We start from the raw sequence: 56,089 nt of genomic DNA, 5'->3' as shown, positions 1-56,089 counted from the left end.
ATCTGCTTGCTCAAGAATGGAACGAATGAGGCGTGTCTGCGTTATCGGGACGTGAACCCATTGCCGGTCCGGCGCGCAGTCTGGAAAAACCCAACGCCGGACCGGCTTGTACATCCAATGGATAGACAAGGAGAACATACCATGATCCGCAAGCTCTTGACCACAACAGCGCTTCTGGCCGTGATGCAGGGCGGGGCGTATGCAGGCGAAAACACCAAGTCGGCTCCGGTATTTTCGAACGATACCCAGTATGAGCGCCGCGTCACCGATCAGGGCTATTATGAAAGCGGTGAAGGCCAGATTCTTGCCAACACGCTGATCGGCAAGACCGTCTATAACCATACCGGTGAGGATGCCGAAGCCATTGGCGATGTGAACGATATCGTTATTTCCTCAAATGGCGAAGCCGAGGCATTGATCATCGGCGTGGGCGGTTTCCTTGGTCTTGGCGAGAAGGATGTTGCCGTTGAGTTCGACAAGGTGCACTGGACCGAACAGGATGGCGACCGCTGGATTATCGTTGAAGCGACCAGGGAAGAACTTGACGCCGCTCCGGAATATGACCGTTCAGCCCTGATGCAAACGGCTGCAAGAGATAGCTCCACCCTGCAAGCCGATGAAGAGCAGCAGGCAACCCTGGAGAGCGAGCAGGAAACTGCCCGGGACGGAACGGACATGACCGTCACCAGTTCCACCGAAGTGCCGGTTGAAGGTGAAGCTGACAACACAGCAAAATCGCCGGCACAGGCCATGCAGGATGTGCTGCACGACCGCGAAAACTTCGAGGCTGTTGAAATCTCCGAAGTAAGCGCGGAGGAACTGATCGGTGCGCCTGTATACGGTGAGGGCGATGCCCATGTGGGCGAAATTGCCGATGTCATCTTGACCGATGATGCCAAGGTCAAGGAAGTCGTGGCCGATGTGGGCGGTTTCCTTGGTCTGGGTGAGAAGCGCGTTGCCATCGATCCGCAGAATGTCGATTTCATGAAGCATTCCGATGGTGACCTGGCCGTGTTCACCACCTTCACCAAGGCTGAGCTCGAAGCTGAGGAGGAATATTCCAAAGCTGCCAATGAGATGAACGAGGAGAGTGGCGAGGTGGAAACGCCGAAAGGCTAACCGCGCACTTTTCGCGTGAAGGCCGGTCCCGGCACCGGGGCCGGTCTTGCCATTTAATTTTTCAGTTTTTCCGGAACCGGCGCGCTTCTGGCGCGTTCATCAAACAACCCATACAAAGGAGGCTATTTATGTCCAAGACAGCTACTGCCACAACGAAAAACGGTTCTTCAACCGCGAAAGGAAGCCCCAAGGCGACGGGCGATCTCGGTGGAGATATCGACAAGCAGATTAACCGGATCAGAAGTGAAATCCGCTCTCTGGCCGACACGGTATCGGAAGCCGGTCTGGTAGTGGCGGACGATGTCAAGACACAGGCATCCGCCAAGGCCGGTGAAATGCGCACCGCATCGCGGGAAATTCTGGACGATCTGAACAAGCAGCTTTCCACGCTTGAACAGCAGCTTGCAGGTCATGTTCGCCGCAAGCCGGTTTCCTCTCTGGCGATTGCTGCCGGGATCGGCTTTCTGTTCGCGTTTCTCAGCCGCCGGTGAGGGTTGAAAGGATGCGTTCAGGCATGCCCATAACCATGCTGTCCGGCCTCATGTCGGGTGAATTGTCCACCTGGATGACGCGTACAAAACGCAAGGTTGTTTTGTACGCGATCCTGGCGCTTCTTGCGCTTACCATTTGGGCGCTCGCCATGGTCGGGGCAATTGCATATCTGGCGCCGCTGTTTGGCCTGCTGCAGGCAAGCCTCATTCTTGCCGCCGCCCTTTTGGCCATTGCGCTTTCAATCTATGCAATTGTGGCCTTCCAGGAGCGGCGCCGGCGCAAGCTGGCCGAACAGGCTCAGACCCGCAACGCGCTTTACGCTTCCGCTGCGGCGCTTGCGCTGCCTGCGGTAGTGCGCTCGCGGCCGTTGATGCTGCTTGCACTCGCAGCGGGCGGGTTGGCGCTGGTCAACCATTCGCTCAAGGGCGAGGCGGCTTCGCACGAGGATTATGCGGACGCTGCCTGACCCGACAGCCTTCAATCAAGCGCACCGCATGGCTGGGAAAATCCCTTGCGGCAAATTTCTCATCAATCAAACAGCAACGAGGAAAGGAAATGGCAAATCAGTCAAACATTCTTCAGGTACGTGCCCAGACGGAAGAGATGAGCATCGGGCTCGACAAGTCCTATCTTGGAGAGATGTCGGAGACACTGACCGACATTCTGTCCGACACCTACAAGCTGATCATCAAGAACCATGTCTATCACTGGAATGTAAGCGGGCCGCTTTTCAAGCCGCTGCACGAACTTACAGAGGCGCATTATGAGGCGCTGTTTGCCGCTGCCGATGTGATCGCTGAGCGCATCAGGGCCCTGGGCCATATCGCACCGGCCCATCTGACGGATGCAACGAATTTTGCACCTTCTGCCAAGTCGGTGAACCATCTGACCGCTGAGGCAATGATCTCCGATCTCATCAAGGATCACGAATCTGCAGTACGCAAGATGCGTGATGCAGCGCGCAGCGCCGGTGATGCAGGCGATGTGGTGACCGAGGATTTGCTGACCCAGCGCCTGACCTTCCATGAAAAAGCGCTGTGGATGCTCAGGGCTCATCTGGCCTGATGCATGGTTCAGGGGCCTGCCCAGGACGAGCAGCAATAAACAACCGGCCGGAGTTTTTTCCGGCCGGTTTTTGTTTTTCTAGATATCGCCTGGAAGGATAACCGGCAGTTTTTTCGGATGGATGCAAAACTCGACGGCTTCGTCGAGTTCGATGAGCTCGCCGTCCATGGCAGCTTTTGTCCGCCGGTGGGCGGAGGGAATGCGAAGTACAACACTGGTTGCCAGGATTTCTCGAATATCCGGATTGCCTCTCCAGGTTCCCAGCGTCAGATCAGCGAGCATTTTTGCATTTGTGGCTGCATCCGCGGGACGGGCGAGATAAACCGCCAGCTTGCCGGCGGTATGGCCCTCGGCATAGGGCAAATGCCCCTCGCCATAGGGATTGCACGAGACGGCGAGGGAGGACAGTTTCATCGTGGAGCTTTTTCCGTCCAGGGACAGTTCGGCTGAAAAGGAGGGGGGCCGCCTGATCATGTCAAGCGCAGCAACGATCGTTGCGCGGATTTTCCCAAAGCGCGAAGCGTATTTTTCGCGGTTGCGCCGCTGCACCATCTTGGGGTGAAAACCCACCGTGTACTGCAGCAGAAACGGGGTGCCGTTCGCCGTTGCGATATCGACCATTGAAGGTTGACCGGCCACCAGGCCGCGGGCAGCGTCCTCGATCTCGAGGGGGATTTTCAATGAGCGGGCAAACAGGTTCATGGTCCCGGCGGGAATGACGCCCAGCGGCTTGCCGGATTTCCATGCCAGTGCGGCGGCGGTCGATATGGTGCCGTCTCCGCCAGCGGCAAACACCGTGTCGTTTGTCTTGGCAGAGAAGGCTTTTTTCAGTTCGCCGGAGATCTGCTTTCCACCTGCCGTGACGATCTCTGCATCATGATCATGCGCTTGGCACAGATCTTCAAGAAACCGGCAATATTCGCCGATTGGCGTGTCGCGAAGGGTGCCGCTTTCCTGGTTCAACACGATGGCAATCTTCATCGCGTCCCTCAATCAAATGAAGGGGCGGTTTTCGCGGCCCAGCCCTTCCCAGTCGGCAATCTTCATCAACCCCTTGTGGTCCAGCACCTCGCAGGACCGTTCACGCCAGCGGATCAGTTTTCTGTCTGCCAGTTTGCGCAGGGTCTTGTTGGTATGCACGGTGGAAAGGCCGAGCGTGTCGGCGACATGCTGCTGGTTTACAGGCAGATACCGTTTTGCCGGTTCGCCCGATGCGCTTGCCCGGTTCTGCAGAAATGCCAGAAGATAGGCAGCACGCTCCAGCGCGGAACGTCGCCCGATACTTAAAAGATGTTCGTCCAGAATGCGCTCTTCCCGCGCGGCGATCCAGGTAACGTCGTAGGCGAGCTCCGGGTGATTGGTGAAAATCTCGCGCAAGCGCTGTTTTTCAAAAACGCAGAGTCTTAAAGAAGTAAGCGCCTCGACGGAATGCTGCATTTCTCCTTCAAGCGATCCCTGAAGCCCCACCAGATCGCCCGGCAGGGCGAAGTTGAGAATTTGCCGGCGGCCGTCTTCCAGCATCTTGTAGCGAAATGCCCAGCCGCTCAAAATGGTGAACAGGTGCGCGCTGTGGGCGCCTTCAACCAGAATCGTGGCTCCGGCGTCGGCGCTGAGCTCACCAGTCTTGAAATCCGAAATAAAATTCAGTTCGGCCTTTTCGAAGTTGCGGAATGTCTGCAGCTTGTGGATGGGACAGTCGCGACAGTCTACGGTTTTCGGTTTCGTGCTCATTGCGTGCCCTTTGCGCGTTGGCGAGGACTGCCCCGCATTCAATCACGTGAGATGGGCTGCGGCTGCAGACCAGACAGAAAGTCAGTTCTCCGCGGCTTCGCACCAACGGTTGCAGAACCGGCGCTACTTGGCAAAGGCGCGCAGGGTTATGGTCGCGGATTGGGAATCAGGACCGAAATCGCCTTCTCCCTGTATGTCGAGTATTTTCTGCAACTGGGTCCGGGCCCGGCTGACACGGCTTTTGATGGTTCCGACCCTGCAGCCGCAAATCTCGGCAGCCTCCTCATAGGCAAAGCCGGAAGCGCCAACGAGAAGCAGCGCCTCGCGCTGGTCTTCGGGAAGTTCGTTGAGCGCCTTTGAGAAATCCTGCAGGTCGAGTGTGCCGTACTGGCTCGGATGAACCGCCATGTTATCGGTGTAATAGCCTTCCGAATCCTGGATCTCGCGGCCCTTCTTTCGCATCTGGCTGTAGAATTCGTTGCGCAGGATGGTGAACAGCCAAGCCTTCAGATTGGTGCCGGCTTCAAACGATTCATGAGCACCCCAGGCTTTCAGAATGGTATCCTGGACGAGATCGTCGGCGCGGTCGGCATTGCCGCAAAGCGAAATCGCAAAGGCGCGCAAATTCGGCAGCAGCGACAGCAACTCACGCTTGAAATCCGGTGCTATCTCACTCATCGCCCGATTTCCCGGATTTTGCCGAACGCTCTGCTGCGTCCAGTTTTTCAAGCAGGTCCAGAAACCGGTCGGGAATGCCCTCGTCCTGCACGGAGGCGTAATAGGCCTTCAGTTTCTGGCTGATGATGCGGTTGGGATCGTCCGCCCCAGGCCGGCGGAGTGCTCCCTGCTGGGAATTATCGTGTGACATTTTCTTCTTTTCGTTCAAAGGAAACCTCCCTGATAACGCACCAGCAAAAAAAAAGTTCCATGGATGCAACCAAATTCTTCCAGGAACGTTATCATCACGGTTTGTTAACTGCCATCCATGGAGCACATCATGACACTAGCTACCCGAATTGCGCCACATATCCCTTATCTGCGGCGGTTTGCGCGCGCTGTAAGCGGGTCGCAAACCTCGGGCGATGCGTATGTTGCCGCCGTGCTGGAAGCCCTGGTGGCCGACATTTCAGCCTTTCCCGAAGCCACAAACGACCGCATCGGGTTATACAAGATATTTTCGCGCCTGTTTGGTTCCATCACCATCGATGTGGGTGAGCCATCCTCTCCATTTGCCTGGGAACAGCGTGCAGCAACCAATCTGCAGCAGCTGGCACCAACGCAGCGCCAGGCCTTCCTGCTGGTATCGGTTGAGGGATTTGATGCGGCGGAGGTTGGCGAAATCCTCGATCTTCAGCCAAAAGAGGTCGATGCGCTCCTGGATAAGGCTTCGCGGGAGATTTCCGAACAGGTGGCAACCGATATCCTGATCATCGAGGATGAGCCGCTGATTGCAATGGACATCGAGCAGTTGGTGGAATCGCTTGGCCATCGCGTCACCGGCATTGCACGCACCCATGAAGAAGCGGTGAAACTGTTCAATGAGACCAAACCGAAGATGATCCTGGCCGATATCCAGCTTGCCGATGGCAGTTCGGGCATCGACGCGGTCAATGAAATGCTCAAGAGCGGCGAAATTCCGGTGATTTTCATCACCGCATTCCCCGAACGGCTTTTGACCGGCGAGCGGCCGGAGCCAGCCTTTCTGGTGACAAAGCCGTTCAACCCCGACATGGTGAAGGCGCTGATCAGCCAGGCACTGTTTTTCAACCGGGCAAATGCAGAAGCTGCTTGAACCAAAAGGCAATTGCGTGCGGAACAAATCCCAAAGTCTGGCGTTTTATCTCCACCAACCAATGATGGAGATTTGTCATGCTTTACTATGCACTTGTCTTTCTGGTAATCGCGTTGATCGCTGGTGTGCTCGGCTTTGGTGGCATTGCAGGCGCTTCTGCAGGGATTGCGCAGATACTGTTCTTCCTGTTTCTTGCATTTCTGATTATTTCGCTCATCGCCGGAGTTATCAAACGCGCATAGCGAAACAGCGATATTCGACGCAGCCTCAAAAAAAGGCGTCCGATCGCGGGCCGGGCGCCTTTTGTTCTATCGCGCAGTACAGAGTTACATCATTACAGTTGTTGAAGGATGCATAGACGGCTGACAATCGAGACCCGTGATGCTGTAACGCCGCTCCTGCTGATGGCGCTGCAGGGGGCAGATGTAGGCCTTGCGGTCAAGGACAGCGCGGGCAGCTATCTCTATCTTAACGGGCTTCCGGACTATTTTCCCCAACCCGATCCTGCAGAGGCAACGGATGAAGCGTTGTTTGGGGACGACTGGCTGTCCGAGATGACGGCATCCCAGAAAGAAGTGCTGGAAAGTGCGGACGAAAAAACGATCGAACTTTCACGCACGACAAACAACCACTACCAAATTTGCGAATGCACGGTGATGTCCTATCAGATTGCGGGTTTGCCGCCGGCAATCGTGATGACGTTCAAGGACCTTACTGCTGAGCGCAAGCGGGAAGACACGCTGAAAGCGCTGTTGCGCGAACTCAGCCACCGCACCAAAAATCTACTGGCAATCATCCAGAGCGTTGCTTCACAAACGGCGCGGGGCAGCAGTGATCTCGATACATTTCTTCACAAGTTCCGCGGGCGCGTATCGGCCCTTTCCTCCGCACAGGATATCGTGACCGCCTCCAACTGGCGCGGTGCCGAATTCAAGGAGTTGGCTGAACGCCAGTTTGCCAAATATATCGACGATGCAGAAGATTCGCGGATCAGTGTGGCGGGGGATGATGTCGTGTTGTCGCCGAACGGCGCGACGCATATCGGGCTCGCCCTGCATGAGTTGATCACCAATTCCTTCAGTTTCGGCGCCTTGTCCCAGGAAAACGGAAACGTGCTTCTTACCTGTAACCGCGTTGCCAGCGGGGACGGGGAAAAAGTCAGAATCCGGTGGGATGAGGCCATTCCGGGCGGTACCGGTCAAAATGGTGAAGACCAGACACCGAAATTCGGCAGTACGGTGCTTGAGCGGGTCGTTCCCGCGGCCATAGCAGGGAAAGCCGACTACGAGATCAAATCCGAGCGTGTGGTCTACAATCTCGAATTTGCCGCCGGGCTATAAGGGCGGCTGCGAACGGAAGTCAGTCTACCAGGAATGGAGAAACGATAAAGTAACGGCCGGTGCTGGTAATTCCAGCACCGGCCGCTTTCCCGGCCGGGGATAGAGCCGGATTGACCGCTGGGGATGAGGGCAGAGATTTGGCGGTCTTTCCAGGAACGCGCCATCTCAGGATTGGTTCCCCGCGCTCGAAAAAATCAGTGGCGGGAAAGCCAGGCGTCGATTTCGCGCTCGGCCTCTTCCTCGGCCTTGCCGTAGCGCTCCTGGATTTTACCGGTGAGCTGTTTGCGGTTGCCCTGAATGACGTCAAGGTCATCGCCGGTGAGTTCGCCCCACTGTTCCTGTACCTTGCCCTTGAAATTTTCCCAGTTTCCCTCGATTTGATTCCAGTTCATTGCTAGACTCCATTGTTGGTGTTGCACTGATGGTTTTCTGCAATGGTGAAACGTTTCGCGGGGCCGGGAGTTCCGCAAAATTTTTCACCGGGGCGGTCAGGCAGCGCGCAAACCGCCCACCTCATCGCCAGAGAATGCGAGATGTCTTTTTTAATTGCGGGAAACGGGGTGGTTGCTAGGTATCTCCGGCCAATCCAGAGAATCCTATTGCGAAACAAGTTACCCCTCACGGTCTTCCTGGTTGCTGCTGCAATCGGTCTGAGCTTGACGCTGTCTGCCTATTGGGCCGGGCGTCAGGCCAACCATTTGCGTTTTGAGCGCCTTGCCGACGATGCCATCGACCGCATCGAACTCAAGCTGGCGCAGCATGTCTCGCTTTTGATTGCGACGCGCTCGCTGTTCGATGCGCTGGAGGGGGAGGTCTCACACAAGCAGTTCAGGAATTTCATCGGCAATCTCGATATCAGCCAAAACTACGCTGGGGTGCAGGGTATCGGCTATGCCGACATTCTCGATGATGAAGAAGCCGGCAATGTCGGTGCTGTGCTGGAGGAAAATTACGGTGTTGACCGGGATGTTTTTCCTGAAAGCGGGCAGGCCGTGCGTACTGCCATCATCATGCTGGAACCGCCCGATGTGCGTAATCAGCGCGCGCTGGGATATGACATGTTTTCCGAGGAAACGCGGCGTACGGCCATGGTGGCTGCCGCCCAAAGCGGCGAAGCGCATGTTACCGCCAAGGTCGAACTGCTACAGGAATTCGACGACAAGAAGCAGGCCGGATTTCTCATCTATCTTCCCTATTTCGGCCCCGAACTTGTCCGCGAGCCGGCGATAGCTGGTGCCAGGCCGGATTTGCGCGGCTTTGTTTTTGCGCCCTTCCGTGCGAGTGATTTCATCATTGCGGCGCTGGAACACACGCCCGCTGCCCGCCTCAGCCTGTCTGTCTATATCGGGGAACCGGTTGTGGAAAATCAGGTTTTTGCCGGTGGGGCATCATCTGAAGAATTGCGGGGCGAATACATGGTGGAGCGCATGGTGCAAATGGCCGGGCGCGACTGGTTCTTTCGTGTTGTTCCCTCGGAAATTTTCAAGGAAGGGCCGGAGACCGGTGTGGCATTGCTCCTGGGTGCAGTCTCCCTGCTGATGGCGGCCGCCCTGGCGGCGTCCTTGCGGTCGCAAAGCAGGGCAATTGCAGCTTATCGCGAAGTTTCAAGGATCAGCCAGGAAGCAAGCGCGCAGAAGGATTTTCTGCTGCAGGAAATGAAGCACCGCATCAAGAATTCAATCGCCCGGGTGCTGGCGATCGCCCGACAGACGGCGGCGTCTTCCGAAGATCTTGGAGAGTTTACCGATTCATTCACCAAGCGGCTGCAGGCAATGGCCGCCTCACAAGACCTGTTGACCCGCTCGCATGGTGAAACCGCGCAGCTTTCGAGCCTGCTTGAGGGAGAGTTGTTCCAGGTGTTCGGAGAGGAATTCGACGACTATACCTGCGAGGGTCCGGATGTCAGGCTGGGGATCAAGGCCACCCAGGCCCTGGGACTGGTGTTTCACGAACTGGCCACCAATGCGCTCAAATATGCCGGCATGGCGCAGTCAGGAAACAGGCTCGACATTCACTGGCAGATGACGGCCGACGGCATGCTCGAACTGACGTGGCGCGAACAGGCCGAAAATGGTGCAGATGGCAGCGAAGAAGCAGCTTCCACGGGCTTTGGCACGAAACTGATGAAGTCGCTGGTCGAAGGTGAACTTGGCGGAAATCTTGAAAGCCAGTTTGATGGTTCCGGCCTGCTGGCGACCATCAAGATACCGCAAGCTGCCCTCGCGTAGGCAATCGCCCTTCCACAAAAGCCGTTCTTACCGGTTTGTGCCGCCAGCCGGGAACCAACCGGTGGCCATTGCGTTTACAAAAAAAGGTATGCGCAATGCTTCAGCGAAATTTGCCCAAATCTGCCGCGCAGGCCGAACCGCCGGTGACGGTCAAACAACTGCTTGATCCGGCGGCGAAGATCGCAATCATTGCCGTGGCAGGTCTTGCTTTCGTTGCCGCCCTGCATTTCGGGCGAACGCTTCTGCTTCCCGTCAGCATGGCGGTGGTCATTGGCCTAATGTTCGGTCCGTATGCTGACCGCCTCGAAAAGCTGGGAATGCGCCCCGCCGCTTCCGCGGTCATGGTCGTGTTCACCTTTCTTCTCCTGATTGCTGCCGTCGGTGGGGCGTTTGCCGTCCCGCTTTCGGAGTGGTCGCGCAAGCTGCCTGTAATCTGGGAGCGGATTCGCGAGACTGTTGGCGAATGGCAGGGCGTCGTGGAGACAGCCGCTGCCATCGGCGACCAGGTCAGCAATCTGGGGGAGGAGGAAGGCGGCGTTACCGTGAAGGTTGATGAGGGCAATCCGGCAAAACAGATTGCCTTTTTGGCTCCCGAACTGATGGCGCAACTGGTGGTTTTTCTGGCCAGCCTCTATTTCTTCGTGTCCTCCCGGCATGGAATCCGGGTGCTGATCCTTCGCCTTTGCCTGACCCGCCGTCTGCGTTGGCGCATGGCACATGTGTTCAAGGATGTGGAAGGGCTTGTATCCCGTTATCTGGTCTCCATTACCTTGATCAACATGACGCTGGGTGCTGTTGTGGCCAGCGCCATGTATCTTGTGGGAGTGCCTTCCCCGCTGTTGTGGGGCCTGCTCGCCACAGTGCTCAACTACGCCATCTACATCGGTCCGGCCGCGATGGCGCTCATCCTGCTTGGTGTCGGATTTGCCACCTTCACCGAGCCGGGGTGGATTTTGGCTCCGATGGTTGTCTATCTGTGCATCAATCTTACCGAAGCACAATTCGTCACGCCGCATGTGCTTGGCCAGCAACTGACCATGAACCCGTTCCTGGTTTTCCTGGCCGTGCTGTTCTGGCTTTGGGTATGGGGTCCGGCCGGCGGTTTCGTCGCCGTTCCGTTCCTCATTATCATGACCGCCATATTGGGAACTGTTTTCCCTGCTCCCCCGCAACACCAGCGAAAAAATCCGGCATCGGGCTAAACGACACTGCCAACCCACTCGATGAACTTTTCAAGCGCTGGCCGGGCCGGGGGATTTTCAGGCCACACGAGATAGTAATTGCCGGACGCCTTCACCGGTTTCCCGTAGGCGGGAACCAGACGCCCGGCCTCGATTTCGCCCTGGGCAAGATACATGGGCAGGAGCGCGACGCCGAGTTCGTGGGCTGCTGCCTGTGCCATGGTGGAAAACTGATCGAACAGCATGCCGGTGATGTTTTCCGGCTTCACCTTGTGGTGGGCGAACCAGTTTTCCCAGGCCGAGGTGCGGGTTTCCAGATGCAGCAGCGGCAGCTCGAGCAATTGCTCCGCCGATTGCAGGGGTTGCTTGAGGATTTTGGGGGCACAGACCGGCAGTACATATTCCTCGGCAATGTGAAGATATCGCACGCCCTGCCAGTCCCGTGCGCCGTAGTGGACTGCGGCATCAAACTCCTCGCGCCCGAAGTCAAAGGGCCGCAGCCGTGAGGAAAGATTGACCGTAACCTCCGGGCAGGTGGTAGCGAAGTGGCGCAGCCGCGGTGCAAGCCAGTGCATTCCAAATGCAGGCAGGACGGCAAGGTTCAAACTGCCTCCGAGCGGATTTGCCTTCAACTTGATCGAGGCACGCGACAATTCGTGAAGGGTGGCTCTTACCGTTTCGCAGTATTCGCGGGCAGCCGGCGTCAGCTTCAGCCTGACACCATCGCGCAGCACCAGCGGCATGCCGAGCTGGCCTTCCATGACCTTGATCTGGCGGCTGATGGCGCTGTGTGTAAGATTGAGCTCCTCGGCTGCTGCCGATGCGCTGCCAAGGCGGTCAAGCGCTTCAAGGGCAAGCAGGGAACTGAGAGAGGGAAGCAAGCGTCTGGGCGCCAACATGTGAGTTTTTCTCCAAGTATGTGAACGCAATATTGCTAACACAAAGGCATCAGACAAGCTAAAAGCCCGAGAAGAAGACGAAACCGCTTTGCAAGGTGTGATAATCATGAACAACCAGCCTGCCAACTCCGCTGCCGCTGCTTTTGACTGGTCCGATCCCTTTTTGCTTTCCGATCAGCTGGAAGAAGACGAGCGCCTGATTGCAGCGTCGGCGCGGTCGTTTGCGCAGAGCGAACTGGCCCCGCGCATTGATGAAGCCTACATGAACGAGGCAGTGGAGCCCGAACTGTTCCGCGCCATGGGCAAGGCGGGACTGCTGGGGGTAACGGTGCCGGAAGACTATGGCTGTGCGGGGGCGGGTTATGTCTCCTACGGCCTTGTGGCACGGGAGGTGGAGCGGGTGGATTCAGGCTACCGCTCGATGATGAGCGTGCAGTCCTCGCTGGTGATGTATCCGATCCTTGCCTATGGCAGTGAAGCGCAGCGCAAGAAGTATCTGCCGGGACTGGGCTCGGGGGAGTTGATCGGCTGTTTCGGCCTGACGGAAGCCGATGCGGGATCAGATCCCGGCGGCATGAAGACGCGGGCCGAGAAGGTATCGGGCGGCTACCGGCTACACGGGGCGAAGATGTGGATATCCAATGCGCCGATTGCCGATGTGTTCGTGATCTGGGCGAAATCCGAGGCCCATGACGGGGCGATTCGGGGCTTTGTCCTGGAAAAGGGCATGAAGGGGCTCTCTGCGCCGAAGATCGGGGGCAAGCTGTCGCTCAGAGCCTCGGTGACAGGGGAAGTGGTGATGGAGGGCGTCGAAGTGGGGGAAGATGCCCTGCTGCCCGATGTTTCGGGGCTGAAAGGCCCGTTCGGTTGTCTTAACCGGGCGCGCTACGGAATCTCCTGGGGGGTGATGGGGGCAGCGGAAGCCTGCTGGCACCAGGCGCTGGAATACGGACTCGACCGCAAGCAGTTTGGCCGCCCGCTGGCGGCAACACAGCTTTATCAGAAGAAGCTGGCCGACATGCAAACGGAGATCACGCTAGGCCTGCAGGGCTCGCTTCGGGTAGGGCGGCTGATGGATGAGAAAAAAATGGCGCCGGAGATGATCTCGCTGATGAAGCGCAACAATTGCGGCAAGGCGCTCGACATCGCACGCACCGCCCGAGACATGCATGGGGGCAACGGCATTCAGATCGGCTACAAGGTCATGCGCCATGCGGCGAACCTTGAGACCGTCAACACCTATGAAGGCACCCATGACGTGCATGCCCTCATCCTCGGCCGTGCACAGACCGGCATACAGGCGTTTTTCTGAGCCTGATCGGGGGAGGTCATGGACCGCTCGTCAATCGTACATGAGAATTTTCTGCGGCGGGTTCGCGAACAGGACCTGCCCGAAGGAAGTGCGCCCGGCGGACCGCTGGCGCACACCGAAGCGGTTGCCATCTTCCGGTCGGCCTGCCTGAGCAGGGCGCTTGACCGCAAGAGCCGCGCCATGCAGGCAGCCGGGCAGGGGTTTTACACCATCGGCTCTTCCGGCCATGAAGGCATGGCCGCCATTGCTGCCGCGCTGAGGCCGGAAGACATGGCTTTCCTGCACTACCGGGACGCCGCGTTCCAGATCCAGCGGTCCCGGCAGGTTCCAGGTCAGTCGATTGCCTGGGACATGCTGTTGTCCTTTGCCTGTTCGTCGGAGGACCCCATATCGGGAGGGCGCCACAAGGTGCTTGGCTCGAAGGTCCTCAACATTCCGCCGCAGACTTCGACCATTGCCAGCCATCTTCCCAAGGCAGTGGGGGCGGCTTATTCCCTGGGGCTTGCCCGCCGCCATCCGCCGGAGCATCGCTGTTTGCCGGACGATGCCATCATCATGTGCTCCTTCGGCGATGCATCGGCCAATCATTCCACGGCGCAGGGCGCCTTCAACACCGCCCAGTGGACGGCGTTTCAGTCGGTTCCCCTGCCACTGCTGTTTGTTTGCGAGGACAATGGCATCGGCATTTCCGTCAAAACGCCGAAGGGCTGGATCAGAACAGCATTCGAAAACCGGCCGGGGCTTGAGTATTTTTCCTGTGACGGCCTCGACATGTTCGATACGTTCCGGGCCGCCTCACAGGCAGCCAGATTTGTGCGCAAGCGGCGCCGGCCGGCCTTTCTGCATGTGCGCACGGTACGGCTTTACGGCCATGCCGGGGCGGATGTTCCCACCACCTATATGACGCGCCAGGAAGTGGAGGCGGAGGAAGCGAACGATCCGCTGTTGCATGGCGTGCGGCTTTTGTCGGAAGCCGGCGTACTTGAGCCTTCGCAGGCGCTGGCCATTTATGAAGAGACCAATGACCGGGTGGAGCGGATTGCCGAAGAGGCCGTCACCCGGCCACGCCTTAAAACCGCAAGCGAGGTCATGGCGAGCATTGTTCCCCCGCCACGGGTGTGCAAACCGACCAATGGCCCGTCAGCCGAAGCGCGTGCCGAAATATTCGGCAATGAGCTCAAGGCGCAGGAAGAACCGCAGATCATGTCGCGGCTCATCAACTGGGCGCTGGCAGACCTCATGCTGGAGCATGGCGAGATCGTGCTGATGGGAGAGGATATTGGCCGCAAGGGCGGGGTTTATGGTGTGACCCAGAAGCTGGTGTCCCGCTTTGGTCCGGACCGGGTGGTCGACACGCTGCTTGACGAGCAATCCATTCTCGGACTGGGGATCGGGCTTGCCCATAACGGGTTTCTGCCGATCCCCGAAATCCAGTTTCTCGCCTATCTGCACAATGCCGAAGACCAGTTGCGCGGGGAGGCGGCAACCCTGCCGTTCTTTTCCAACGGGCAATATGCCAACCCCATGGTGGTGCGCATTGCCGGTCTTGGGTACCAAAAGGGTTTTGGCGGTCACTTCCACAACGACAATTCGATTGCCGTGCTGCGCGATATTCCTGGCCTCATTCTCGCCTGCCCTTCCAACGGGGCAGATGCGGCCATGATGCTGCGTGAATGCGTGCGCCTGGCGCGCGAAGAACAGCGGCTGGTGGTATTTCTGGAGCCGATCGCACTTTACCCCATGCGCGATCTTGTTCAGTCCGGCGATGGCGGATGGCTGACGCTGTACCCCAAACCCTCCGAACGGATCGGTTTAGGCGAGGTCGGGCAGCATGGAGCCGGCGAGGATGTGGCAATCGTCAGCTTTGCAAACGGGGCCTATCTTTCGCGGCAGGCCCAGCAGCAGCTCGAACAGGAAGGCATTCATACCAGAGTAATCGATCTGCGCTGGCTGTCGCCACTGCCCGAAGAAGCCATTCTCAACGCCGTTGCTGGCTGCCGCAGTGTGCTGATCGTCGACGAAACACGGCGTACCGGCGGATTGGCCGAAGCGCTGATGGCCTTGCTGACCGAACGCAGTGAAGTGCCTCATAAGCGCCTTGTTGCCGAAGACAGCTTCATTGCCACCGGGCCGGCCTATGCTGCCACCATGCCATCTGCAGAGGGAATCGTGTCTGCATGCCGAAAACTGGCGGGGGCGCCATCATGAAGACGGCGGTGGTTATCTGCCCTGGCCGGGGCACCTACAACAAGGCCGAGCTTGGCTATCTGGCACGCCATTTTCCCGACGAGGCGCTGTTGGCACAATTCGACGAACAGCGCCGCAGCGGGGGGCAGGCGCTGCTGGGCGAACTTGATGGGGCAGCGCGCTTTTCCGTGGCAATGCACACCAGGGGCGATAATGCTTCTGCGTTGATCTATGCGGCGACGCTGGGCGATTTTCTTTCCATCGACCGTGAGGCGATCAGGATCGTTGCGGTAACCGGCAATTCCATGGGCTGGTACTCGGCGCTTGCCTGTGGTGGCGCACTTTCTGCTCAAAACGGGTTTTTGGTGGCCAACACCATGGGCACCTTGATGCAGCAATCGCTGATCGGCGGGCAGTTGATCTATCCGTTCATGGGTGAGAACTGGCAGCCGCATCGGGAACGGCGGGCAGATCTTCTGGCGCTGGTGGATGATATCTCGATGCGGCCAGACCATGCGCTTGCCCTTTCGATCGATCTTGGGGGCATGCTGGTGCTTGCCGGCAATGAGGCGGGGCTTTCGGCCTTCGAAAGAGCTGTTGAGCCGGTGCAGGAGCGCTTTCCCATGCGGCTTGGAAACCATGCTGCCTTTCATACCGCGCTTCAGGCACCAGTGGCGGAAAGGGGGAGGGAACAGCTTCCTCCGTCCCTGTTTGCCCAGCCTGATTTGCCGCTGATTGACGGTCGCGGGGCGATTTGGTGGCCGGGCTCAAGCGATCCCGGGGCGTTATGGGACTACACGCTCGGTCATCAGGTGGTGGAAACCTACGATTTTACCCATGCCATGGAGATTGCGGCTCGGGAGTTTGCGCCCGATCTGTTCATCCTCACCGGACCGGGCACGACCCTTGGCGGTGCTGTGGCACAGTCGCTGATCCTGGCCCAGTGGCGCGGAATGGGCGGCAAGGAGGATTTCAAAGCCCGGCAGGAGAAGGCGCCGCTGCTTGTTTCCATGGGGATGGAAGATCAGCGCGGCGCGGTGACACGCAGGGCCTAGAGCGCTCTAGCCTGCCTGCCGTTGGAACCTTGCAGCTTCTTCCAGAACGAGGGTTTCCACGGCGCGCACCACCGGCGAATAGGGACGATTGCGGCAGTTCAGATAAAAAGCCATTGGCTCGAAGCGCTGTTCGGTGCGGATCAATACCAGCCTGCCATTGGCAAGGTGCTGTTCGACCGCCCGGGGAGGAATGGCAGCGATGCCGAGACCATTTTCGGCAAGCCAGATCATCGTAGACATGGAGTTGGTGGTGTTGCGGATGCCCCGGCGCGAATAGAACTCGCCGAGATAACGGCGCAGATGCGCGTCGGGAGGGGTTTTGGCCACATAGCCGATCAGGGGAAACTGGGTGAGTTCCTCCACGGTGTAAACGCGGCCGGGATCGACCAGCCGGGGACTTGCAACCCACTCAACTTCATAGCGTCCGATCACGGTATTGCTGACGTCCGGGTCGTCGCACTCGTTGATGGTGACGGACATGGACAACGAGCCGCTTTTCAGCAGTGCATGCAGCTCCAGCGTTCCCTCATTGGTGATCTCCAGCACCACATTGGGAAACTCCTTGTATGCCCTGTCAAGAACGGTGGGCAACCATGTTCTGGCCACGGTATCAACGACGCCGATGCGGGCAATGCCGCCGAGCTGATCGCGGGTGCCGGAAAACCGCTCGCGCATGCTGTCGACGGCGTTGAGCGCATCCTCGCACATGCGCAGCGCGTCCTTGCCTTCCGGGCTCAGTTCGAATGTGCGCTGGGTGCGGGAGAACAGGCTGATGCCCAATTCGTCCTCAAGGGCTGCAATGCGTGCGGTAACGGCAGGCTGGGTTACGTTCAGGTGGCGGGCAACTGCGTGATAATTGCCAAGACGCGCGAGCCAGAAAAACGTGCGCATGTTCTTGATGGTGAGCCCGCCGGCATCGGTGGAATAGGGCAGGTCAGGTGCCGAAGCGGCAGTCATGGTAATAAATTTCTTTTATCAATTGAGCGGGTTTATTGATTAGACAATTTATCACCCGGATGCAACGTTTTGCCTGTCCGAACGGGACCGCTATCCGTTCAAATTGTAGCCGATAGACCGAGTGGGAAGAATTAATGTCAAATAACCGGCACCTTTATGCCAAATTTGTCGAAAGCGGCGAGCGTGCTGTCATCACGCTGTATCACGATAATGCTCCGAAAACCTGCCAGGCCATCTGGGATGCCCTGAGTGAGCCGGTGCAGATGCCGGCGATCCATGCCATGTTCGCTGGACCTGAAATCATGATGGGGCTTCCGGAAAAGGCGCAAAATTTCAATCCCGAGGCAATTCCCGCCGAAAACCAGACTTGCTATCCCGAAGCAGGCGAGATTCTCTGGTTCTATCAGGGCAAGAACGCCATGAAGGGCCTGCCCGAGGAATTGTGGGAAATCGGCATCTTCTACGGCGCAGGAGCCCGCATTAACGGCCCTCTGGGCTGGACCCCATGTAACATGTTCGGAAAGATCACCGAAGGCCTCGACGTATTTGCCAGCGCCTGCAGCAATACCAGGGTAGAGGGGATCAAGACCGTTGAAATTGGCCGCATGAACCCATAACGAGACTGGCCGCAACCCCAGAAAGGGACGTTAGCATGAAGAAAATAAAGTCCATTGGCAGTGCTGCCATTGTGCTTGCATCGTTTGCTTTTTCCAATGGTGCATTCGCTCAGGAAACACTGGTCATCAATTCTTTCGGCGGGTCCTATGAAGAAACCCATCGCAAGCTGGTCATCACGCCGTTCGAGGAAAAGTACAACGTAAAGGTGGAAGTGGTCACGGCCTATTCTGCCGATGCGCTGGCTCAATTGCGCGCACAGAAGGACAATCCGCAATTTGACGTCGTTCACTTCTCCGGCGGTCTGGAACATGCCGCTGCCGCCGAGGGGCTGCTTGATGCCATCAAGGCGGAGGAGCTCTCCAACTACGGCCAGATGTATGATTTTGCTGTTGCCGGGATCGATAAAGGCATCGGGCCGACCTATTCAACGGCGGTCATCGGTCTGCTCTACAACACTGAAAAAGCCGCCACACCGCCAACTTCCTGGAAAGACCTTTCCAACGAGGCCTATGCCAACCATGTGCTGATCACCGATGCGGCAAGCAATACCTATGGCTTGCTTGGTTTCCTGATGATGAACCAGGTTGCCGGTGGCTCGCTCGACAATATCGAGCCGGGACTTGACTTCGTCAAAGGCCTGCTGCCGACGTCCACCGTTGTTTCCAAATCGCCGGAAATCCAGCAGAATTTTGCCCAGGGCAATGGCTGGATTGCGCCCTATGCACAGGATTATGCTCACACGCTGACCAAGGCCGGCCTGCCGGTGAAATTCGTGCAGCCCGAAGAGGGCGGCGTGCTTGCGCCGATTACCGTCAACCTTGTGGCGGGTTCGAAGAAGCGCGATCTGGCGCTCAAGTTCATCGACTTTTCGATCCGGGCTGAAGCCTCCAAGGGCTGGGCGGAAGCGTTGCGCTATACGCCAACCAACAAGAGCGTTGAACTTGCCGATGACGTTGCCGCCGAGGTGGTCTATGGCGAAGAAGCCGTTGCCAAGCTTGTGACCTTCGACGCCAACAAGATTGCCGCGAACCGAGCTGCCTGGAATGAAGCCTGGGCCCGCGCAATCGCAAAGTGAACAAAATCTGGAAGGGGAGCCGGCCTTGGCTCCCCTGTTCCTTGCTGTAAATGAAGAAACCCGGGTGCCGGCATTGGTGAAAAATGCCTTCAGGCGCCAGCAGCAGTCTCAACAGAAGCGGCCGACCATGACACAATCATTGCGACCCGGCAGCCGCGAACCGGCATTCCTCCTGGCGCCGGGCTTGTTTTTCCTGCTGATCGCCTTCTTCTTTCCGACGTTGCAACTGCTTGCACAGAGCGTCATTGCCGTGGGAAGCGAGGCAGGGCGCCTGACGCTGGAACATTACGCCAAGGCGTTTTCGGATGATTTTTACGCCGGGATCGCCTTCAGAACGTTCAAGCTTTCCATCATCATTACCGCCATCTGCCTGCTGATCGGATTTCCGCTTGCCGTCGCCATGAGCCGCGCCGGCAGGGGCGTGCGCACTTTGCTGATCCTGATTATCGTATTGCCGCTGATGACCTCGGTGGTGATCCGCACGTTCGGCTGGCTGGTCATTCTCGGTCCCGGCGGGGTCTTGAGCTGGACCCTCAATGCCCTTGGCCTAATCGACAACAGCGTTTCGCTGATGCACACCGAGACCGGTATTGTTATCGCCATGGTTCAGGTGCTGCTGCCTTTTCTCGTGCTGACCACGCTGGGCAGCTTGAACCAGATTCCCAAGTCCCTGGAGGAAGCTGCGCGCGTTATGGGGGCAGGATTTTTCCGCGGTATCCGGCATGTTACGCTGCCGATGTCGGTGCCGGGTCTGGCCTCGGGTTCCGTTCTTGTTTTCGCCCTGTCGATCAGTTCCTTCATCACGCCTTCCCTTGTGGGCGGTGTGCGGCTGCCGGTTGTTGCCGGAAGCATCTATCAGCAGATGACCGGTTCCTTTGACTGGGGCTTTGGCGCAGCGCTTTCCGTATTGCTGCTGATCGCAACGCTGGTGCTGATCGTTCCCTATATGGTGCTCACCTCGCGGATGGGAGGGCGTTGATGACGAAAGCCACGCCCAGGGCAGTCGTGTGGGCCGCGATCTTCTTTATTGCAGCCGTGGCGATTTACATGCTCGTGCCGCTGCTTATCGTTGTGGCGAGCTCGTTGTCGACGAGTGAGTTTCTGGTCTTTCCGCCGCCCGGTCTTTCGCTTCGCTGGTATGGTGAAATCCTGAACTCCGATGCCTATCTTTCAGCCGGGTGGACGAGCCTCAAATTGGCGCTGATTACGGTTGTTGTTTCGCTGTCGCTCGGCACCCCGGCGGCGATTGCCCTGTCGCGGTTTCGGTTTCGCGGCCGCTCTGTCATCAGTTCGCTGTTTTTGTCCCCGCTGTTGCTGCCCTCGCTGATCTTCGCCATCGGTCTGTTGATGGTGTTCAGCCGTTACGGCGATGGCCCGTCTTTTGCAGGGCTGGTCATCGGCCATACCGTCATCACGCTGCCTTATGTGATCCGCACGGTTTCGGCCAATCTGGCCGATCTCGATCCACATCTCGATGAGGCGGCCCGCATCATGGGTGCCCGCTGGTGGCAGCGCTATTTCCTCGTCATCCTGCCGCAGTGCAAGACCGGCATGGCGGCCGGGGGGTTTTTCGTTTTCAACATCTCGTTTGACGATGCGGTCGTTGCGCTGTTCATGCGCGCGCCGAACGTGGAAACCCTGCCCATGCGCATCTATTCCACCCTTGAATTCAGTCCGAACCCTTCGGTGGCGGCGGTATCCACGGTGATGATCGCAATGACCATCGTTCTGGTCATGCTGCTTAACCGGATTTTCGGCCTCTCCAAAATTGTGTGAGAACCAAATTGTCAAACGATCAAACAGAACAGCTAGTCGTCAAATCGGTGGTAAAGCGCTTTGGTGAGCACACCGTCCTTGAGGCATTCGATCTTACGGTGGCCAAGGGCGAGTTTGTTGCTTTGCTTGGTCCCAGCGGCTGCGGAAAAAGCACACTGCTGCGGATTGTGGCAGGACTTGAAACGCCAAATGACGGCGATGTTCGCATCGCCGGCCGCAGCGTCACGGAACTGCCGCCGGAAGAGCGCAATCTGGCGCTGATGTTTCAAAGCTACGCCTTGCTGCCGCACATGACGGTGCTGGAGAATGTGCGTTTTCCATTGCGCATGCGCAGCAGTCTGAGCCGGGCCGAACAGGAAAAGCGCTCAATGGAAGCACTCTCGCTCGTCAAGCTGGACCCGTTCAGTTCGCGCTATCCCCGGCAGCTTTCCGGTGGCCAGCAGCAGCGCGTGGCACTGGCGCGCTCCATTGTCGCCAAGCCCGACCTGTTGCTGCTTGACGAACCCCTGTCCAATCTCGATGCCAGATTGCGGGAAGACATGCAGATCGAACTGAAACGGCTGCATGAAGAACTTGGCCTGACGACGATTTTCGTCACCCATGACCAGGACGAGGCGCTGGGCCTTGCCGATACCGTGATCCTCATGAATGGTGGCCGTATCGAGCAGCAGGGCACGCCTGAAGAAATCTACCGCCGGCCGCGTACCGAATTTGCTGCCGGTTTTCTTGGCGGCAGCAATATTCTTGAACTGGAGGTGTTCACCGAGAGGAAAAAGCAGATGGCCCGTCTCCCCGATGGTCAGAGCGTGCCGCTGGCGGCAGGCGAAAAACTGGAGCCGGGGCGCCGGAAGTTCATGCTTCGCAAGGAAGCGATCAGCTTTGATCCGGATGCTTCCATGACGTCGGTTAACGGGGTTGTGGAAACGCTCAACTATCTTGGCAGCCAGACCCGGTCGCTGGTTTCAGCCGGCGGTCTGCGACTGGTGGCGATGACCGACCCGGCTCAAGCCATGCCGAAAAAGGCGAACGTTACCATTGGCTGGAAGCTGGAAGAACTCATCGCGCTGGATGTTGAATAGGTCGCCGGTTTTGCTGCGATGGCCAGGCTTCAACCAGACGAAACCCTGAGGGACGGCGAATTGAGCCGTCAGCTTTTTGGTGCCAGCCATTTGTCAAGAGCCGATCGCTGGCGGGCGGTAAAGCGAATTCCCAGTTTGGTACGGCGGAAAAGGATGTCATCTGCGGTTTGCGCCCATTCGTTTTTGACGAGATAGGCAACTTCCGCTTCGTAGAGGCCGTGTCCGAAGTGCTTGCCGAGACCGGCAATACCGGTTGCCTTTCCAAGAACATTCGGGGTTTTGGTTCCATACAAGCGGCAAAGCCTCCGCAGGATCGTCTCGTCGACAAACGGGTAGTGCTTTTGCTGCCGGGCAAGCAGGGCATCGAAACCGTCTATGGGGAAATCGCCGCCAGGCAGCGGGGCGCCGGCAGTCCACGGCCTGCCGCGTTCGCCCAGGGTTTCCGCGATTTTTTCAAGCATCGCTTCGGCGAGCCGCCGATAGGTTGTGATCTTGCCTCCGAAGACGTTGATCAGCGTACCATCGCCGGCACCGGCTTCGCGCCTTAGCACATATTCCCGCGTGGCAGCCTGGGCGCTTCCCGCGCCATCGTCAAACAGCGGACGAACGCCGGAATAGGTCCACACGATATCATCATCAGTCACCGGCTCGCTGAAATAGGCGCTTGCCATGCTGCAAAGATATTCGCGCTCGTCAGCAGAAATTTGTGGTTTGACCGAAGCATCGGGATGGTCGGCGTCGGTCGTGCCGATCAGCGTATAGTCGCGCTCGAAGGGGATGGCGAAGATGATGCGGCTGTCGGCATTCTGGAAGAAATAGCAGCGGTCGTGGTCGTATTTGCGCTTGATGACGATGTGGCTGCCGCGCACCAGACGGACATTGCTGGCGTTGTTTTGACCGAACACCCCCCGCAGGACTTCATCCACCCAGGGTCCGGTGGCGTTGATGACCATGGAGGCAGTGACGTCACGCTTGCCACCCTTCTGGCCGTTCAACCGGACATGCCACTTTCCGCCGTGATGCTTTGCCTGCTCCACACTGGTGCGCCCATTGATCTGCGCTCCCCTTGCGGCGGCATCGCGCAGGTTGAGAACGACCAGCCTGGCGTCCTCCACCCAGCAATCAGAGTATTCATAGGCCTTGGCGAATTTCGGTTTCAGCGGCTTGCCGGCCGGATCGCTGGCCAGGTCGAGCGTACGGGTGGGGGGAAGGTGTTTGCGCCCGCCAAGGTGATCATACAAGAACAGGCCGAAGCGGATCATCCATGCCGGTCTTCTCCCCTTCAACCAGGGCGCGATGATGCTGAGAAGCTTTGATACCGTGGTTTCTCCTTCAAAGCGCATGTCGTCGTGATAAGGCAGGACGAACCGCATCGGCCAGCTGATATGGGGCATTGCCTGCCACAATATCTCACGCTCGATCAGTGCTTCGCGAACGAGGCGGATTTCGAAATATTCAAGATAGCGAAGGCCGCCGTGAAACAGTTTGGTGGAGGCTGAGGAAGTGCCGCCGCCAAAGTCGCCCTTTTCGCACAGGCAGACGCTGTAGCCGCGCCCGGCAGCATCCCGGGCAATACCGGCTCCGTTCACCCCGCCGCCGATAATCAGAATATCGTAATGAGGCGGGGCAGATTTTGGGTTTGGCGCCATTACAGGTTTTCTCCCAGGGCCGGTGCGGTTTCAGGCGCAGCATTTTCGTCAGTCAATGGTTCTTCGGAGGCAACAATAACTTCAACATCTGCTTCGCGGCACAGATCGCCGATCGCCTCCGGCGGGGGCTGATCGGTGATGAACAAGTCAAGGTCGCGCATGTGGCCGATCTGGACGGGCGCCTTGCGCTCGAACTTGGTTCTGTCGGCGACCAGGATTCGGCAGCGGGCCTGGGAAAGGATCGCCTGGGCAACCCTGACTTCGCGATAGTCGAAGTCCAGCAGCGCACCCTCCTCGTCAATGGCTGAAGTGCCGATGACTGCAAAATCCACTTTGAACTGCCTGATCAGATCGATCGCGGCAGCGCCGACAATGCCGCCGTCGCTCTTGCGCACCATACCGCCGGATACCACCAGTTCCACATGAGGCGCTTCGGAAAGGATGGTGGCCACGTTCAGATTGTTGGTGATCACCATCAGATCGCGATGGCGCGTGAGTGCGCGTGCCACCGCTTCGGTGGTCGTGCCGATGTTGAGAATGAGGGATGCGCCATCGGGAATGATCGAGGCAGCGGCATTGGCAATGTGCTCCTTGCCTTCGGCAGCGATGTTGCGGCGCGACAGATAGGCAAAGTTGGCGGTATTGGAAGGATAGACCGCCCCGCCATGTACGCGGCTCAGTTTCTTCACGTCGCAAAGTTCGTTGAGGTCCTTGCGGATGGTCTGCGGCGTGACATCAAACCGCGCGGCAAGCGAATCGACGTCGACCCGACCCTCCTTGCGGGCGATCTCAAGAATGTCGGCCTGTCTGGGGATGAGCATCACCGCACCTCATGATAGAATTTCGTTATTTTTCGCATTCATTTCGTAAATTGCAATAGTTTTCCTATTGACTTTCGCTTTTTTTCGTATTTGGTTTACTGCAGTTCGATTTTGGGATTTACTGGTCTCGAACTATCAGCTCAAAGAGGAGGATTATCCATGAGACGGTTGCTAATGGCCACGGCTGCGGCTGTGGCGCTTAACATTGCCTATACGCCTGCCTTCGCCGATATGGCGGCAGCGGAAAAATGGATCAATGACGAATTTCAGCCTTCTTCGCTTTCTGTGGACGAGCAGAAGAAGGAAATGGAATGGTTCATCAATGCCGCAAAACCCTTTGCAGGCATGGAGATCAATGTGCTGTCGGAAGGAATTCCGACCCACGACTATGAATCGAAGGTCCTCACCAAGGCATTCGAGGAAATCACCGGCATCAAGGTCAACCACCAGATCCTGGGTGAGGGCGAAGTCGTTCAGGCTGTCCAGACCCAGATGCAGACGGGCCGCAACCTGTATGACGCTTATGTCAATGACTCCGACCTGATCGGTACTCATTCGCGCCTGCAGCTCGCCGTCAACCTGACCGACTGGATGGCAGGCGAAGGCAAGGATGTCACCAATCCGATGCTCGACCTTGAGGATTTCATGGGGACGAGCTTCACCACCGGTCCCGATGGCGACCTTTATCAGCTTCCCGATCAGCAGTTCGCCAACCTTTACTGGTTCCGCAAGGACTGGTTCGACCGCGAGGATCTCAAGGCACAGTTCAAGGAAAAATACGGTTATGAACTTGGCGTTCCGGTAAACTGGTCTGCCTATGAAGACATTGCCGAGTTCTTCTCTGAGGATGTCAAGGAAATCGATGGCGTTACCATCTACGGCCATATGGATTACGGCAAGCGTGCGCCGGATCTCGGCTGGCGCATGACCGATGCCTGGCTTTCCATGGCCGGCACGGGAAGCCCCGGTGAGCCCAATGGTGTTCCAATCGACGAGTGGGGCATCCGCATGGAAGAAGGGTCCTGTAACCCTGCCGGCGCGAGTGTTTCGCGCGGTGGCGCAACCAATGGGCCGGCTGCCGTCTATGCCATCCGCAAATGGGATGAATGGCTGCGCAAATATGCGCCTCCCGGGGCCGCCGATTACGACTTCTACCAGTCGCTGCCGGCGCTGGCCCAGGGTAACGTTGCCCAGCAGATTTTCTGGTACACCGCCTTCACCGCCGACATGGTGAAACCGAAAGCTGATGGCAACAACACGGTGGATGATGCCGGCAAGCCGCTCTGGCGCATGGCACCGTCACCCCATGGCCCATACTGGAAAGAGGGCCAGAAGGTGGGCTATCAGGACGTTGGGTCCTGGACGATTTTGAAATCCACCCCGACGGATCGCGCCAAGGCGGCATGGCTCTATGCCCAGTTCGCGGTTTCCAAAACGGTGGATGTGAAAAAGTCCCATGTTGGTCTGACCTTCATCCGCGACTCCACGGTAAATCACGAGAGCTTCAGCGAACGTGCCGATAATCTCGGTGGTCTGGTGGAGTTTTACCGTTCGCCTGACCGCGTGCGCTGGTCTCCCACCGGCATCAACGTTCCGGACTATCCGAAGCTGGCACAAATCTGGTGGCAGCAGATCGGTGACGTGAATTCCGGGGCATTCACGCCGCAGCAGGCAATGGACCGTCTTGCCGAGGAGATGGACATCACCATGGCCCGCATGCAGCGTGCCGATGAAGCCGGCAATGTGTATGGCGGCTGTGGCCCGAGGCTCAACGAGCCGAAGGACCCGTCAGAATGGCTCGGCAAGCCCGATGGCCCCAAGGCGAAGCTTGAAAACGAGAAGCCTCAGGGTGAAACCGTCAACTATGACGAACTGGTTGCCCGCTGGAACCAGTAATCGGGGGCTCCTCCCGAAACAACGGCCTGGCGCATCAGCGCCGGGCCGGATCATGCGAAGTCAGGGGCTGCTGGTAGCGTAACGTCCTTCGCAGAACCGGCGGATGAAGTGTGACTGCCGTCGTGTACTTCAACGGTGGAAACCATCTACCCAGAGGGTAAACTGTCTGCAACCATCGTGGACACAGGGATTTGCAACGTGCTGGAACTGAAGGAAGTCACCAAAAGGGTCGGCGCTGATATTCATATCCATCCGACCAGCCTTGTCTTCGAACCCGGCTGCTTCAATACATTGCTGGGAACGACTCTGGCAGGCAAAACCACGCTCATGCAGCTTATGGCAGGGCTCGAACGGCCGACATCCGGCAGCGTTCATTTCAACGGCCAGGACGTAACCGGCATGCCGGTTCAAAAGCGCAACGTCTCCATGGTCTATCAGCAGTTCATCAACTACCCCAACATGTCGGTCTTCGACAACATTGCCTCGCCCTTGCGGGTCTCCGGTATTGCAAGGCAGGAGATCGTCCGCAGGGTGGAAGAAATGGCGGAACTGATGAAGATATCCGCCATGCTGGGCCGCAGGCCATCGGAGCTTTCCGGCGGCCAGCAGCAGCGCACGGCCATGGCGCGGGCCCTGGTCAAGGACTCCGATCTGGTGTTGCTCGATGAACCGCTGGCAAATCTCGATTTTAAATTGCGTGAGGAATTGCGCGACGAATTGCCGAAGCTTTTCGCCGAACGCAATTGTGTTGTGGTGTACGCCACCACCGAACCGGTCGAGGCGCTCCTGCTGGGCGGCAAAACCGTTGCGCTCAGCGAGGGGCGTGTTGCCGATTTTGGCGAAACCGCCGCGATATACCGCCGCCCCGGCAACCTCACCAGCGCGAAGGTTTTCTCCGAGCCGCCGATTAATACGGTAAGCGTCAGCAAGAAGAGCGGCAAGGTAGCAATCAACGATGCCATTTCATGGCCCGCGCCCAGGGCGCTTGAAGACGGCGAGTATACGGTTGCGATCCGTGCCCATCACATTCGCCCCGAACGGCTGCAAAAGCGCGCCGTGGAAATTCCCGCAAGCGTCAAGGTGGCGGAGATTTCCGGCTCGGAAACAATGATCCATTTCGATGCGTTCGGCGATGACTGGGTGTCCCTGTCACACGGCGTGCATCCCTTCGATGCCGGCGCACAGGCAAAGCTGTATGCCGATTTCTCCAGGGCCTATTATTTCAGCCGGGACGGCCAGCTTGCATATGGCGGGGAGGCCTGACGATGGCACGCATAACTCTCTCCAACCTTGGTCACAGCTACCACGCCAATCCGGCGGAAGATGATCAGTGGGCCCTGAAGCAACTTGACATCGAATGGAGCGATGGCGGTGCCTATGCATTGCTGGGACCTTCAGGCTGCGGCAAGACTACCCTGCTCAACATCATTTCGGGGCTGCTGGTGCCTTCACAGGGCCGTGTCCTGTTCGGCGATGAGGATGTAACCGAACTGCCGCCAGAAAAGCGCCATATCGCCCAGGTTTTCCAGTTTCCCGTCGTCTACGACACGATGACCGTTTACGACAATCTGGCGTTCCCTTTGCGCAATCGCGGCGTTGACGAAGCGGCCATCCGCGAGCGGGTGACCGAGATTGCCGAGATGAACGATCTGACGGCGATGCTGGACAAACGCGCTTCCGGTCTGACGGCGGACGGAAAGCAGAAAATATCCCTGGGCCGCGGCCTGGTGCGCACGGATGTCAACGCAATCCTGTTCGATGAACCGCTGACGGTCATCGATCCGCATCTTAAGTTTCTTCTGCGTTCCAAGCTGAAGGAACTGCATCAGCGTGTTGCACGCACGATGATCTACGTTACCCATGACCAGACCGAGGCACTGACCTTTGCCGACAAGGTTGTGGTCATGAACGCTGGCGAGGTCGTCCAGATCGGAACGCCCGAGGAACTGTTCGAAAAGCCCCAGCACACCTTTGTCGGCCATTTCATCGGTTCTCCGGGCATGAACGTTCTGCCTTGCGAAATCGAAAACGGCAGCGCCGTTTTTGCGGGCCGCAAGATTAAAACAGCCAACAAGACCCGTGACGGCGCCGGCCGCATGGAAATCGGCGTTCGGCCTGAACATATCGCCATCGCCAGCCAGGGCATCGATGCTGAAATCGTCAAGGTGGGGGACGCCGGCCGTTTCAGGATCGTGGAAGCGGTTGCCGGCGGTCATACGATGAAACTGCTCGCGCCGGAGGGGACCGAAATCCCCGAACGAAAAACAAAACTCAGCTTTGAAGCGGACAGGACGCGCATATACCGCAATGGCTGGCTTGTCGGCGAGGGGGGCAGGCCATGAACAAGACCGTAAACCAGAAAGCCTGGTTCCTTGTCCTGCCGGTTCTCGTTCTGGTGGCCTTCAACGCCATCGTTCCGCTGATGACGGTGGTCAACTATTCGGTTCAGGAGACATTCGGCGACAATGTCTTTTTCTGGTCCGGCATTACCTGGTTTGAAGACATTTTGAAATCGCCGCGCTTTCACGACGCCCTGGGCCGCCAGCTTTTCTTCACCTTCACGATCCTGGCGATCGAGGTGCCGCTCGGCGTTATCATCGCGCTTGCCATGCCGCGAAAGGGGGTATGGGTTTCCGTCTGCCTCGTGCTCATGGCAATGCCGCTGCTTATTCCCTGGAACGTTGTCGGCGCCATGTGGAACATCTTTGCGCTGCCGGAAATCGGCCTGATGGGCAAGGCACTCAATGCCATCGGTTTCGACTACAATTACACCCGGCAGCCGGGCGATGCGTGGTTCACGCTGATCCTCATGGATGTCTGGCACTGGACCTCGCTGGTGGTGCTGCTGGCCTATGCCGGGCTGGTGTCCATCCCCGATGCCTATTATCAGGCGGCCAAGATCGACGGCGCCTCGTCCTGGTCGATCTTCCGCTTCATCCAGCTTCCGAAGATGAAACGGGTGCTGACCATTGCCGTGCTGTTGCGTTTCATGGACTCCTTCAACATCTATACCGAACCCTCGGTGCTGACGGGCGGCGGGCCGGGCAATTCCACGACACTGCTTTCCATCGATCTGGTGAAGATCGCGCTCGGCCAGTTCGATCTGGGTCCGGCGGCGGCCATGTCGCTGATTTACTTCCTGGTCATCCTGCTGATGAGCTGGATATTCTACACGGTCATGACACGCGATGAGGAAAACCAATGAGACGGGTAGCCTGGCTGATTCCGACTGTTTACATCGTGCTGCTGATGCTGCCGATCTATTGGCTCGTTTCCATGTCGTTCAAGACGACCAACGAGATCCTCGGTTCGTTCACACTGTTTCCCCAGAGCTTCACCCTCGACAACTACCGGGTGATCTTCACTGACCCGACCTGGTATATGGGCTATGTCAATTCGCTGATTTACGTCAGCATCAACACGGTGTTATCGGTGGCGGTGGCGCTGCCGGCAGCCTATGCCTTTTCGCGCTACCGGTTCCTTGGCGACAAGCATCTCTTCTTCTGGCTGCTGACCAACCGCATGGCGCCGGCTGCCGTGTTTGCCCTGCCGTTCTTCCAGCTTTATTCGGCGATCGGGATTTTCGATACCCATCTGGCGGTGGCGCTTGCCCACACGCTCTTCAACATTCCGCTGGCAGTGTGGATTTTGGAAGGCTTCATGTCGGGCGTTCCCAAGCAGCTTGACGAAACCGCCTATATTGACGGCTATTCCTTCCCGTCTTTCTTTGTGAAAATCTTCGTTCCCACGATTTCCGCCGGGATCGGCGTTGCCGCCTTCTTCTGCTTCATGTTTTCGTGGGTGGAACTGCTGCTTGCCAAAACCCTGACGGCGGTGGTGGCCAAACCGATTGCTGCAACGATGACGAAGACGGCTTCATCATCCGGGTACGAACTGGGACTGCTGGCGGCGGCGGGAACGCTGACGATCATCCCCGGTGCCATCGTCATCTATTTTGTCCGCAACTACATTGCCAAGGGCTTTGCCCTGGGCCGGGTTTGAGGAAAGGAGTGCTGCAATGGAAAATGCCGTGATGTTTTCCCAAATGTGGTGGACCGAGCCGCTCGGAACCTGGATGGCGTGGACGCGGGCGACGGCGGCGTTTTTCCTGTTCATTGCGGCCTGTATCGCAGCCATGGGCGTTTGGGAATATTATGAGCCTGGCGGCGCGCCGAGACGGGGTGTCTTCGCTATCGATACGACCCGCGGCGACCGGCTGTTCATCTCGCTGCTGGGCAGCGCATTCATCTTCATTGCCTGGCTGTTTTTTGCCGGGCCGCCGCTCTGGTGGCCGCTTGCCATCTGCATTGTGTGGGCGATAGCGGTCTTCCGGCTGGTTTGACCCTATTCCAGTTCGATCCGGAGCCCGTCGCGGCCGAGATGAAATTCCCCGTTCCAGTGCTGCCGCACGGCCCGTTGCCAGTCTTCGTCAGTGAAATCAGGATCATCTGAGGGGATCAGGTGGTGCAGCGCGAGTGCCTTGACACTCGCCTCCTGCGCAATCCCGGCTGCATCTTCAGCCCGGCTGTGGGACTGCATCATGTGGTTCATCAACAGCTCCGGGTCACTGTTGCCAATGCGCTTCAGCAGGGCGCCCAGGGCATCCACCAGCATTGCTTCATGGATCAGCAGGTCGGCGGAAGAGGCAAACTGCGCCAGTTGCGGGAAATGGGTGGTGTCACCTGAAAAGACGACGCTGTGGCGTTTTCCGGTAAAGCGCAGGGCAAAGGTGTCGACAAGTGGCGGGTGGACATTGCGGATGGCGGCAGCTTTGAAGCTGGTCTCTTCGAGCACGGTTCCCTCATCGATCGCCTTGATCTCGACCAGATCGCGCAGATCCGGACGGCCTTCATCTTCCATGCGCAGATCGATGTCCGCCTTCATGGAAGCAAGAAATCCGTCCCAGTAGGTGTCGAGCCCCTTTGGCCCGTAGACGGTAACCGGTGTGTTCAGCCCGGCGGTCCAGGCGGTGTGGATCAGGGGTCCCAGTTCCAGATAATGATCGGAATGAAGATGGGTGATGAAGATCAGAGAAAGATCGCGCAACTGCATTTGCTGGCCGGTAAGGCCGCGGGTAACGCCAAGGCCGCAATCGACAACGATCTTGCGACCGTCGAGGCACAGCAGGCTTGAGGTTGGCATGGTCGAGCCGGGCCGGATGGCAGGCCCTCCCTTGGTGCCCAGGAGGGCAACCCAGGTTTCGTCAGATTGCCTGTGGTCTGTCATGCGCAATGCTCCGGCTTTGTGAGGCTTCAAGCGGTAGCAGGATGAGCAGTTTCGGGCCAGACGTACAAGCAGATGCAGGCAGGTTTTTCAAACGGATGTGTGCCTTGCCGGTAGCTTACACGCGCCGCTTTACGGAAGCTGGCCTGCCTTCAACGGAAAGGGCGGTCTCATCTGCCTGGTGGCGGGCGATCACCTTGCCGCCTGCTACAACGAACAGGCGCGGTGCACGCAGGCGGACGGCTTCAATCGTATTGCCCGCATCAAGTACCACAAGATCGGCCTTGCAGCCCTTTTCAAGGCCGTAGTCTTCAAGACCCATAATGGCAGCGCTTTGGCTGGTCACCATCGCATAGCAGCGCTGCATGTCCGAAGGGCTTGTCATTTGCCCCACATGCAGGCCCATGAAGGCGACATCGAGCATGTCGGCGGTGCCGAGCGAATACCAGGGGTCGAGAACGCAGTCCTGGCCGAAACCGACGCGGATGCCATGGGCGAGCATTTCCGGTACGCGGGTCATGCCCCGGCGCTTTGGATAGGTGTCGTGGCGGCCCTGAAGGGTGATGTTGATGAGCGGGTTGGGTATGGCTGCCACTTGTGCTTCCGCCATCAGCGGCAGCAGTTTGGAAACATAGTAATTGTCCATGGAATGCATGGAGGTCAGGTGCGAGCCGGCGACGCGGCCATGCAGGCCAAGACGCTGGGTTTCATAGGCAAGCTGCTCAATGTGGCGGGACATGGGATCGTCAGTCTCGTCGCAATGCATGTCGACCATCAGCCCGCGTTCTGCCGCGATTTCGCAAAGTTCGCTCACCGAACGCCTGCCGTCTGCCATGGTGCGCTCGAAATGGGGAATGCCGCCCACCACGTCGACGCCCATGTCGAGGGCCTTCAGGGTGCAATCGCGGGCTGCAGGAGAGCGGTAAAAACCGTCCTGGGGAAAGGCCACCAGCTGCAGGGTGATGTAGTCTTTTACCTTGTCACGAACAGATAGCAGGGCGCGCACGCCCTTCAGCCCGTCCTCGTCCGAGGTGTCCACATGGCTGCGAATGGCAAGAAGGCCCATGGCAGCCGCCCAGTCGCAATAGGCAAGGGCCCGCCGTTCGATCTCCTCCTCGCTTTGCAGCGGTTTTAGTTCGCCCCAAAGCGAAATGCCTTCCAGAAGCGTGCCCGAGGCATTGATGCGCGGATTGCCGTAGGAAAGCGTCGCATCCATGTGGAAATGCGGATCGACAAAGGGCGGGGAGACCAGATTGCCGGAGATATCCAGGGTCTCTGCAGCGTCAGAGGCGATCGACTTTCCGGCCGCAGCGATGCGGCCATCCTTGATGGCGATGTCGGCAACGGAACCATCGGGCAGTGTGCCGCCCTTCAGCAGCAGGTCGAAACTCATCGCTCGCCTTTCTGGTAGGGGATCATCAGGGCCTTGGGATAGGTGGCGCGGCGGGCAACGACAATCAGCGCCAGGATCGAGAGCACATAGGGAAGCATGAGGAATACCTGATAGGGCACGATGCCGCCGGTAACCTGCTGGAGGCGGATTTGATAGGCATCGAAAGCGGCAAACAGGATGGCGCCAATCAGTGCCTTGCCCGGCCGCCAGGAGCCGAAGACGACAAGCGCGATGCAGATCCAGCCGCGTCCGTTGATCATCTCGAAGAAAAACGAATTGAAGGCCGACATGGTCAGGAAGGCACCGCCAATTGCCATCAGGGCGGAGCCGGCGGCAACCGCCCCCATGCGGATGGCGGTTACGCTGATGCCCTGAGCTTCTACTGCCGACGGGTTCTCGCCGGCGGCGCGGACGGCCAGCCCGACGGGCGTGCGGTAAAGGATCCAGGCAACCAGCGCCACGGTGATGAAGGCCAGATAGGTCAGGGGTGTCTGGTTGAACAGGGCCGGTCCGATGATGGGGATTTCCGACAGGCCGGGCACGGCAAAGGGTTCGAACGGCTCGATCTTGGGGGGCGAGGTGACTTCGGGCAGCAGCAGTCGATAGGTGAAATAGGTCATGCTGGTCGCCAGCAGGGTGATGCCGATGCCGGTAACATGCTGCGACAGGCCAAGCGGCACGGTCAGAAAGCCGTGCAACAGACCGAACATTGCGCCGGCAAGTGCGGCGGCAGCAACGCCGAACCACAGTCCGCCGCCGGCATAGACGGCAAACCAGCCGGCAAAGGCACCGACCGTCATGATGCCTTCGATGCCCAGGTTCAAAACGCCCGCGCGCTCGCAGATGAGTTCGCCCATGGTGGCAAAGATCAGCGGCGAGGCGATGCGGACGGCAGCGACCCAGAAGGAGGCGGTAAGCAGGATTTCAAAGGCTTCCAAGACTTACCTCCAACGGATGCGATAGCGTGACAGCATGATTGCCGTCACCATGGTGAGCAGGGCGGTCGCCACCATGACCTGGGCGATGTAACTGGGAACGCCGGTGGCGCGGCTCATGGCATCTGCGCCGACGAAAATGCCCGCGATGAAGATTGCAGAGGCAACCACGCCGAGGGGATTGAGCATAGCAAGCATGGCAACGACGATGCCGGTGTAGCCAAAGCCCGGGGAAAGATCGAGGGTGAGATTGCCCTTCAGGCCGGCGACTTCCGAATAACCGGCAAGGGCCGCCAGTCCGCCCGAAAGCAGCGCTGTCTTCATGAGCACCTTGCGAACGGGAATGCCGGCAAATCCGGCGGCCTTCGGATTGTGTCCGACGGCGCGCATTTCATAGCCCAGGATCGACTTTTTCATGATGAACCAGGTTGCGAAGGCAGCAACCAGTGCCAGCACAAAGCCGTAATGCAGGCGTTTTCCGGTAATCAGTCTTGGCAGCTGGGCTTCTGCGACAACCCGTTTCGATTGCGGCCAGCCAAGGCCCATCGGGTCTTTGAGAACGCCTTCAAGCAGCATGGAAACAAACAGCAGGACAATGAAGTTCAACAGCAGCGTTGTGACCACCTCGTCAACGCCGAAGCGGATTTTCAGGAAGGCGGGACCAAGCAAGAGCAGCGCGCCGCCGAGCATGACCGATGCAATGATCACTGGTGCCATGATGACGGCAGGCAGATCAATCGCTCCGGTGCCAAGCACAACGGTAACCACCGCGCCGATATAGAGCTGCGCTTCAGCGCCGATGTTCCACAACTTGGCGCGAAACGCGACGGCAACAGCAAGCCCGGTGAAAATGAGGGGGGTTGCACGGGTCAGGGTTTCGATCAGCGCAAACTGCGATCCGGCCGCTCCCTTGAACACGAGATAGAAGACGTTGAAGGGGGAGGCGCCGGCCAGCATGACCAGAAAAGAGGCAATGACAAGCGTGGCGGCGACGGCGCCTGCCGGGTACAAAATGGCCTGCGCAAGGCCCGGCGCTTTCTTCGCTTCAAGCCGCATTGGCTTCGTCCTCCACATGATCCTGGCGGTCTGCAAAGCCGTGCCCGGCCATCAGTTCTCCCAGTTCGCGAACCGTCAGTTCGCCGCGATTGGTCGGTTCGGACAGGCGGCCCCTGGAGATAACGGCAATTCGGTCGGAAAGCGCCCGGACCTCGTCAAGGTCTTCGGAGATCAACAAGATGGCCGCCCCCCGGTCCCGTGCCTCGATGAGCCGCTTGTGCACATAGGAGACGGCGCCGATATCCAGGCCGCGCGTTGGCTGATTGGCCAGAATGATGCCGGGATCGCCATCCAGTGCGCGGCCCAGGATCAGTTTCTGCATGTTGCCGCCGGAAAGCAGCCGTGCGCGGATATCCGGAGAGGGACATCTGACGTCATAGTCGCGGATGATTTCCTCGGCAAAGGCGCGCCCGGCCTTCATGTCGAGAATGCCGTAACGGGCAAAGCGCTTCGATGCATAGGTTTCGGAAATCACGTTCTCGACGATGTTCATGTCGTCGATCATGCCGATCGCATGGCGGTCTTCGGGAATGCGTCCGATGTTTTGCGCCAGGGCGATGCGCGGCGACCACTTGCGAATGGGTATGCCGTCAATGATGATCTCGCCTTTTTCAGGGATTTCCCTTCCCTCAATGATGGCCGACAGGGTGGCCTGGCCATTGCCGGAAACCCCGGCAAGCCCGGTTATCTCGCCCGCTTTCAGGTCCAGGCTGACGTTCTGCAGGGCCGGGCGGCCAGGTTTGTGAAGGGTGGTTATGCCGGAAAGCCGGAACACTGCCTTGCCGGGTGTGCCGGAAGTAAATTCGGTCTCTTCCACCTCATCGCCAACCATGAGTGCGGCAAGATCAGACCGGTCAGATTCCGCCGTGATAAGCGTGCCGGCGAGTTTTCCGCCGCGCAGCACGAGAATGCGATCGCTGACCGCCAGCACTTCGTGCAGCTTGTGGGAAATGAAAATGATCGAAAGACCATTGTCCACCAGCTTTTTGAGGGTTTTGAACAGTGCATCGGTTTCGCTCGGCGTCAGGACGGCGGTTGGTTCGTCCAGAATGAGAACGCGCACATCGCGGTAGAGTGCCTTCAGAATTTCCACGCGCTGGCGTTCGCCGACCGAAAGGTCACTGACCAGGGCGGCAGTGTCGACTTCCAGGCCGAAATCAGTGGAGAGTTTTTCGATTTTTTCCCGGGCAGCGCGGCGCTGCTGGCCGGGGGCAAACAGGCTTTCGGTGCCAAGAATGATGTTTTCCAGAACGGTGAGCTGGTCGGCCAGGGTGAAATGCTGGTGCACCATGCCGATACCGGCCTGAAGGGCGGCAGCCGGATCTCCCGGTGGCAGCGGATTTCCAAACGCCTCCACCGTCCCACTATCGGCCACGTAGTGCCCGAACAGGATGTTCATCAGCGTTGTCTTGCCGGCTCCGTTCTCGCCGAGCAGGGCGACGATCTCGCCTTTCGACAATTCGAAGGAGATGCCGTCATTTGCGACAAGATCGCCGAATGCGATGGTTATGCCGTCGAGGCGGAGAACGGTCTCCGCCCCGGCGGGGAGCTTGGCGTTGCGGCCCATTAACTGGACTTCGGCTCTTCATCGTTGATTTCGACCACAAAGCTGCCGTCCTTGATGGCTGCTTCGCGCTCTGCAACAAGCTTCATGGCGTCTTCGGGAACCTTGCCTTCAAACGTTCCCAGCGGAGCCAGCGAACAGCCGCCTTCCTTCATGAAGGAATAGACGCCGTAATCATCGGCCTTGAACGAGCCATCGCGAACCTTGCTGATGGCGGTATCAAGTGTCGGTTCGAAATGCCAAATGGCGGAGGCAACCACGGTTTCGGGGTAGTCGGCCTGGGTGTCGATGACATTGCCTACAGACAGGATGCCACGCTCCTTGGCGGCATCTGAAACGCCGAAACGCTCCGCATAAAGAAGGTCGGCGCCGGCATCGATCTGTGCAAACGCGGTTTCCTTGGCTTTGGGCGGGTCAAACCACGAGCCGATAAAGGCCACCTGAAACTTGATGTCCGGCTTCATCTCGCGGGCACCGGCCATGAAGGCATGCATGAGGCGGTTGACTTCGGGGATCGGAAATCCGCCGACCATTCCGATATTGCCGGTCTTTGTCATGGCGCCGGCAATGATGCCGGAAAGATAGGAGGCATCCTGAATGTAGTTGTCGAAAACGGCAAAGTTGGGCGTATCGTCCATCGGCTTGAAGGATGAACCCATCAAAAACGCCTGATCGGGATAATCCCTTGCCACCTGACGGGCGGCCTCTTCCACGGCAAAAACCTCGCCGATGACGAGATCATGGCCGGCTTCCGAATACTCCCGCATCACGCGTTCATAATCGTTGTTGGAGGTGCTTTCGGAAAACACATATTCGATATCGCCGCGCTCGACCGCCACGTTGGCAGCCTTGTGGATACGGCTGACCCATTGCTGCTCGACCGGCACCGTATAAATGGCGGCGACCTTCAAAGCGGCAGCCCTGGCACGGCCGACAATGCCCGGCATGGCCAGCACGGCTGAAGCCGCCGCCGTGGTTTGCAGCAGTGTGCGCCGTGAGACGCCGCCCGGCATTTTGATGGTTGATTTCTTCATTTTCTCTCTCCCTGATTTAGCTTGAACGTTCATGGGTGGTGGTGAAGCGTGCTAAATTTTGACCGGATGGTAAAATATTTTAATGACGGTGGCAATCGCCTAATGCAGCGATACACAGGCTGATGATCACAACCGCAATCGGCAACAAGATTCGCGGCCCTGTCCTGGCGGCAAGCCGTTAGATGCGGGAAAGGAGCACGCCGGCGGCCACCAGAAACACTGCAAGGACACGCTGCCAGTTGATGGAATTGACGCCAAGCCCGAAGGCGCCGGAGGCATCAAGGGCGAGGGCGGCGGTCAACTGGCCTGCAATCAGCGCAGCGACCAGGCTCAATGCGCCGATCTTGTGCACATTGGTGAGTGCTGCCCAGACATAGAAAGCTCCCAGCAGCCCGCCGGTCCACATCCACCAGGGAATGGCGCGCATCGTTCCGGTGCTTGGCAGGCCGTAATTTGAAAAGAGGATCAATGCCAGAGCGATGGTTCCCACCAGAAAAGAAACGGTCGCCGCAAAGATGCCATTGCCTCCCGCCTGGGCAAGAAGCCCGTTGATCGGCGTTTGAACGGCGACGGCCATGCCGGCAAGAAACACGAGAAAAAGGGCGGGCAGGTTTTGAAACATGGTGGTTTTCTCCGGGAATGTTCTGTCGGGACGGGCCGGACCTGGCTCGATGACGCCGGGGGCCTGCCCTAGCATGGTTCGCCGGTGGGGCGCCAATGGGCATAGCGGTCAGCTTTCTGACAATCGAGTCAAGCTTTCTTAACCTCTATAAGCGATGCTCGGCGGTGAATGCGGCAGATTTCTGAGGTATGACGCCGTTCCGCATTCGCGGCCTTGCGCCCGCATGTCTTTCCCAAATTCAAAGCAGACACCCTTTCGCGGCAGATTTCGTGTGCGAGGGGAGTTGTTGCGATTAATTGCCGGACAAGGAAATGGCCAAGAATAATACGCCTGAGAAAGGCGCTCCAAAGTCAAAAGCCAAACTGTTCACCATGGTCTCGCTCGCATTTGTGGCCGGCGCCCATCTGGCTGCGCTGGTTGTGACCATGGCGGCATTCCATCTTTCCCTTTTTGGCATGTATATCAGCCTCTACAGCGGCGGTCTTCTGGCTGCCGGGCTGATGATTGCATTCTCGTTTCTTGCCGTGCTCGGATTTTTGAAAGCTGCTGGCGCGCGCAACGCCGAGCAAACGGCACGTATCGAAACGGTAAAGACCGAAATCGAGGCGATGCTCAAGGAGAACAACACCAAGTTTTCTTCGTCGGTCGGTGAAATCGAAAAGAAGATCGATCAGTTTCTGGGCGAAAACTATGCTCGCCTGGAAAAGGAAAACGAGAAAATGCGCGCCGAACTCGACGATCTGCAGAAAACGGGAATGGAAGACGTCAATTCAGAGAATGCCACCTTGCGGCTTGAAAACAGCAATCTGCAGGAAATGATCACCCAGTGGGCCATCAACTCTGTTGACGGCAAGGTCAAGCAGCCTTCCCTCGAAGTAGCGTGAGCGCTCCAGACAACCCAGGCAGCGGGCCCAGTAGCGGGCGGAGGAACATGTCGACAGTCTCTCAAAATTTGAACTTCTGCGACAGCATCAGCGATCGCAATGCGAGTTCCTTGTTATGCGACTACAAGGAGTATTTCCTGATATCCTCCATCTCGCGGAAGGTTCTGGAAATATCGCACAAGCAGAAGACGCCGCTCATCCCGATCGTCTACGATATCTGGTACAATTACCTTAAAGGTGAAAACCAGGCGCTGGTCAGGCACATCAATCAGTTCATCGAGAGCAAGAAACCGCTCAGCCTGATGGATCTTGATCACATTCATTCGGAGTTTCTCGACACTCCGGATTTGCGCGAAAAACAGATTGCCGATGCAACCTCATCGCTGGGCGGTGAGGTTACCGATGTTCTGACGGTCATCGACAGCCATCTGTCGAAATGCGGCGATTATTCTGAATCCCTGCGTGAGACGACCGATACGCTGCACAAGGCGGACGGCCTGGACGATATCAAGAAGGCGGTGGATTGCCTGGTCTCGCACAGCGAGTCGATCCAGTCCGATACCGAGCAATTGCGCTCGGCGCTGAACCGTTCGCGCGAAGAGATCGAAAGCCTGCAGGAAGCGCTTGACGAGGCACGCCGAAACGAACTGATTGATCCGCTGACCAACATCGCCAACCGCCGTGCACTGGAGCGCAGGCTGGAGGAGATGACAGGAAGCCAGCGCTCTGCAGATCGCGATTTCTGCGTCATCATTGCCGACATTGACCACTTCAAGAGCATCAATGACGGCCACGGCCATCTGATCGGTGACGAGGTGTTGCGCTATTTCGCAGGTCTCATCCACAAGAATGTGCGCAAGGAGGATCTGGCTGCCCGGTATGGCGGCGAGGAGTTCGCGATCATTCTTGTCGGCTGCAGCGTAGAGGAGGCCCACAAGCGTGCCGAAATCATGCGCTCGGAGCTTGAGAAGGTGAAGCTGGTGATCAAGGATACCAAGCAGGAGGTGGGAAAGATCACCGCCTCCTTCGGCATCGCCCGCTACCGCGAGGGAGATGATCATCTAAGTGTTCTTGGACGGGCTGATGAAAACCTCTACAAGGCCAAACAGTCCGGCAGAAACCGGGTCGCTGCCTGACGCTCACCAGATCGGCAAACCTGGATCAACCGAGTTTGATGGCTACGTTCTTGGTCTGCACGTAGTTCCACAGTGCCTCGCGGCCCTTTTCCCTTCCATATCCCGACTTGCCATAGCCGCCGAACGGGGTTTCAACCCCGCCTGCGAACCATTCGTTGACGAAGACCTGGCCCGCGCGCAGTTTGGCAGCTGCCCGGGTGGCGCGGTCAAGATCACGGGTGAATACCCCGCCAACCAGGCCGTAAGGGGTGCCGTTGGCAATGTTGATTGCCTCGTTTTCATCGGAAAACTTCAACACGCTCAGCACCGGGCCGAAGACTTCCTCATTGGCGATGGTCATATCCGGTGCAACGCCCGTCATCACGGTCGGCTCAAGGAAAAAGCCGGGCTGGTTCATCTTGTGGCCGCCGGTAACAGCAGACGCGCCCTGGCGAATTGCCTCGCCGACCATGCCTTCGGCCCGGTCGCGCTGTCTTTGCGATACCATGGCACCCATGTTGGGGCCGAATTCATCCCGCTCGATGCCCGGGCCAACGGACAGCGATTTTGCAAGCGCCGTTACCCGGTCGACCAGTTCGTCATGCTGACTTTCATGGACGATCACCCGGCTCATGGCCGAGCACACCTGCCCGGCATTGAAATAGATGCCCCAGCGCACATCGTTCATGAAGGCGTCGAGGTCGGCATCGTCGTGAACGATGGCCGCTGACTTGCCGCCAAGTTCCAATACGCAGGGAACGACATTGCCGGCAGCGGCGGTGGCGATGGCGATGCCCGTGGGCACTGAACCGGTGAAGACGATCTGGTTTATGTCGGGATGGGCTGCGAGCGCGGCGCCTGCCTCCTGGCCGTGGCCGCACAGGATGTTGACAGCGCCGGCGGGCAGGCCAACCTGTTCGGCTGCCTCGGCAAAGAAGCGGTTCGTCAGCGGATCAAGTTCCGGTGTCTTGATGACGCAGCTATTGCCCGTCGCAAGCGCGGCGGAAAGAGAGCGTGCCGTCATCTCCAGCGGATAGTTCCACGGAATGATCTGGGCCGATACGCCGAAGGGCTCATAAAGCGTGAAGTCAAAGTAACCGGCACCGAGCGGGATCGAGCGTCCTTCCACGGTTTCGGCCTGATTGCCGTAATATTCGAAATACCGGGCAGCGCCTTCGACCTCGATGCGAGCTTCCCAGAGGGGTTTGCCGGATTCAAGCGTCAGGACCGGGGCAATCTCATCGATTTTGGAAAGCAGGTAATCGCCCATGGCGCGCACCATGCGGCCGCGTTCGACCGGTCGCATGGCAGCCAGCACACCGCTTTGGTGAACCCGCCGGGCTGCTGCCACCGCGCGATCGACATCTTCTGCGCTTGCAACAGCCTGCTCGGCCAGCGCCTTGCCGGTGCCGGGATTATCAACGGTCAGGCGGCCGGCGCCGCCATCAACGAATTTGCCGTCGATGTAATTCTGCCAATATGGCCTGATGGCGCTCATCTAATTGCTCCGAAGTTTGCCGATTGTTTGTTTGGGCCGGTCTTACTTTCATGTTTATCCGCCGATTTCATGGGCAGGAGGCGACGCGGCGTGTCGGAAATGGGGTGAACCAAAAAAGGACAGGGTGTTGGAACCCGGACATCTGGAGGTTGCCACCGGCTGCAGTGTCAGTTGTCACCGCAGCCTGACCCGGCCGAGCCATAAATCCATTGCAGGGCATCATACCAGTCCCCGGCGGTTTTCGTTCGCATGAAGGCGTTGCGCAATTCGGCATGGGCCCCGGAAGGGTGATAGATATGGTTGCCGATTTCCCGCGATTGCAGTTGCACCCTGGCGGTGCGCAGATAGCGCTTTTGCTGATAGGCGACCATTGCCGCTTCCCAGTTGCTGCTGTTTCCCAGCTCTGCGGAAAGACACACGGCATCCTCCATCGCCATGCAGGCGCCCTGGGCAAAGTATTGCAGCATGGGATGGGCTGCATCGCCGAGCAGCGCCACCCGCCCCTCAACCCAGTTGGAGACCGGTTCACGGTCGCACAGGACCCACAGCTTCCAGTCACTGCCCCGGTCGATGATCTGGCGGGCAAGCGGGCAGACATGTTCAAATCCGATGCGAACTTCGTCATGGGTGGCGGGTTTGCCGGCCACAGGTTCCGGCGCGTCGTTGTGAAAGGTGACGACCAGATTGAAGAACTTCCAGCCGGACAGGGGATAGTGCACGATATGGCATTTTGGCCCGGCCCAGAGGGTTGCTGCGTTCCAGCGCAAATCCTCCGGCATGTCGTCTGCCGGGATTACCGAGCGATAAGTCGTATGGCCGGATACCCGCGGGTTGCCATCTGAAACAAGTTGCCTGCGCACGTTTGACCACAAGCCATCGGCACCGATGAGTGCTGATCCGCTGATGCGGCTGCCATCGGCAATCTCGACGGTTACCGTGGTTCCATCCTGCTCATAGGCGACAACTTCGCTGGCGGTGGCAAGTTCAACGAGGTGGTGGCTGCGGCAGGCCTCAAGGAAGACACCGTGCAAATCGCCGCGATGGACCACGGCGTAGGGGTTTCCAAAGCGCCGGCGAAAATCGTCACCCAGGGGGATTGCGGTGATTTGTTCGCCGCTCAGGGCATCCATCAGCCGCAAGCTGTCGATATAAACCGCCATTTTGCGCGCTGCATCGCCGATCCCCAGAAAGTCGAAGGCATGAAAGGCATTCGGGCCGAGTTGAATGCCGGCGCCGATTTCGCCCAGGCTGGCGGATTTTTCCAGCACCAGGGAAGCGATGCCGTGGCGGGCAAGCCCCATGGCGGTGGCCAGACCGCCAATGCCGCCGCCGGCAATCAGAATGCGTTCGTTGCTCAAGGCTTATTCCGGGTCGCTCAGCGTCAGTTCGACCGGCGCCAGGCCGTCAATGCGGCCCTCAATGTAATCGCCGGCAACGACCGGGCCAACTCCCGCGGGCGTGCCGGTCAGGATGATGTCTCCGGGTGAAAGGTGATAGAACCCGGACAGATGGCTGACGATTTCGTCTGCTTTCCAGATCATTTCATCAAGGCTGGCATTCTGCCGGGTTTCGCCGTTCACGGTAAGGCTGATCGCCTTGCCGGCGAGGCCGGAGAACGCCGAAGCAGGGGTGATTTCAGCAATGACGGCAGAGTGTTCCACGTCCTTGCCGAGGTCCCAGGGTCTTTTCTTTTCCCGTTCGGCCATCTGCAGGTCGCGGCGGGTCATGTCGAGGGCGCAGGCATAGCCGTAGATCGCGGCCATGGCTTCATTGCGATCTGCGCGAAAGACCGGCTTGCCGATTGCCAGCGCAAGCTCCACCTCGTGATGATAGTTTTCCGTACCAGGCGGATAGGGCACCCTGGAGCCGTTGGCCGCATGGGCCGCCGGTGCCTTGGTGAAATAGAAAGGGGCGTCGCGGTCGACTGTCATCCCCATTTCCCTTGCATGGGCCACATAGTTCCGCCCAACGCAGAAAATCCGGTTTACAGGATAGTGCGCCGTTTCACCCGCCACGGGAATGCCGGGGGTTTTAAAGGGCGGGAAAAGAAAACTGCTCATCGCGGGCGTTCCTCATAGTAGCGCAGGCGATCCTGCAAGGGGCGGTCGTGAATGTGAACCAGGAAGGATTCCTGTGTTGCGTGGTGATCGACTGCAGCAAAGACGGGAGCCGAAAATGTATCCTTCGCTTTCCAGTCAACCGCCTGGCCGTCAATTGTGGTGGTGCCGGTTCCCTTGACGACATGAAAAACGCCGGAGGTCGAGCGGCGGGGCGGGCTTGCCTTCTGGCCCTTCCGCAACATCATGGCGGTAAAACCCATGGTTGGCAGTACGTCTTCGCCGGTTTCCGGATTGACGTAGTCGAGTTCGGCAAGCTCTCCATTGCCGTATCGGGCCATTTCGCGCAAGGCCTCCTCGGTTCGCTTCCAGGGATAGCGCATCATGGGGTAACGGCGCGGTTGGATTGCGGGTCTGCGGGCGGGAGCCAGGCCACTGGCGCGATATTCCACCTGGCTTGCGTCGGGGCGGTTGCGCTGTGCCTGGAGCTCGGATTCAACAGCGTATGATCCTTCCAGGTAAACAAAGAGCGGCAGATCAAGTGCATCCAGCCAGATGACCGGTTCATCACCATCATGGCCGTGATCGTGCCATTCGCCGCCCGGTGTCAGCACCAGATCGCCTTCTTCCATGGGCAGTTTTTCGCCGTCGACAACGGTGTAGCCGCCTTTGCCCTCGACCACGATGCGTACCGCCGATGGTGTGTGCTTGTGAGCAGGGGCTGTTTCACCCGGCAGGAGAAGCTGCAGGCCGATATAGATGGAAGCGGTGGCCTGCATGGCACCAGCGCCCCGGCCGGGATCCGAAAGGACGAGAACCCGCCGCTCGGCCTTTTCAACCGGGGTGAGTTCTCCGGCTTTCAGCAGCAGGGGGCGCAGTCTGGAATACTCCCAGTGGCCCGGACGGGTCGCCGGCCTGGGTGCATCGTGTGGCAGGACATTCCGCATCATTGGCCATAGGGGGGCAGCGCCCGCTTCGCTCAGTGCGTCACGGTAGTCCTGCGGCAATTCTTCCAGAGTACCCAGCTTGGCGGACATGGCGCGTTCCTTTCGCCTGATCAATATTGATAAGTGTGCTTACTGTTAGTATGCTTGTCAACCGGAATCCGGATGTCTAGTGTCCCGGACTACTGAATGAACAACAGCCATTACGGTGAGGCCGGAGACGGCACAGGTCAGGGAGGCGGCGTTTGGAGATCTATGAAATGCCGGGGCATCTGATCCGGCGCATGCAGCAGATCGCGGTTTCCATCTTTGCAGACCGGATCGCCAAAGCGGGGCACGACATAACACCGGTGCAGTTTGCCTGTCTCAATGCCCTTGAGGCCCATCCGGGCATCGACCAGGCAACCCTTGCCGGCATGATTGCCTATGACCGTGTGACCATTGGCGGGGTGGTCGACCGCCTTGAAGGCAAAGCGCTGGTTACCCGCGCGGTCAACAAGAATGACCGGCGCTCCCGGGTGTTGAAGCTGACGCAAGCCGGGCAGGATTTGTTGTTGCAGGTAAGGCCTGCCGTGCGCCGCATACAGGGCGACATTCTTCAGGGGCTGAGCAGCGAGGAGGCAGACCGGTTTGTAGAGCTGCTGCAAAAGGCTGCCAATGCCGCAGAAGGCGAAAGCCGCGCCCCGTTCCGGCCGCGCAAACCGAACAAGCACGACTAGGGTGTACGGGAAGCGCCGTATCTGCAAGATAGTGCATATTGAATTTGACCTGCAGCGCCGTTTGGTATGATATTGGTCCAAATTCGGGCTATTTTCGTCGACAGTCCTGTTTACCCTGCAAATTAATACGTATACGTATCATACTCGGACTTGAATCATGCCGCGGGTCCAGCTTACGGTGCCGGCATCGGGTAGCGAAACGAAAGCGACAGGTTTCCGGTCCTGGTAAGAGAGTGTTCCGGCGTGCGCTATAACGCGCGTTCCGATCGACGGAGGAGAAATATGAACAAGTTTATCAAAACCCTGGCGGGAGCCGCCATTGGCGCCCTGATGGTTTCGACGGCCATTTCTGCTGCTTTGGCGCAGGAAGTGACGTTGAAGCTGCATCAGTTCCTGCCGGCTCAGGCGAATGTTCCCAAACATGTTCTTGATGTGTGGGCGGACAATGTGGAGAAGGATTCGGAGGGCCGCATCAAGGTGGAGCGTTATCCATCGATGCAGCTGGGTGGAAAACCGCCGGAACTGATCGACCAGGCGATTGACGGCGTTGCGGATGTCGTCTGGACCGTGGTGGGGTATACGCCCGGCCGCTTCCCGCGGACCGAAGTATTCGAGCTTCCCTTCATGATGACGACGGCCGAGCCCGTGTCGCGCGCCTATTGGGAGATGTTCGAAAAATACATGAAGGATGAGGAATTCAAGGATGTCCACATCCTTGGTGCCTGGGTGCATGGCCCCGGCATGATCCACTCCGACAAACCGATCAAGGTTCCGTCCGATCTGAACGGCATGAAAATCCGCGGCGCCTCGCGTACGGTCAACATGCTGCTGGCAGAGCTTGGAGCCGAATCCGTCGGCATGCCGGTTCCTGCCGTTCCCGAAGCGCTGTCGAAAGGCGTCATCAACGGAACGACCATTCCATGGGAAGTGACCGCCGCCCTGAAGGTGCCGGAACTGGTGAAAAACCATACCGAGTTTACCGGTCAGGCGCTTTATTCGGTGACTTTCGTGCTGGCCATGAACAAGGCGAAGTATGAAAGCCTTCCGGACGACCTGAAGAAGGTGGTGGACGATAATTCCGGCATGGAATTTTCCGCCTTTGCCGGAAAAACACAGGAGTCCTTCGATGCACCTTCGCGTGAATTGGCGGTCAAGGCCGGCAATAACATCATCACGCTGACCGAGGAGGAAACCGCCACCTGGCGTGAGGCTGCACAGCCGGTCTACGACAAGTGGATCGCTGACATGGACTCCAAGGGCTATGACGGCAAGGCGCTGATCGAGGAAGCCCAGGCTCTCATCAAGAAGTATTCCGAGTAATCGGGAGGAGGGGCGGCGCTGGCCGCCCCTTCTGTTTTGTTGAACAGGGCAGGGCTCAGGTTGATGCCATTTTGCCGGTCTTAGGAAGGCCACCGGGCAAGACGGCAGGACTTGCAACTTCATTTACATGCGCAGGCTTGAATCCCTCATATACAGGATTGCAAAGGCCATGGCCTTTCTGGGCGGTGGCGTTTTGCTGTTGCTGGTGGCGATAACCTGCCTGAGCGTTGTCGGCCGCAATCTCAATAGCCTGGGGCATCTTCCGATTGTCGAGCAAATGGCGCCGGCACTGGCTGAGGCCCTTACCTCGCTGGGCAGCATCAATGGCGATTTCGAGCTGGTGGAAGCGGGCATCGCCTTTTCCATCATGGCCTTTTTTCCCTGGTGTCAGATTACAGGCAGGCACGCCACGGTGGATGTTCTGACTGCCTTTATCCCCGCCGGCATGAACCGGTTGCTCGACCTTTTGTGGGATTTGCTGTTTGCCGTGGTTATGGTGGTGATTACCTGGCGGCTCTATGTGGGGATGACCGACAAGATACGATATGGCGAAACCACCTTCATGATACAGTTTCCCATCTGGTGGGCCTTTGCCCTCTGCCTGCTTGCGGCGGTGGTTGCCACGCTGGTGACGGTTTATGTGGCGGTGCGCCGCATCGCAGCCTATCTGCCGGGTGGCGGGCAGGCACTGGGTGAAAACGGGGCGGGCAAATCGTGAGCAATTTCGATATCGGCCTTCTGTCGCTGCCTGTCCTGATGGTGCTGATTTTCCTGCGCATGCCGATCGGCCTCGCCATGCTGGTGGTGGGGCTGGGCGGCACGGCAATGATCACCGGCGGCTGGATCGTTGTGCTGGCAAAGCTCAAGACCGAGACGTTCACCACCTTTTCAAGCTATTCGCTATCCATAGTACCGCTGTTCTTGCTGATGGGACAGTTTGCAACCCTGGGCGGCATGTCGACCTCGCTGTTCAATGCTGCCGAAAGCTGGCTCGGCCATCGCCGGGGCGGCGTTGCGATGGCCGCGGTCGGTGCTTGTGCAGGGTTCGGCGCGATCTGCGGTTCGTCGCTTGCGACGGCAGCGACCATGGGCCAGGTGGCATTGCCCGAATTGCGGCGCTACGGCTATCCAGGCGGATTGTCGACGGCGACGCTGGCAGCCGGCGGTACGCTCGGCATCCTCATTCCGCCTTCGGTAGTGCTGGTGATCTATGCCATTCTCGCCGAGCAGAACATCGCCAAACTCTTCCTGGCCGCGTTTATTCCGGGCATCCTGGCGGCGGTCGGCTACATCGTCACCATCTCGATCTATATGCGGGTTTTCCCCAGCGCGGCACAGACCCGCGAGCGGATCCCCTACGCCCAGCGGTTCAAGGCGCTGTTTGATGTCTGGCCGGTGCTGCTGGTCTTTTTCCTGGTGGTGGGCGGTATTTATCTTGGCTGGTTCACGCCGACAGAGGCGGCTGCAATCGGTGCTGCAGGCACGGCAATCATTGCATGGGCAAACCGGGCGCTGACCTTTCAGAGCATTTCAGACTCGATCCTGGCGACGGCGTCCAGCACGGCGATGATCTTCCTGATTGTGCTTGGGGCAGGCTTCTTCAATGCCTTCCTGGCGCTGACCCAGGTACCGCAGGAGGTTTCCTCTCTCATCGTTTCGCAAGGCTACAGCCCATGGCTGGTGCTGACCATCATCCTGCTGCTCTATCTGGTATTCGGCTGCTTCATGGACAGCCTGTCGATGATCCTGCTGACCATTCCGATCTTCTTTCCGATCATCATGGAACTGGATTTCGGCCTGACAGCGGAAGAAACGGCGATCTGGTTCGGCATTCTCGTGCTGATCGTGGTCGAGGTCGGCTTGATAACGCCGCCAGTGGGCATGAACCTGTTCGTCATCAATTCGATGGAACGCGAAACACCGATTGTCGAAACCTACAAGGCGGTGATGCCATTCGTGGCTTCGGACATCATCCGCACCATCATTCTCGTGGTCTTCCCGGGGATCACGCTGTTCCTGCTGCGCCAGTTTTACTGAGCGGGTGATTTTCCGGCTTGTTGAGAAGGTCAGAACATGAGCAACCAGAATGCCGCTGCCTATTTCGTCGACCGCCATCTGGCAGAGGGCCGGGCGGAAAAGTCTGCCTTCATTGAAGCAGACGGGCAAAAGCGCTCCATCACTTATGGCGGGCTTGCAGCACAAAGCGACCGCATGGCAGCACTTTATGCCCGGCATGGCATCCGCCGGGAGGAGCGGGTTGCAATGCTGGTGCTGGACACGATCGAGTTTCCGGTAATCTTCTGGGGATCGCTTAAAGCGGGCGTGGTGCCGATTGCCATCAATACCCTGCTGGCAACCGATGTCTACGAGACCATTCTGCGCGACAGCAGGGCAACGGTGCTGTTTGTTTCCGCAGCGCTGCTTGATGTGGTGGTGCCGCTTGCCGGCAAGATCGAAACGTTGCAGCGCATTTTCGTGATTGGGGGTAAAGATCACAGCCATGCTGACTTTGCTGCCGAACTGGAGCAGTCGGAAGCTTTGCCAATGCTGGAAGCCAGCGCCGATGAAAGTGCCTTCTGGCTTTATTCCTCCGGCTCGACCGGCCAGCCCAAGGGGGTGCGGCATGTGCATGGCAGTCTGAAATTTACCGCCGATACCTATGGGGCGCAGGTTCTGGGAATCAAAGAGGAGGATGTTGTCTATTCGGCGGCCAAGTTCTTCTTTGCCTACGGGCTCGGCAATGCCATGAGCTTTCCCATGTCGGTGGGGGCAACGACGGTGATCCTGTCAGGCAGGCCGACGCCCGGCGGCGTGATCGACATCCTGAATACCCACAAACCGACCGTGTTCTGCGGCGTGCCGACGCTGTATGCGGCGCTGAATGCAACGCTTGAAACCGGCAGAGGAGAGATTACCACAAAGCTGCGGCGTTGCATTTCCGCCGGTGAGGCGCTGCCGGCGGAAGTGGGCAAGGGGTGGGAAAGCCACACCGGCTGCGAAATTCTGGACGGCGTGGGTTCGACGGAGATGCTGCACATCTTCCTGTCGAACCGCCCGGGTGAGGTGGCGTACGGAACGTCCGGGGTTGCCGTTCCGGGATATAAACTGCGTCTGGTGGATGAAAGCGGCGAAGCGGTTGGTGCCGGGGAGATCGGCGAATTGCTGGTCAATGGCAATTCGGCGGCTTCCGACTACTGGAACCAGCGCGACAAGAGCAGGGCAACTTTTGAAGGCGTATGGACACGCACCGGGGACAAATACGAGATGCGTGAGGACGGTCGCTACGTGTATTGCGGGCGTACCGATGACATGTTCAAGGTCAGCGGCATTTGGGTTTCGCCCTTTGAGGTGGAACAGGCACTGATTACCCATCCTTCTGTTCTGGAAGCGGCGGTGGTTCCCGCGCGCGACGAAGAGGACCTTGAAAAGCCGAAGGCCTTTGTGGTGCTCAAGGAGGGAGCGGCCATGGACGGTCTTGAAGAACAGCTCAAGGAACATGTGAAGCAATCGATCGGCAAGTGGAAGTATCCGCGCTGGATCGTGGTTGCCGATGATCTGCCCAAAACAGCGACGGGCAAAATCCAGCGCTTCAAGCTGCGTGGCTGAGATGGCCTGCCCATGACCCGGTTCGATTGGCAGGCAGGTGGGCCAGGCGCCATTGAAATCAATCAGGACCGTCTTGAATATGCCTGCCATGGCCCGCCGCCGGACAAGAAACCAACCATAATTCTTCTGCATGAGGGCCTTGGCTGTGTCGCCCTGTGGCGGGATTTTCCACAACGGCTTTCGCAGGCAACGGGCCTGGGCGTCTTTGCCTATTCGCGCGCCGGATACGGGCAATCCGATCCCGTCAGCCTGCCGCGGCCGCTCGATTACATGACGAGAGAAGCTGTTGATCTTCTGCCGGAACTGTTCGATGCAATTGGGGTCAAACGCTTCATCTTGCTCGGGCACAGCGATGGCGCGTCGATTGCCGCGGTGTATGCCGGCAACCGGAAAGATGCGCGGCTGGCCGGCGTGGTTCTGATTGCGCCGCACTTCTTCACAGAGCCGGAAGGTCTCGCTTCAATCCGGGCGGCGAAAGATGCCTATGAGAAAGGCGACCTTCGCAAGAAGCTGGGCCGCTATCACCGTGACCCCGACAATGCGTTTTACGGCTGGAACACTGCCTGGCTCGATCCCGGTTTTGAACGCTGGAACATTGCAGACGCAATCGATGGCTTTACCGTGCCGGTGCTCGCCATCCAGGGCAAAGAGGATCAATACGGCACCCTGGCGCAGGTTTACGAGATCGAAAAACGCAGCCCGTTGCCTGTGACGTTGAAAATCCTGCCTGGCTGCGGCCACGCTCCCCATCTGGAAAAGACGGAAGAGACGCTTGCGGCCATACAGGCGTTTGCGGATACGATTCTTGCAACCGATGGTAGTGTGCGGGAAAAATCCAATGCAATTCGGATTGCTGAAGACCTGCCCTTGCCCGATCATGCCCATCTGCCGGGCATTAATGCGCGCAGCGGGGACAGCGTGCTGGAAGAAGCCAAACAGCTTGCACCGGCACAAACCCGTTCGCGGGACTGGCAGGATAATGCTGCCTGGCTTTATGGCGTCAGGCTCCTTCGAGAGGGTTTTTACTGGGAAGCCCATGAAGTGCTTGAGACCGTCTGGATGAATGCTGCCCCCAACAGCCGCGAAAAGGCGCTGGTGCAGGCGCTGATCCATGGTGCCAATGCGCGCTTGAAACGCCGGCTCGGCATGTCCAATGCCGCAAGGCGGCTTGTGGCACTGAGCAAACAAGCCTGCGAGCGGGCGTATGAAGGCCAATGCGCATCGCTATTGGGTCTTGGCCGGAAGCGGGCCATCGGATTTTGCACAACTGTCGATGATGATGGCGAATTTGATTTCCAATAATGCGATATATTGCATATGTGTTGCAGGCACCACCAATTCCAATGAATAATAATGCTGTTTTATCTGGACTCAGATGGTCCTGACAGTACAGTAAGCATGCTATTTAATCTGAGAGGCCTAATGTCCAAGCGCATCGATTTCCAGACCAACCCATCGCAATACCGCCATTGGAAGGTCGAATATGACGGGCCTGTCGCCCGGCTGATCATGGATGTGGACGAAAAGGGCGGGCTGTTCGACGGTTACGAGCTCAAACTCAATTCCTACGATCTGAGCGTCGATATCGAGTTGGCCGATATTGTGCAGCGCATGCGGTTCGAGCATCCCGAAGTGGGCGCCGTTGTGATGCAATCCGGCAAGGACCGGGTATTTTGTGCCGGTGCCAACATCCGCATGCTGGGCGGTGCCACCCATGCCCACAAGGTCAATTTCTGCAAGTTCACCAATGAGACGCGCAATACCTATGAGCTGGCCGGGGAGGAATCCGGCCAGAGCTATATCTGCGCGGTAAAGGGTTCGTGCGCAGGCGGCGGATATGAGCTGGCGCTTGCCTGCGACTACATCATGCTGACGGATGATTCCTCGTCCGCCGTGGCGCTTCCCGAAGTGCCGCTGCTTGCCGTTCTGCCGGGCACCGGCGGGCTGACGCGGGTGACCGACAAGCGCAAGGTGCGGCGCGATCTGGCCGATGTCTTCTGCGCCATGGAAGAGGGAGTCCGCGGAAAGAAGGCGAAGGACTGGCGGCTGGTTGACGAGGTTGTGCCGAATTCGAAGTTCGATGAAGCAGTTGGTGAACGAGCAAGGGAATTTGCCGCCAATAACGCCACGGGCAAACCGGAAAAGGGCATTGAGCTGACGCCGCTCAAACGGTCCTTCGGGGAAGATTCGATCACCTATTCTGCGGTGGAAGTGGCGCTCGATCGCGATAATGGCGTGGCGACCATCACGCTTTCCGGCCCCGACACACAACTGCCGGCATCAACCGATGAGCTGGTGGCGCAGGGGGCGGACAACTGGATGCTGCGGCTTGCCCGCGAACTGGATGATGCCATTTTGCATCTGCGTCTCAACGAGCTAGAGACCGGGGTGCTGGTGTTCAAGTCCCAGGGCGATCGGGAAGGGGTTGCCGCGTTCGAGGGCTTCATGCTGGAGAATGCGGATTTCTGGCTTGCCCGCGAAATCCTGCTTTACTGGAAAAGGGTGCTGAAGCGCGTCGATGTCACCTCGCGCTCGCTGGTGGCCATGGTGGAAAACGGTTCGTGTTTTGCCGGTTTTCTTGCCGAACTGCTGTTTGCGGCAGATCGCAGCTACATGATGGAGGGCGAATTCGAGGGTGACAACCGTCCCGTTGCCGCGCTCACGCTGACGCAAGGCAATTTTGGCCCCTATCCCATGGCCAATGACCTGACCCGTCTTCAGACCCGCTTTCTGGGCGAGCCGGAGCAGGTGGAGACGGCAAAGGAACGGGTTGGCGAAGCGCTCGAAGCTGCCGAAGCTGCCGAACTGGGGCTTGTCACCTTTGCCTATGACGACATCGACTGGGAAGACGAAATCCGCATTTTTCTGGAAGAGCGGGCTTCCTTTTCGCCCGATGCGCTTACCGGCATGGAAGCCAATCTGCGCTTTGCCGGGCCAGAGACCATGGAAACGCGCATCTTCGGGCGGCTGACCGCCTGGCAGAACTGGATTTTCCAGCGCCCCAATGCGGTGGGCGAGAGCGGTGCGCTGCAGCGCTACGGCACCGGACTGCGCGGTGAATATGACAGGAAGCGGGTTTAAGGCCGCTGTGATTGCCTGCTGTGAAGGATTGAGAAATCAGGAGAACCGGAAATGCTTGATACCGTCGAATATGACACGCTGATCCCCAACAATGTCGGCCTGTCGACCGACCGGCGCGTGCTGAAGGCGCTGGAAAAATGGCATCCCGGCTACATCAACTGGTGGAACGATCTCATCCCGCAAAACTTTCAGGAAAGCCTGGTCTATCTGCGCACTGCCGTTAGCGTCGACCCCAAGGGCTGGGCGAAGTTCGACTATGTCAAAATGCCGGAATACCGCTGGGGTATCCTGCTTGCGCCGCAGGTGGAAGACCGCAAAATCCCCTGTGGCGAACATGCCGGTGATCCGGCTTGGCAGGAAGTGCCGGGTGAATACCGCGCCATGCTGCGCCGGCTGATCGTCATTCAGGGGGATACGGAACCTGCCTCGGTCGAGCAACAGCGCTTTCTCGGCCTTACCGCACCTTCGCTTTACGACATGCGCAACCTGTTCCAGGTCAATGTGGAAGAGGGGCGGCATCTTTGGGCCATGGTCTATCTGCTGCAGAAATATTTCGGTGCCGATGGCAGGGAAGAGGCCAACGACCTGCTGCGCCGGCAATCGGGTTCGGAGGAAGCACCGCGCATGCTGGGCGCCTTCAACGAGGAAACACCGGACTGGCTGTCCTTTTTCATGTTTACGTATTTTACCGATCGTGACGGCAAGATGCAGCTTGAAGCGCTGGCGCAATCGGGCTTCGATCCCCTGTCGCGCACCTGCCGTTTCATGCTGACGGAGGAAGCCCATCACATGTTCGTCGGCGAGACGGGCGTCGGGCGCACCATTCAGCGCACCTGCGAAGCGATGAAGGAGGCGGGGATTGAAGATCCTTACGAAACGGAAAAAATCCGTGCGCTTGGCGTCATCGACCTGCCGACAATCCAGAAGAAGCTGAACCTGCACTACACCTTGTCGCTTGACCTGTTCGGTCAGGAGGTTTCGACCAACGCCGCCAATTCATTCAATGCCGGAATCAAGGGCCGTTATATGGAGCACCGCCTTGACGATGACCACAAACTGCAGAACGACAGCTATGTGGTGTGGCAGCTTGAGGGCGATACGCCGGTCCAGCGGGAAGTTCCGGCATTGACCGCGATCAACATGCGCCTGCGCGATGATTATACGCGCGATGCGGCTGGCGGTGTTTCACGCTGGAACAAGGTCATAGAAAAGGCCGGTGTGGCCTTTGAAATGAAGTTGCCGCATGAATCCTTCAACCGCAGGATCGGTGTTTTTGCCGACAAGCCGTTCAGTCCGGAAGGCAAGCTGGTCAGCGGCGCTGAATATGACGAGGGCGTGAAAAACTGGCTGCCAACCCACGCCGACGGCGATTTCATCCAGTCGCTGATGAAGCCCTGTAGTGAGCCGGGCGAATATGCAAGCTGGATTGCGCCGCCCAAAGTGGGCATTGACAACAAGCCCGGCGATTTCGAATACGTCAAACTGCACATGGCATGAGGATTTGATGCAAAAGATTGCCGGTATTGGCGGTGTTTTTTTCCGCGCGAAGGACCCTGAAGCGCTTGCGCAGTGGTATCTCGATCATCTTGGCGTGGGGTTTGATCAGGGGAAGCCGTGGGTCCAGGAGTCTGGCCCAACGGTGTTCGCCCCATTCAAGGCTGATACGGATTATTTCGGGCCACACAACCAACAGTGGATGATCAATTTTCGGGTTACCGATCTGGACGCCTTGGTGAACCAGTTGAGGGCATCGGGAATCAATGTTGAAACCCGAGCCGAATGGGACAGCGAAATCGGACGCTTTGCACGAATTCATGACCCTGAAGGCAATCCGATCGAGTTGTGGGAACCTGCCAAATGACGGCCCCGGTCAAGCAGCACCTGATCGATCCGGAAATATGCATCCGCTGCTATACCTGCGAGATGACCTGCCCGATCGAGGCGATTACCCACAATGACAACAATGTTGTGGTCGATTTCGACACGTGCAATTTCTGCATGGACTGTATCCCCGTCTGTCCGACGGGTTCCATCGATGAGTGGCGGGTGGTGAGCGAGCCTTATTCGCTCGATCAGCAATTCGAGTGGACGGAACTGCCTGACCAGGAAGAGTTTGCCGACGGCGCCAGTGAGGAGACAAGCGGGCTGGAGGCGCTCGATGATGCCATGGCGAAGCTGCTGGCCGAAGCGCATGCAGGCGCCGGCGGCAAGTCGAAGGCTCCGGCCAGCGCGTCAAAGGCAAGCATCAACCTTTATACGCTCGCCAGGCCGGCCGAGGTTACCGTGCAGGGCAATTACCGGCTCACCGCCGATGAAGACCACGACGTGCGACACATCATTCTGGATGCGGGCGGATTGCCGTTTCCGCTGCTGGAAGGCCAGTCGGTGGGGATCATCGCGCCGGGGGTGGGTGATGACGGCAAGCCGCATCTTCCGCGACTTTATTCGATATCCTCCCCGAGAAGCGGCGAGCGGCCGAACTACAATAATTTCTCCCTGACCGTGAAGCGGGAGGCAAAGGGCGTTTGTTCCAATTATGTGTGCGACCTGAAACCCGGCGACAAGGTGAGCGTCACCGGCCCGTTCGGCTCCACCTTCCTGATGCCCAACGATCCGGCCGCACGGTTGCTGATGATCTGTACCGGCACCGGTTCGGCGCCCTTCCGCGCCTTTACCATGCAGCGTCAGCGCAGCGGGGCGACCGGTGACATGACACTGGTTTTCGGTGCGCGCACGGCAGATGCGCTGCCCTATTTTGGACCGTTG

Annotated in this window: 55 protein-coding genes (1 of these 55 cut by a window edge); 35 read left to right on the top strand and 20 right to left on the bottom strand. The window is 58.4% G+C overall.

Annotation, left to right across the window (positions count from 1 at the left end; genetic code table 11):
* Nucleotides 1-141 precede the first annotated feature (141 nt).
* From BVL55_RS10920 to BVL55_RS10905, 4 genes are all read left to right on the top strand, one after another.
* Entirely contained in the window at nucleotides 142-1,119 is a 978-nt protein-coding gene (locus tag BVL55_RS10920; protein WP_075996925.1) for a PRC-barrel domain-containing protein, read from the top strand.
* 128 nt (nucleotides 1,120-1,247) lie between these two features.
* Entirely contained in the window at nucleotides 1,248-1,610 is a 363-nt protein-coding gene (locus tag BVL55_RS10915; RefSeq protein WP_075996924.1) for an ElaB/YgaM/YqjD family protein, read from the top strand.
* 23 nt (nucleotides 1,611-1,633) lie between these two features.
* Complete coding sequence (locus tag BVL55_RS10910; RefSeq protein WP_156892518.1) at nucleotides 1,634-2,077, top strand: hypothetical protein; 444 nt, start codon at nucleotides 1,634-1,636, stop codon at nucleotides 2,075-2,077.
* Between the two features lie 89 nt (nucleotides 2,078-2,166).
* A complete protein-coding gene (locus tag BVL55_RS10905; protein WP_075996922.1) occupies nucleotides 2,167-2,676 on the top strand; it encodes a Dps family protein in 510 nt (169 codons plus the stop codon).
* A 78-nt stretch (nucleotides 2,677-2,754) separates the two neighbouring features.
* Here the strand turns inward: BVL55_RS10905 and BVL55_RS10900 are convergent, their stop codons facing one another.
* From BVL55_RS10900 to BVL55_RS10885, 4 genes are all read right to left on the bottom strand, one after another.
* Nucleotides 2,755-3,657 (bottom strand): diacylglycerol/lipid kinase family protein, encoded by a 903-nt coding sequence (locus BVL55_RS10900; protein WP_075996921.1) that lies wholly within the window; start codon nucleotides 3,655-3,657, stop codon nucleotides 2,755-2,757.
* Nucleotides 3,658-3,669: 12 nt separating this feature from the next.
* Nucleotides 3,670-4,407 carry a Crp/Fnr family transcriptional regulator gene (locus tag BVL55_RS10895; protein ID WP_075996920.1) on the bottom strand — a complete coding sequence of 246 codons (738 nt, stop codon included), beginning with the start codon at nucleotides 4,405-4,407 and terminating at the stop codon, nucleotides 3,670-3,672.
* 123 nt (nucleotides 4,408-4,530) lie between these two features.
* Nucleotides 4,531-5,085, bottom strand: coding sequence for an RNA polymerase sigma factor (locus BVL55_RS10890; RefSeq protein WP_075996919.1), 555 nt, complete (start codon nucleotides 5,083-5,085; stop codon nucleotides 4,531-4,533).
* Nucleotides 5,078-5,275, bottom strand: a complete 198-nt coding sequence (locus tag BVL55_RS10885) for a NepR family anti-sigma factor (protein WP_075998087.1) — start codon at nucleotides 5,273-5,275, stop codon at nucleotides 5,078-5,080. The genes BVL55_RS10890 and BVL55_RS10885 overlap by 8 nt, the downstream gene beginning before the upstream one ends.
* 129 nt (nucleotides 5,276-5,404) lie before the next feature.
* Here BVL55_RS10885 and BVL55_RS10880 point away from each other — a divergent pair, with 129 nt between their 5' ends.
* The 3 genes from BVL55_RS10880 to BVL55_RS10870 all read left to right on the top strand — a co-directional run bounded on the left by BVL55_RS10880 (nucleotide 5,405) and on the right by BVL55_RS10870 (nucleotide 7,539).
* A complete protein-coding gene (locus BVL55_RS10880) occupies nucleotides 5,405-6,199 on the top strand; it encodes a response regulator (RefSeq protein WP_075998086.1) in 795 nt (264 codons plus the stop codon).
* 77 nt (nucleotides 6,200-6,276) lie between these two features.
* Nucleotides 6,277-6,441 carry a DUF1328 domain-containing protein gene (locus tag BVL55_RS10875; protein WP_075996918.1) on the top strand — a complete coding sequence of 55 codons (165 nt, stop codon included), beginning with the start codon at nucleotides 6,277-6,279 and terminating at the stop codon, nucleotides 6,439-6,441.
* A gap of 108 nt (nucleotides 6,442-6,549) precedes the next feature.
* Nucleotides 6,550-7,539, top strand: coding sequence for a sensor histidine kinase (locus BVL55_RS10870; RefSeq protein WP_083649495.1), 990 nt, complete (start codon nucleotides 6,550-6,552; stop codon nucleotides 7,537-7,539).
* A 194-nt stretch (nucleotides 7,540-7,733) separates the two neighbouring features.
* On the opposite strand, the gene BVL55_RS10865 is transcribed toward BVL55_RS10870, so the two are convergent.
* The gene (locus tag BVL55_RS10865) at nucleotides 7,734-7,931 is read right to left on the bottom strand and encodes a CsbD family protein (RefSeq protein ID WP_075996917.1); all 198 of its coding nucleotides are present in this window, start codon (nucleotides 7,929-7,931) and stop codon (nucleotides 7,734-7,736) included.
* Between the two features lie 207 nt (nucleotides 7,932-8,138).
* On the opposite strand from BVL55_RS10865, the gene BVL55_RS10860 reads away from it, so the two are divergent.
* Entirely contained in the window at nucleotides 8,139-9,767 is a 1,629-nt protein-coding gene (locus tag BVL55_RS10860; protein WP_075996916.1) for a CHASE domain-containing protein, read from the top strand.
* Nucleotides 9,768-9,862: 95 nt separating this feature from the next.
* A complete protein-coding gene (locus BVL55_RS10855) occupies nucleotides 9,863-10,969 on the top strand; it encodes an AI-2E family transporter (RefSeq protein WP_075996915.1) in 1,107 nt (368 codons plus the stop codon).
* Here the strand turns inward: BVL55_RS10855 and BVL55_RS10850 are convergent.
* Nucleotides 10,966-11,847: a LysR substrate-binding domain-containing protein gene (locus tag BVL55_RS10850; RefSeq protein ID WP_075996914.1), complete on the bottom strand. Its 882-nt coding sequence runs from the start codon at nucleotides 11,845-11,847 to the stop codon at nucleotides 10,966-10,968. The genes BVL55_RS10855 and BVL55_RS10850 overlap by 4 nt on opposite strands.
* 106 nt (nucleotides 11,848-11,953) lie before the next feature.
* Between BVL55_RS10850 and BVL55_RS10845 the strand changes: the two genes are divergently transcribed.
* The 3 genes from BVL55_RS10845 to BVL55_RS10835 are packed head-to-tail and all read left to right on the top strand — an operon-like array spanning nucleotide 11,954 to nucleotide 16,401.
* Nucleotides 11,954-13,159 carry an acyl-CoA dehydrogenase gene (locus BVL55_RS10845; protein WP_075996913.1) on the top strand — a complete coding sequence of 402 codons (1,206 nt, stop codon included), beginning with the start codon at nucleotides 11,954-11,956 and terminating at the stop codon, nucleotides 13,157-13,159.
* An 18-nt stretch (nucleotides 13,160-13,177) separates the two neighbouring features.
* Nucleotides 13,178-15,367 carry a dehydrogenase E1 component subunit alpha/beta gene (locus BVL55_RS10840; protein WP_075996912.1) on the top strand — a complete coding sequence of 730 codons (2,190 nt, stop codon included), beginning with the start codon at nucleotides 13,178-13,180 and terminating at the stop codon, nucleotides 15,365-15,367.
* Nucleotides 15,337-16,401, top strand: coding sequence for an ACP S-malonyltransferase (locus BVL55_RS10835; RefSeq protein WP_244530489.1), 1,065 nt, complete (start codon nucleotides 15,337-15,339; stop codon nucleotides 16,399-16,401). Before BVL55_RS10840 ends, BVL55_RS10835 begins: the two co-directional genes overlap by 31 nt.
* Nucleotides 16,402-16,407: 6 nt before the next feature.
* Here BVL55_RS10835 and BVL55_RS10830 read toward each other — a convergent pair whose 3' ends face one another.
* A complete protein-coding gene (locus BVL55_RS10830) occupies nucleotides 16,408-17,358 on the bottom strand; it encodes a LysR family transcriptional regulator (protein WP_075996911.1) in 951 nt (316 codons plus the stop codon).
* A gap of 134 nt (nucleotides 17,359-17,492) precedes the next feature.
* Here BVL55_RS10830 and BVL55_RS10825 point away from each other — a divergent pair, with 134 nt between their 5' ends.
* The 5 genes from BVL55_RS10825 to BVL55_RS10805 all read left to right on the top strand — a co-directional run bounded on the left by BVL55_RS10825 (nucleotide 17,493) and on the right by BVL55_RS10805 (nucleotide 21,906).
* Entirely contained in the window at nucleotides 17,493-17,975 is a 483-nt protein-coding gene (locus BVL55_RS10825; RefSeq protein WP_075996910.1) for a DUF3830 family protein, read from the top strand.
* A 35-nt stretch (nucleotides 17,976-18,010) separates the two neighbouring features.
* Nucleotides 18,011-19,051 carry an ABC transporter substrate-binding protein gene (locus BVL55_RS10820; protein WP_083649493.1) on the top strand — a complete coding sequence of 347 codons (1,041 nt, stop codon included), beginning with the start codon at nucleotides 18,011-18,013 and terminating at the stop codon, nucleotides 19,049-19,051.
* A 127-nt stretch (nucleotides 19,052-19,178) separates the two neighbouring features.
* Complete coding sequence (locus tag BVL55_RS10815; protein WP_075998082.1) at nucleotides 19,179-20,030, top strand: ABC transporter permease; 852 nt, start codon at nucleotides 19,179-19,181, stop codon at nucleotides 20,028-20,030.
* Complete coding sequence (locus tag BVL55_RS10810; RefSeq protein ID WP_075996909.1) at nucleotides 20,030-20,827, top strand: ABC transporter permease; 798 nt, start codon at nucleotides 20,030-20,032, stop codon at nucleotides 20,825-20,827. The genes BVL55_RS10815 and BVL55_RS10810 overlap by 1 nt, the downstream gene beginning before the upstream one ends.
* Nucleotides 20,828-20,835: 8 nt before the next feature.
* Complete coding sequence (locus BVL55_RS10805) at nucleotides 20,836-21,906, top strand: ABC transporter ATP-binding protein (RefSeq protein WP_075998081.1); 1,071 nt, start codon at nucleotides 20,836-20,838, stop codon at nucleotides 21,904-21,906.
* Between the two features lie 68 nt (nucleotides 21,907-21,974).
* On the opposite strand, the gene glpD is transcribed toward BVL55_RS10805, so the two are convergent.
* Nucleotides 21,975-23,555, bottom strand: coding sequence for a glycerol-3-phosphate dehydrogenase (gene glpD, locus BVL55_RS10800; protein WP_075996908.1), 1,581 nt, complete (start codon nucleotides 23,553-23,555; stop codon nucleotides 21,975-21,977).
* Nucleotides 23,555-24,376 (bottom strand): DeoR family transcriptional regulator, encoded by an 822-nt coding sequence (locus BVL55_RS10795; RefSeq protein ID WP_156892517.1) that lies wholly within the window; start codon nucleotides 24,374-24,376, stop codon nucleotides 23,555-23,557. The genes glpD and BVL55_RS10795 overlap by 1 nt, the downstream gene beginning before the upstream one ends.
* 159 nt (nucleotides 24,377-24,535) lie before the next feature.
* Here BVL55_RS10795 and BVL55_RS10790 point away from each other — a divergent pair, with 159 nt between their 5' ends.
* The 6 genes from BVL55_RS10790 to BVL55_RS10765 all read left to right on the top strand — a co-directional run bounded on the left by BVL55_RS10790 (nucleotide 24,536) and on the right by BVL55_RS10765 (nucleotide 30,614).
* Nucleotides 24,536-26,272 carry an ABC transporter substrate-binding protein gene (locus BVL55_RS10790; protein WP_075996906.1) on the top strand — a complete coding sequence of 579 codons (1,737 nt, stop codon included), beginning with the start codon at nucleotides 24,536-24,538 and terminating at the stop codon, nucleotides 26,270-26,272.
* 198 nt (nucleotides 26,273-26,470) lie between these two features.
* Nucleotides 26,471-27,535 (top strand): ABC transporter ATP-binding protein, encoded by a 1,065-nt coding sequence (locus BVL55_RS10785; protein WP_075998080.1) that lies wholly within the window; start codon nucleotides 26,471-26,473, stop codon nucleotides 27,533-27,535.
* 2 nt (nucleotides 27,536-27,537) lie between these two features.
* Nucleotides 27,538-28,614, top strand: a complete 1,077-nt coding sequence (locus tag BVL55_RS10780; protein ID WP_075996905.1) for an ABC transporter ATP-binding protein — start codon at nucleotides 27,538-27,540, stop codon at nucleotides 28,612-28,614.
* On the top strand, nucleotides 28,611-29,477 hold the full coding sequence (locus tag BVL55_RS10775) for a carbohydrate ABC transporter permease (RefSeq protein WP_075996904.1): 867 nt from the start codon (nucleotides 28,611-28,613) through the stop codon (nucleotides 29,475-29,477). The genes BVL55_RS10780 and BVL55_RS10775 overlap by 4 nt, the downstream gene beginning before the upstream one ends.
* Nucleotides 29,474-30,274 carry a carbohydrate ABC transporter permease gene (locus BVL55_RS10770; protein WP_075996903.1) on the top strand — a complete coding sequence of 267 codons (801 nt, stop codon included), beginning with the start codon at nucleotides 29,474-29,476 and terminating at the stop codon, nucleotides 30,272-30,274. Before BVL55_RS10775 ends, BVL55_RS10770 begins: the two co-directional genes overlap by 4 nt.
* A 16-nt stretch (nucleotides 30,275-30,290) precedes the next feature.
* Entirely contained in the window at nucleotides 30,291-30,614 is a 324-nt protein-coding gene (locus BVL55_RS10765) for a DUF2160 domain-containing protein (RefSeq protein WP_244530488.1), read from the top strand.
* Between the two features lie 2 nt (nucleotides 30,615-30,616).
* Here BVL55_RS10765 and BVL55_RS10760 read toward each other — a convergent pair whose 3' ends face one another.
* From BVL55_RS10760 to BVL55_RS10730, 7 genes are all read right to left on the bottom strand, one after another.
* Nucleotides 30,617-31,498, bottom strand: a complete 882-nt coding sequence (locus tag BVL55_RS10760; protein WP_075996902.1) for an MBL fold metallo-hydrolase — start codon at nucleotides 31,496-31,498, stop codon at nucleotides 30,617-30,619.
* A gap of 115 nt (nucleotides 31,499-31,613) precedes the next feature.
* The gene (locus tag BVL55_RS10755; protein ID WP_075996901.1) at nucleotides 31,614-32,888 is read right to left on the bottom strand and encodes an amidohydrolase family protein; all 1,275 of its coding nucleotides are present in this window, start codon (nucleotides 32,886-32,888) and stop codon (nucleotides 31,614-31,616) included.
* Complete coding sequence (locus BVL55_RS10750; protein ID WP_075996900.1) at nucleotides 32,885-33,826, bottom strand: ABC transporter permease; 942 nt, start codon at nucleotides 33,824-33,826, stop codon at nucleotides 32,885-32,887. Before BVL55_RS10750 ends, BVL55_RS10755 begins: the two co-directional genes overlap by 4 nt.
* Before the next feature lie 3 nt (nucleotides 33,827-33,829).
* Nucleotides 33,830-34,879, bottom strand: coding sequence for an ABC transporter permease (locus tag BVL55_RS10745; protein WP_075996899.1), 1,050 nt, complete (start codon nucleotides 34,877-34,879; stop codon nucleotides 33,830-33,832).
* Nucleotides 34,869-36,446 carry an ABC transporter ATP-binding protein gene (locus tag BVL55_RS10740; RefSeq protein WP_075996898.1) on the bottom strand — a complete coding sequence of 526 codons (1,578 nt, stop codon included), beginning with the start codon at nucleotides 36,444-36,446 and terminating at the stop codon, nucleotides 34,869-34,871. Before BVL55_RS10740 ends, BVL55_RS10745 begins: the two co-directional genes overlap by 11 nt.
* Nucleotides 36,446-37,477, bottom strand: coding sequence for a BMP family protein (locus BVL55_RS10735; RefSeq protein ID WP_075996897.1), 1,032 nt, complete (start codon nucleotides 37,475-37,477; stop codon nucleotides 36,446-36,448). Before BVL55_RS10735 ends, BVL55_RS10740 begins: the two co-directional genes overlap by 1 nt.
* 178 nt (nucleotides 37,478-37,655) lie before the next feature.
* Nucleotides 37,656-38,099 carry a DMT family transporter gene (locus tag BVL55_RS10730; protein WP_075996896.1) on the bottom strand — a complete coding sequence of 148 codons (444 nt, stop codon included), beginning with the start codon at nucleotides 38,097-38,099 and terminating at the stop codon, nucleotides 37,656-37,658.
* A 311-nt stretch (nucleotides 38,100-38,410) separates the two neighbouring features.
* Here BVL55_RS10730 and BVL55_RS10725 point away from each other — a divergent pair, with 311 nt between their 5' ends.
* A complete protein-coding gene (locus BVL55_RS10725; protein ID WP_156892516.1) occupies nucleotides 38,411-38,983 on the top strand; it encodes a hypothetical protein in 573 nt (190 codons plus the stop codon).
* A gap of 47 nt (nucleotides 38,984-39,030) precedes the next feature.
* The gene (locus tag BVL55_RS10720) at nucleotides 39,031-40,119 is read left to right on the top strand and encodes a GGDEF domain-containing protein (protein ID WP_083649491.1); all 1,089 of its coding nucleotides are present in this window, start codon (nucleotides 39,031-39,033) and stop codon (nucleotides 40,117-40,119) included.
* Nucleotides 40,120-40,144: 25 nt separating this feature from the next.
* Here BVL55_RS10720 and BVL55_RS10715 read toward each other — a convergent pair whose 3' ends face one another.
* The 4 genes from BVL55_RS10715 to BVL55_RS10700 all read right to left on the bottom strand — a co-directional run bounded on the left by BVL55_RS10715 (nucleotide 40,145) and on the right by BVL55_RS10700 (nucleotide 44,690).
* Nucleotides 40,145-41,596 carry an aldehyde dehydrogenase family protein gene (locus tag BVL55_RS10715; RefSeq protein WP_075996893.1) on the bottom strand — a complete coding sequence of 484 codons (1,452 nt, stop codon included), beginning with the start codon at nucleotides 41,594-41,596 and terminating at the stop codon, nucleotides 40,145-40,147.
* Nucleotides 41,597-41,763: 167 nt separating this feature from the next.
* Entirely contained in the window at nucleotides 41,764-42,954 is a 1,191-nt protein-coding gene (locus BVL55_RS10710) for a 3-hydroxybenzoate 6-monooxygenase (protein WP_075996892.1), read from the bottom strand.
* Nucleotides 42,955-42,957: 3 nt separating this feature from the next.
* Nucleotides 42,958-43,656, bottom strand: coding sequence for a fumarylacetoacetate hydrolase family protein (locus tag BVL55_RS10705; RefSeq protein ID WP_075996891.1), 699 nt, complete (start codon nucleotides 43,654-43,656; stop codon nucleotides 42,958-42,960).
* Complete coding sequence (locus BVL55_RS10700) at nucleotides 43,653-44,690, bottom strand: cupin domain-containing protein (protein WP_075996890.1); 1,038 nt, start codon at nucleotides 44,688-44,690, stop codon at nucleotides 43,653-43,655. Before BVL55_RS10700 ends, BVL55_RS10705 begins: the two co-directional genes overlap by 4 nt.
* A gap of 152 nt (nucleotides 44,691-44,842) precedes the next feature.
* Here BVL55_RS10700 and BVL55_RS10695 point away from each other — a divergent pair, with 152 nt between their 5' ends.
* The 10 genes from BVL55_RS10695 to boxA form a co-directional block, all read left to right on the top strand.
* On the top strand, nucleotides 44,843-45,316 hold the full coding sequence (locus BVL55_RS10695; RefSeq protein ID WP_244530487.1) for a MarR family winged helix-turn-helix transcriptional regulator: 474 nt from the start codon (nucleotides 44,843-44,845) through the stop codon (nucleotides 45,314-45,316).
* A 282-nt stretch (nucleotides 45,317-45,598) separates the two neighbouring features.
* Nucleotides 45,599-46,636, top strand: coding sequence for a TRAP transporter substrate-binding protein (locus BVL55_RS10690; RefSeq protein ID WP_075996889.1), 1,038 nt, complete (start codon nucleotides 45,599-45,601; stop codon nucleotides 46,634-46,636).
* Between the two features lie 169 nt (nucleotides 46,637-46,805).
* On the top strand, nucleotides 46,806-47,354 hold the full coding sequence (locus BVL55_RS10685) for a TRAP transporter small permease (RefSeq protein ID WP_205410784.1): 549 nt from the start codon (nucleotides 46,806-46,808) through the stop codon (nucleotides 47,352-47,354).
* Complete coding sequence (locus BVL55_RS10680; RefSeq protein WP_075996887.1) at nucleotides 47,351-48,673, top strand: TRAP transporter large permease; 1,323 nt, start codon at nucleotides 47,351-47,353, stop codon at nucleotides 48,671-48,673. The genes BVL55_RS10685 and BVL55_RS10680 overlap by 4 nt, the downstream gene beginning before the upstream one ends.
* Before the next feature lie 36 nt (nucleotides 48,674-48,709).
* A complete protein-coding gene (locus BVL55_RS10675) occupies nucleotides 48,710-50,242 on the top strand; it encodes a benzoate-CoA ligase family protein (protein WP_075996886.1) in 1,533 nt (510 codons plus the stop codon).
* A gap of 12 nt (nucleotides 50,243-50,254) precedes the next feature.
* Nucleotides 50,255-51,544: an alpha/beta fold hydrolase gene (locus tag BVL55_RS10670; RefSeq protein WP_075996885.1), complete on the top strand. Its 1,290-nt coding sequence runs from the start codon at nucleotides 50,255-50,257 to the stop codon at nucleotides 51,542-51,544.
* A 120-nt stretch (nucleotides 51,545-51,664) separates the two neighbouring features.
* Complete coding sequence (gene boxC / locus BVL55_RS10665; protein WP_156892515.1) at nucleotides 51,665-53,323, top strand: 2,3-epoxybenzoyl-CoA dihydrolase; 1,659 nt, start codon at nucleotides 51,665-51,667, stop codon at nucleotides 53,321-53,323.
* A 51-nt stretch (nucleotides 53,324-53,374) separates the two neighbouring features.
* Nucleotides 53,375-54,820: a benzoyl-CoA 2,3-epoxidase subunit BoxB gene (gene boxB / locus BVL55_RS10660; RefSeq protein WP_075996884.1), complete on the top strand. Its 1,446-nt coding sequence runs from the start codon at nucleotides 53,375-53,377 to the stop codon at nucleotides 54,818-54,820.
* Between the two features lie 7 nt (nucleotides 54,821-54,827).
* Entirely contained in the window at nucleotides 54,828-55,184 is a 357-nt protein-coding gene (locus BVL55_RS10655; protein WP_075996883.1) for a VOC family protein, read from the top strand.
* On the top strand, nucleotides 55,181-56,089 hold the 5' portion of the coding sequence (gene boxA, locus BVL55_RS10650; protein WP_075996882.1) for a benzoyl-CoA 2,3-epoxidase subunit BoxA. The gene runs 279 nt beyond the window's last position; 909 of the gene's 1,188 nt are visible here — the first part of the coding sequence; it begins with the start codon at nucleotides 55,181-55,183; its stop codon lies beyond the right edge, outside the window. Before BVL55_RS10655 ends, boxA begins: the two co-directional genes overlap by 4 nt.

Source organism: Salaquimonas pukyongi (assembly GCF_001953055.1).
GTDB classification, from domain to species: Bacteria; Pseudomonadota; Alphaproteobacteria; order Rhizobiales; family Rhizobiaceae; genus Salaquimonas; species Salaquimonas pukyongi.
The sequence above is the reverse complement of the archived record's forward strand: the minus strand, read 5'-3'. Positions and strand labels throughout refer to the sequence as shown.

Excerpts from the sequence above, each read along its gene's own strand:
- BVL55_RS10855 (WP_075996915.1), top strand. The coding sequence starts at position 9,863 with ATGCTTCAGCGAAATTTGCCCAAATCTGCCGCGCAGGCCGAACCGCCG.
- BVL55_RS10880 (WP_075998086.1), top strand. The coding sequence starts at position 5,405 with ATGACACTAGCTACCCGAATTGCGCCACATATCCCTTATCTGCGGCGG.
- BVL55_RS10765 (WP_244530488.1), top strand. The coding sequence starts at position 30,291 with ATGGAAAATGCCGTGATGTTTTCCCAAATGTGGTGGACCGAGCCGCTC.
- BVL55_RS10735 (WP_075996897.1), bottom strand. The coding sequence starts at position 37,477 with ATGAAGAAATCAACCATCAAAATGCCGGGCGGCGTCTCACGGCGCACA.
- BVL55_RS10795 (WP_156892517.1), bottom strand. The coding sequence starts at position 24,376 with ATGCTCATCCCCAGACAGGCCGACATTCTTGAGATCGCCCGCAAGGAG.
- BVL55_RS10745 (WP_075996899.1), bottom strand. The coding sequence starts at position 34,879 with ATGCGGCTTGAAGCGAAGAAAGCGCCGGGCCTTGCGCAGGCCATTTTG.
- BVL55_RS10920 (WP_075996925.1), top strand. The coding sequence starts at position 142 with ATGATCCGCAAGCTCTTGACCACAACAGCGCTTCTGGCCGTGATGCAG.
- BVL55_RS10810 (WP_075996909.1), top strand. The coding sequence starts at position 20,030 with ATGACGAAAGCCACGCCCAGGGCAGTCGTGTGGGCCGCGATCTTCTTT.
- BVL55_RS10655 (WP_075996883.1), top strand. The coding sequence starts at position 54,828 with ATGCAAAAGATTGCCGGTATTGGCGGTGTTTTTTTCCGCGCGAAGGAC.
- boxB (WP_075996884.1), top strand. The coding sequence starts at position 53,375 with ATGCTTGATACCGTCGAATATGACACGCTGATCCCCAACAATGTCGGC.
- BVL55_RS10740 (WP_075996898.1), bottom strand. The coding sequence starts at position 36,446 with ATGGGCCGCAACGCCAAGCTCCCCGCCGGGGCGGAGACCGTTCTCCGC.
- BVL55_RS10760 (WP_075996902.1), bottom strand. The coding sequence starts at position 31,498 with ATGACAGACCACAGGCAATCTGACGAAACCTGGGTTGCCCTCCTGGGC.
- BVL55_RS10705 (WP_075996891.1), bottom strand. The coding sequence starts at position 43,656 with ATGAGCAGTTTTCTTTTCCCGCCCTTTAAAACCCCCGGCATTCCCGTG.
- BVL55_RS10830 (WP_075996911.1), bottom strand. The coding sequence starts at position 17,358 with ATGACTGCCGCTTCGGCACCTGACCTGCCCTATTCCACCGATGCCGGC.
- BVL55_RS10845 (WP_075996913.1), top strand. The coding sequence starts at position 11,954 with ATGAACAACCAGCCTGCCAACTCCGCTGCCGCTGCTTTTGACTGGTCC.
- BVL55_RS10900 (WP_075996921.1), bottom strand. The coding sequence starts at position 3,657 with ATGAAGATTGCCATCGTGTTGAACCAGGAAAGCGGCACCCTTCGCGAC.
- BVL55_RS10670 (WP_075996885.1), top strand. The coding sequence starts at position 50,255 with ATGACCCGGTTCGATTGGCAGGCAGGTGGGCCAGGCGCCATTGAAATC.
- BVL55_RS10780 (WP_075996905.1), top strand. The coding sequence starts at position 27,538 with ATGGCACGCATAACTCTCTCCAACCTTGGTCACAGCTACCACGCCAAT.
- BVL55_RS10690 (WP_075996889.1), top strand. The coding sequence starts at position 45,599 with ATGAACAAGTTTATCAAAACCCTGGCGGGAGCCGCCATTGGCGCCCTG.
- BVL55_RS10885 (WP_075998087.1), bottom strand. The coding sequence starts at position 5,275 with ATGTCACACGATAATTCCCAGCAGGGAGCACTCCGCCGGCCTGGGGCG.
- BVL55_RS10700 (WP_075996890.1), bottom strand. The coding sequence starts at position 44,690 with ATGTCCGCCAAGCTGGGTACTCTGGAAGAATTGCCGCAGGACTACCGT.
- BVL55_RS10685 (WP_205410784.1), top strand. The coding sequence starts at position 46,806 with ATGGCCTTTCTGGGCGGTGGCGTTTTGCTGTTGCTGGTGGCGATAACC.
- BVL55_RS10725 (WP_156892516.1), top strand. The coding sequence starts at position 38,411 with ATGGCCAAGAATAATACGCCTGAGAAAGGCGCTCCAAAGTCAAAAGCC.
- BVL55_RS10720 (WP_083649491.1), top strand. The coding sequence starts at position 39,031 with ATGTCGACAGTCTCTCAAAATTTGAACTTCTGCGACAGCATCAGCGAT.
- BVL55_RS10770 (WP_075996903.1), top strand. The coding sequence starts at position 29,474 with ATGAGACGGGTAGCCTGGCTGATTCCGACTGTTTACATCGTGCTGCTG.
- BVL55_RS10820 (WP_083649493.1), top strand. The coding sequence starts at position 18,011 with ATGAAGAAAATAAAGTCCATTGGCAGTGCTGCCATTGTGCTTGCATCG.
- BVL55_RS10865 (WP_075996917.1), bottom strand. The coding sequence starts at position 7,931 with ATGAACTGGAATCAAATCGAGGGAAACTGGGAAAATTTCAAGGGCAAG.
- BVL55_RS10840 (WP_075996912.1), top strand. The coding sequence starts at position 13,178 with ATGGACCGCTCGTCAATCGTACATGAGAATTTTCTGCGGCGGGTTCGC.
- BVL55_RS10775 (WP_075996904.1), top strand. The coding sequence starts at position 28,611 with ATGAACAAGACCGTAAACCAGAAAGCCTGGTTCCTTGTCCTGCCGGTT.
- BVL55_RS10850 (WP_075996914.1), bottom strand. The coding sequence starts at position 11,847 with ATGTTGGCGCCCAGACGCTTGCTTCCCTCTCTCAGTTCCCTGCTTGCC.
- BVL55_RS10715 (WP_075996893.1), bottom strand. The coding sequence starts at position 41,596 with ATGAGCGCCATCAGGCCATATTGGCAGAATTACATCGACGGCAAATTC.
- BVL55_RS10730 (WP_075996896.1), bottom strand. The coding sequence starts at position 38,099 with ATGTTTCAAAACCTGCCCGCCCTTTTTCTCGTGTTTCTTGCCGGCATG.
- BVL55_RS10895 (WP_075996920.1), bottom strand. The coding sequence starts at position 4,407 with ATGAGCACGAAACCGAAAACCGTAGACTGTCGCGACTGTCCCATCCAC.
- BVL55_RS10905 (WP_075996922.1), top strand. The coding sequence starts at position 2,167 with ATGGCAAATCAGTCAAACATTCTTCAGGTACGTGCCCAGACGGAAGAG.
- BVL55_RS10915 (WP_075996924.1), top strand. The coding sequence starts at position 1,248 with ATGTCCAAGACAGCTACTGCCACAACGAAAAACGGTTCTTCAACCGCG.
- BVL55_RS10875 (WP_075996918.1), top strand. The coding sequence starts at position 6,277 with ATGCTTTACTATGCACTTGTCTTTCTGGTAATCGCGTTGATCGCTGGT.
- glpD (WP_075996908.1), bottom strand. The coding sequence starts at position 23,555 with ATGGCGCCAAACCCAAAATCTGCCCCGCCTCATTACGATATTCTGATT.
- BVL55_RS10835 (WP_244530489.1), top strand. The coding sequence starts at position 15,337 with ATGCCGAAAACTGGCGGGGGCGCCATCATGAAGACGGCGGTGGTTATC.
- BVL55_RS10870 (WP_083649495.1), top strand. The coding sequence starts at position 6,550 with ATGCATAGACGGCTGACAATCGAGACCCGTGATGCTGTAACGCCGCTC.
- boxC (WP_156892515.1), top strand. The coding sequence starts at position 51,665 with ATGTCCAAGCGCATCGATTTCCAGACCAACCCATCGCAATACCGCCAT.
- BVL55_RS10890 (WP_075996919.1), bottom strand. The coding sequence starts at position 5,085 with ATGAGTGAGATAGCACCGGATTTCAAGCGTGAGTTGCTGTCGCTGCTG.
- BVL55_RS10815 (WP_075998082.1), top strand. The coding sequence starts at position 19,179 with ATGACACAATCATTGCGACCCGGCAGCCGCGAACCGGCATTCCTCCTG.
- BVL55_RS10755 (WP_075996901.1), bottom strand. The coding sequence starts at position 32,888 with ATGAGTTTCGACCTGCTGCTGAAGGGCGGCACACTGCCCGATGGTTCC.
- BVL55_RS10910 (WP_156892518.1), top strand. The coding sequence starts at position 1,634 with ATGCCCATAACCATGCTGTCCGGCCTCATGTCGGGTGAATTGTCCACC.
- BVL55_RS10790 (WP_075996906.1), top strand. The coding sequence starts at position 24,536 with ATGAGACGGTTGCTAATGGCCACGGCTGCGGCTGTGGCGCTTAACATT.
- BVL55_RS10675 (WP_075996886.1), top strand. The coding sequence starts at position 48,710 with ATGAGCAACCAGAATGCCGCTGCCTATTTCGTCGACCGCCATCTGGCA.
- BVL55_RS10825 (WP_075996910.1), top strand. The coding sequence starts at position 17,493 with ATGTCAAATAACCGGCACCTTTATGCCAAATTTGTCGAAAGCGGCGAG.